42 protein-coding genes, 2 pseudogenes and 1 riboswitch are annotated in these 47,081 nt (G+C 70.7%); of the genes and pseudogenes, 20 read left to right on the forward strand and 24 right to left on the reverse strand.

The window, feature by feature from the left end; genetic code table 11:
- Positions 1-259 precede the first annotated feature (259 nt).
- Both AB0O48_RS34060 and AB0O48_RS34065 read left to right on the forward strand, forming a co-directional pair.
- On the forward strand, positions 260-874 hold the full coding sequence (locus tag AB0O48_RS34060; protein WP_365070054.1) for an HD domain-containing protein: 615 nt from the start codon (positions 260-262) through the stop codon (positions 872-874).
- 561 nt (positions 875-1,435) lie between these two features.
- A complete protein-coding gene (locus tag AB0O48_RS34065) occupies positions 1,436-2,083 on the forward strand; it encodes a hypothetical protein (protein WP_365070056.1) in 648 nt (215 codons plus the stop codon).
- 30 nt (positions 2,084-2,113) lie between these two features.
- On the opposite strand, the pseudogene AB0O48_RS34070 reads toward AB0O48_RS34065, so the two are convergent.
- Positions 2,114-2,347 (reverse strand): annotated as a pseudogene (locus tag AB0O48_RS34070) (IS5/IS1182 family transposase); the annotation flags it as partial.
- Between the two features lie 51 nt (positions 2,348-2,398).
- Here AB0O48_RS34070 and AB0O48_RS34075 point away from each other — a divergent pair.
- The gene (locus tag AB0O48_RS34075; RefSeq protein ID WP_365070125.1) at positions 2,399-3,400 is read left to right on the forward strand and encodes a hypothetical protein; all 1,002 of its coding nucleotides are present in this window, start codon (positions 2,399-2,401) and stop codon (positions 3,398-3,400) included.
- Between the two features lie 265 nt (positions 3,401-3,665).
- Here AB0O48_RS34075 and AB0O48_RS34080 read toward each other — a convergent pair whose 3' ends face one another.
- Positions 3,666-4,517 (reverse strand): type II CAAX endopeptidase family protein, encoded by an 852-nt coding sequence (locus AB0O48_RS34080; RefSeq protein WP_357571120.1) that lies wholly within the window; start codon positions 4,515-4,517, stop codon positions 3,666-3,668.
- Positions 4,518-4,586: 69 nt separating this feature from the next.
- Positions 4,587-5,501, reverse strand: a complete 915-nt coding sequence (locus AB0O48_RS34085) for an alpha/beta fold hydrolase (protein ID WP_357571122.1) — start codon at positions 5,499-5,501, stop codon at positions 4,587-4,589.
- A gap of 92 nt (positions 5,502-5,593) precedes the next feature.
- Here AB0O48_RS34085 and AB0O48_RS34090 point away from each other — a divergent pair, with 92 nt between their 5' ends.
- Positions 5,594-6,163, forward strand: a complete 570-nt coding sequence (locus AB0O48_RS34090; RefSeq protein ID WP_357571124.1) for a helix-turn-helix domain-containing protein — start codon at positions 5,594-5,596, stop codon at positions 6,161-6,163.
- A gap of 95 nt (positions 6,164-6,258) precedes the next feature.
- Here AB0O48_RS34090 and AB0O48_RS34095 read toward each other — a convergent pair whose 3' ends face one another.
- Positions 6,259-7,173, reverse strand: a complete 915-nt coding sequence (locus tag AB0O48_RS34095) for a GNAT family N-acetyltransferase (protein WP_357571125.1) — start codon at positions 7,171-7,173, stop codon at positions 6,259-6,261.
- A gap of 382 nt (positions 7,174-7,555) precedes the next feature.
- Here AB0O48_RS34095 and AB0O48_RS34100 point away from each other — a divergent pair, with 382 nt between their 5' ends.
- Entirely contained in the window at positions 7,556-8,134 is a 579-nt protein-coding gene (locus AB0O48_RS34100) for an HD domain-containing protein (protein WP_357571126.1), read from the forward strand.
- Positions 8,135-8,225: 91 nt separating this feature from the next.
- Here AB0O48_RS34100 and AB0O48_RS34105 read toward each other — a convergent pair whose 3' ends face one another.
- Together AB0O48_RS34105 and AB0O48_RS34110 are read right to left on the reverse strand one after the other, a co-directional pair.
- Positions 8,226-8,726, reverse strand: a complete 501-nt coding sequence (locus AB0O48_RS34105; protein WP_357571127.1) for a hypothetical protein — start codon at positions 8,724-8,726, stop codon at positions 8,226-8,228.
- Between the two features lie 121 nt (positions 8,727-8,847).
- On the reverse strand, positions 8,848-9,021 hold the full coding sequence (locus tag AB0O48_RS34110) for a hypothetical protein (RefSeq protein WP_357571128.1): 174 nt from the start codon (positions 9,019-9,021) through the stop codon (positions 8,848-8,850).
- A 654-nt stretch (positions 9,022-9,675) separates the two neighbouring features.
- Here AB0O48_RS34110 and AB0O48_RS34115 point away from each other — a divergent pair.
- Positions 9,676-9,891 (forward strand): winged helix-turn-helix domain-containing protein, encoded by a 216-nt coding sequence (locus tag AB0O48_RS34115; RefSeq protein ID WP_357255930.1) that lies wholly within the window; start codon positions 9,676-9,678, stop codon positions 9,889-9,891.
- 137 nt (positions 9,892-10,028) lie between these two features.
- Positions 10,029-10,412, forward strand: coding sequence for a hypothetical protein (locus AB0O48_RS34120; RefSeq protein ID WP_357255928.1), 384 nt, complete (start codon positions 10,029-10,031; stop codon positions 10,410-10,412).
- 110 nt (positions 10,413-10,522) lie between these two features.
- Here the strand turns inward: AB0O48_RS34120 and AB0O48_RS34125 are convergent, their stop codons facing one another.
- From AB0O48_RS34125 to AB0O48_RS34135, 3 genes are all read right to left on the reverse strand, one after another.
- Positions 10,523-11,062, reverse strand: a complete 540-nt coding sequence (locus tag AB0O48_RS34125) for a DinB family protein (protein ID WP_357255926.1) — start codon at positions 11,060-11,062, stop codon at positions 10,523-10,525.
- A 562-nt stretch (positions 11,063-11,624) separates the two neighbouring features.
- Entirely contained in the window at positions 11,625-12,617 is a 993-nt protein-coding gene (locus AB0O48_RS34130) for a zinc-dependent alcohol dehydrogenase family protein (RefSeq protein WP_357255924.1), read from the reverse strand.
- Between the two features lie 95 nt (positions 12,618-12,712).
- Positions 12,713-13,225 (reverse strand): acyl-CoA thioesterase, encoded by a 513-nt coding sequence (locus AB0O48_RS34135; RefSeq protein WP_357369322.1) that lies wholly within the window; start codon positions 13,223-13,225, stop codon positions 12,713-12,715.
- 130 nt (positions 13,226-13,355) lie between these two features.
- Positions 13,356-13,570, reverse strand: a riboswitch (cobalamin riboswitch).
- 130 nt (positions 13,571-13,700) lie between these two features.
- Between AB0O48_RS34135 and AB0O48_RS34140 the strand changes: the two genes are divergently transcribed.
- The 5 genes from AB0O48_RS34140 (at position 13,701) to AB0O48_RS34160 (ending at position 19,938) form a co-directional block, all read left to right on the forward strand.
- On the forward strand, positions 13,701-15,749 hold the full coding sequence (locus AB0O48_RS34140; RefSeq protein WP_365070067.1) for a copper resistance protein CopC: 2,049 nt from the start codon (positions 13,701-13,703) through the stop codon (positions 15,747-15,749).
- A gap of 64 nt (positions 15,750-15,813) precedes the next feature.
- Positions 15,814-16,413, forward strand: a complete 600-nt coding sequence (locus tag AB0O48_RS34145; protein WP_357255918.1) for a copper chaperone PCu(A)C — start codon at positions 15,814-15,816, stop codon at positions 16,411-16,413.
- Positions 16,410-17,651 carry a Dyp-type peroxidase gene (locus AB0O48_RS34150; protein WP_365070070.1) on the forward strand — a complete coding sequence of 414 codons (1,242 nt, stop codon included), beginning with the start codon at positions 16,410-16,412 and terminating at the stop codon, positions 17,649-17,651. The genes AB0O48_RS34145 and AB0O48_RS34150 overlap by 4 nt, the downstream gene beginning before the upstream one ends.
- Positions 17,648-18,244, forward strand: a complete 597-nt coding sequence (locus AB0O48_RS34155) for a copper resistance CopC family protein (protein WP_357571132.1) — start codon at positions 17,648-17,650, stop codon at positions 18,242-18,244. The genes AB0O48_RS34150 and AB0O48_RS34155 overlap by 4 nt, the downstream gene beginning before the upstream one ends.
- Positions 18,245-18,474: 230 nt before the next feature.
- Entirely contained in the window at positions 18,475-19,938 is a 1,464-nt protein-coding gene (locus AB0O48_RS34160) for a PepSY domain-containing protein (protein ID WP_365070074.1), read from the forward strand.
- 23 nt (positions 19,939-19,961) lie between these two features.
- Here the strand turns inward: AB0O48_RS34160 and AB0O48_RS34165 are convergent, their stop codons facing one another.
- Positions 19,962-21,095: a cupin domain-containing protein gene (locus AB0O48_RS34165; RefSeq protein WP_365070077.1), complete on the reverse strand. Its 1,134-nt coding sequence runs from the start codon at positions 21,093-21,095 to the stop codon at positions 19,962-19,964.
- Positions 21,096-21,108: 13 nt separating this feature from the next.
- A complete protein-coding gene (locus AB0O48_RS34170; protein ID WP_365070080.1) occupies positions 21,109-21,465 on the reverse strand; it encodes a hypothetical protein in 357 nt (118 codons plus the stop codon).
- Between the two features lie 198 nt (positions 21,466-21,663).
- On the opposite strand from AB0O48_RS34170, the gene AB0O48_RS34175 reads away from it, so the two are divergent.
- Positions 21,664-23,268 carry a helix-turn-helix transcriptional regulator gene (locus AB0O48_RS34175; protein ID WP_365070083.1) on the forward strand — a complete coding sequence of 535 codons (1,605 nt, stop codon included), beginning with the start codon at positions 21,664-21,666 and terminating at the stop codon, positions 23,266-23,268.
- On the forward strand, positions 23,265-24,092 hold the full coding sequence (locus tag AB0O48_RS34180; RefSeq protein WP_365070087.1) for a GNAT family N-acetyltransferase: 828 nt from the start codon (positions 23,265-23,267) through the stop codon (positions 24,090-24,092). The genes AB0O48_RS34175 and AB0O48_RS34180 overlap by 4 nt, the downstream gene beginning before the upstream one ends.
- 8 nt (positions 24,093-24,100) lie before the next feature.
- On the opposite strand, the gene AB0O48_RS34185 is transcribed toward AB0O48_RS34180, so the two are convergent.
- Positions 24,101-25,111, reverse strand: coding sequence for an aldo/keto reductase (locus AB0O48_RS34185; RefSeq protein WP_365070090.1), 1,011 nt, complete (start codon positions 25,109-25,111; stop codon positions 24,101-24,103).
- A gap of 114 nt (positions 25,112-25,225) precedes the next feature.
- Between AB0O48_RS34185 and AB0O48_RS34190 the strand changes: the two genes are divergently transcribed.
- Positions 25,226-25,834, forward strand: a complete 609-nt coding sequence (locus tag AB0O48_RS34190; protein ID WP_357255902.1) for a TetR-like C-terminal domain-containing protein — start codon at positions 25,226-25,228, stop codon at positions 25,832-25,834.
- 9 nt (positions 25,835-25,843) lie between these two features.
- On the opposite strand, the gene AB0O48_RS34195 is transcribed toward AB0O48_RS34190, so the two are convergent.
- A complete protein-coding gene (locus AB0O48_RS34195) occupies positions 25,844-26,473 on the reverse strand; it encodes a VOC family protein (RefSeq protein ID WP_357255900.1) in 630 nt (209 codons plus the stop codon).
- A 132-nt stretch (positions 26,474-26,605) separates the two neighbouring features.
- A complete protein-coding gene (locus tag AB0O48_RS34200) occupies positions 26,606-27,073 on the reverse strand; it encodes a MarR family transcriptional regulator (RefSeq protein WP_365070095.1) in 468 nt (155 codons plus the stop codon).
- A gap of 100 nt (positions 27,074-27,173) precedes the next feature.
- Between AB0O48_RS34200 and AB0O48_RS34205 the strand changes: the two genes are divergently transcribed.
- A complete protein-coding gene (locus AB0O48_RS34205) occupies positions 27,174-28,019 on the forward strand; it encodes an NAD(P)H-binding protein (RefSeq protein ID WP_357255896.1) in 846 nt (281 codons plus the stop codon).
- Between the two features lie 69 nt (positions 28,020-28,088).
- Here AB0O48_RS34205 and AB0O48_RS34210 read toward each other — a convergent pair whose 3' ends face one another.
- Together AB0O48_RS34210 and AB0O48_RS34215 are read right to left on the reverse strand one after the other, a co-directional pair.
- Entirely contained in the window at positions 28,089-28,973 is an 885-nt protein-coding gene (locus tag AB0O48_RS34210; RefSeq protein WP_365070098.1) for a pyridoxal-phosphate dependent enzyme, read from the reverse strand.
- Between the two features lie 62 nt (positions 28,974-29,035).
- Positions 29,036-29,869 (reverse strand): SAM-dependent methyltransferase, encoded by an 834-nt coding sequence (locus AB0O48_RS34215; RefSeq protein ID WP_365070101.1) that lies wholly within the window; start codon positions 29,867-29,869, stop codon positions 29,036-29,038.
- Positions 29,870-30,096: 227 nt separating this feature from the next.
- On the opposite strand from AB0O48_RS34215, the gene AB0O48_RS34220 reads away from it, so the two are divergent.
- Complete coding sequence (locus tag AB0O48_RS34220; protein ID WP_365070104.1) at positions 30,097-32,895, forward strand: BTAD domain-containing putative transcriptional regulator; 2,799 nt, start codon at positions 30,097-30,099, stop codon at positions 32,893-32,895.
- A 69-nt stretch (positions 32,896-32,964) separates the two neighbouring features.
- Positions 32,965-34,545: an alpha/beta fold hydrolase gene (locus AB0O48_RS34225; protein WP_365070107.1), complete on the forward strand. Its 1,581-nt coding sequence runs from the start codon at positions 32,965-32,967 to the stop codon at positions 34,543-34,545.
- Positions 34,546-34,659: 114 nt separating this feature from the next.
- On the opposite strand, the gene AB0O48_RS34230 is transcribed toward AB0O48_RS34225, so the two are convergent.
- Positions 34,660-35,826 carry a hypothetical protein gene (locus AB0O48_RS34230; protein WP_365070110.1) on the reverse strand — a complete coding sequence of 389 codons (1,167 nt, stop codon included), beginning with the start codon at positions 35,824-35,826 and terminating at the stop codon, positions 34,660-34,662.
- Entirely contained in the window at positions 35,823-36,335 is a 513-nt protein-coding gene (locus AB0O48_RS34235; RefSeq protein ID WP_365070113.1) for a SigE family RNA polymerase sigma factor, read from the reverse strand. Before AB0O48_RS34235 ends, AB0O48_RS34230 begins: the two co-directional genes overlap by 4 nt.
- 204 nt (positions 36,336-36,539) lie before the next feature.
- Here AB0O48_RS34235 and AB0O48_RS34240 point away from each other — a divergent pair, with 204 nt between their 5' ends.
- Positions 36,540-37,469, forward strand: a complete 930-nt coding sequence (locus AB0O48_RS34240; protein ID WP_365070116.1) for a hypothetical protein — start codon at positions 36,540-36,542, stop codon at positions 37,467-37,469.
- A 61-nt stretch (positions 37,470-37,530) separates the two neighbouring features.
- Here AB0O48_RS34240 and AB0O48_RS34245 read toward each other — a convergent pair whose 3' ends face one another.
- The 6 genes from AB0O48_RS34245 to AB0O48_RS34270 form a co-directional block, all read right to left on the reverse strand.
- Complete coding sequence (locus tag AB0O48_RS34245; RefSeq protein ID WP_357571148.1) at positions 37,531-39,258, reverse strand: IlvD/Edd family dehydratase; 1,728 nt, start codon at positions 39,256-39,258, stop codon at positions 37,531-37,533.
- 41 nt (positions 39,259-39,299) lie between these two features.
- On the reverse strand, positions 39,300-40,184 hold the full coding sequence (locus tag AB0O48_RS34250; RefSeq protein ID WP_357255881.1) for a carbohydrate ABC transporter permease: 885 nt from the start codon (positions 40,182-40,184) through the stop codon (positions 39,300-39,302).
- On the reverse strand, positions 40,184-41,125 hold the full coding sequence (locus tag AB0O48_RS34255) for a sugar ABC transporter permease (RefSeq protein WP_357255879.1): 942 nt from the start codon (positions 41,123-41,125) through the stop codon (positions 40,184-40,186). Before AB0O48_RS34255 ends, AB0O48_RS34250 begins: the two co-directional genes overlap by 1 nt.
- A gap of 78 nt (positions 41,126-41,203) precedes the next feature.
- Entirely contained in the window at positions 41,204-42,544 is a 1,341-nt protein-coding gene (locus tag AB0O48_RS34260) for an extracellular solute-binding protein (RefSeq protein ID WP_357255877.1), read from the reverse strand.
- Positions 42,545-42,646: 102 nt separating this feature from the next.
- Positions 42,647-44,830: an alpha/beta hydrolase-fold protein gene (locus AB0O48_RS34265; protein WP_365070122.1), complete on the reverse strand. Its 2,184-nt coding sequence runs from the start codon at positions 44,828-44,830 to the stop codon at positions 42,647-42,649.
- A gap of 152 nt (positions 44,831-44,982) precedes the next feature.
- Positions 44,983-46,005 carry a LacI family DNA-binding transcriptional regulator gene (locus AB0O48_RS34270; RefSeq protein WP_357255873.1) on the reverse strand — a complete coding sequence of 341 codons (1,023 nt, stop codon included), beginning with the start codon at positions 46,003-46,005 and terminating at the stop codon, positions 44,983-44,985.
- Positions 46,006-46,692: 687 nt separating this feature from the next.
- On the opposite strand from AB0O48_RS34270, the pseudogene AB0O48_RS34275 reads away from it, so the two are divergent.
- Positions 46,693-46,944 (forward strand): annotated as a pseudogene (locus AB0O48_RS34275) (alpha-L-arabinofuranosidase); the annotation flags it as partial.
- Between the last annotated feature and the right edge of the window lie 137 nt (positions 46,945-47,081).

Consider the following 47,081-nt stretch of genomic DNA (forward strand, 5'->3'; position numbering starts at 1 on the left):
GGGCGGGTGGCGGTGGTGGGTGCGGCGGGTGGGGGGGCGGGCGGGGCGGGGGGGGGGGGGGGGGCCGGCACCCCCCCCCCCCCCCCCCGCGGGGGGGGGGGGGGGGGGGCCGGGGCCCCCCCCCCCCCCCCCACCCCTCGCTGACTCGACGTGATGGGAGTGAAGCGAGATATCGTGGCAACCACCGCAGCCTCTACCGGCGCCTCGGCCTCATCACGGCTGCCAGCTACCGGTCGATGGCCACGGAGGAGTTAACCGCTTGAGGTACGACCATCCGGTGTCCCTTCCTACCGACGAGCAGATCCGGGCACTGCACGAGCGGTTCGCGCCGACCAAAGGCGCCTTCGAACTCGTCTACACCCACTGCCAAATCATCTGCGAGGTCGCGGAGCAACTCCTGGGCAGATACCCCGTTCCCCTGGACACCGCGCTCGTGCGTGCGGGCAGTCTCCTGCACGACATCGGCGTCTACCGCCTGTACAACGATGCAGGACAGCTCGATCACGGAACCTACGTCCGGCACGGGATACTCGGCCACACGATGCTGCGTGAGCTCGGGTTCCCCGAACTGGTGAACAGGTTCTGCTCCCATCACACCGGGGTCGGGCTCACCCGCGACGACGTGGTGCGGCAAGGCTTGCCACTTCCGGTGCGGGACTACACGGCAGACACCGTGGAGGAGCAACTGGTGATGTACGCGGACAAATTCCACAGCAAAACGACACCCCCGACGTTCCTCACCGCAAGCTCCTTCGCTGCCAGCGTGCGGCGTTTCGGCGATGACAAAGTTGACCGATTCGCGGCAATGGTCAAGACGTTCGGCGAGCCGGACCTAATATCACTCTCCCACCGCTACCGGCAGCCGCTCGTCTGAGCGTCCCTGCAACCATGCTCGCCGGCGCCGCCGGCGCCGCCGGCGCGACGGCCTTCGCCCAGCGAGTGCCGGGCGTCGTCGTCGGCATTTGCGCTGTACTCGCTGCTATCCTCGCCGGAACCCAGACCGTGGTTCGCCCGGATCAGCGAGCGCGGTTCAACCAGACGCAGACGTTCGCCCTCGCCCGGCTAGCGACATCGCCGGGATCAATCTGCAGCTCTGCGTCTGCCCGGTATCGCCGGAGCACCGGCACACTTAAGGCGTGTTTCAGAAGTCGTGGGTGGCCGGTGAAGGTCACGGCGTGGCGGTGACCTGGCTGACGATCCAGGGCAAACCGGCCGTGATCCGGAGTGGTCATGGTGGTGGTGTCCGAGGCGGAGCCACGTGGTGCATTGACGTGTTGGACCTGAAGGCGGATTCCCCGGCCACGTTGTGGGAATTCACGATTGGCCTGAACAGGCGCCGGCCTACCGTGCCTCAGTGACCAGCCCTCCGGACGCGGCGCGCATGCGCCTCCGCTTACGCGTTCACCACGTGTCCCGTAGCGCCCGGCTACGGCGGGTGATCACGATGGCGGCTCCATTTCGCAACACCCACATCACCAATGTGCTGTGGCAGCACACCGGCGCTCTTATCAGCTCCCGCGCGGATCTACTTCGCCTCGGGGCGCTGTTCCGGCTGGCGGCGGTCAGCCCACACAGCGCGGTGTTTCTGCCGTTGCGGATGAACGAACCCAGCGATACCGCCGCGTCCTGGCGTGACAGCCAGGGATTGGCCGACCTCCTCATCGTGCGCCGCGATGTGCCGCTACGACCGTCGGCCTGGCCGACGATCCGTGCGACGCTACGCCGTGGCCCCGGGGCCCCCGCGACAATGTCGGCACCGGCTCCGCGCCCGCCGGCCGGCCCGACATACAACCCGGCGCTGCAGGCACTGTTCGTCGCCGAACATGCCCACACGCTGGTGATGTCAGGCACCCCCACCGCCCTGCACGAGGCCGGTGACGAGCTGACGTGGTGCGGCAACGAGGTAGCCACCAACGAGGGCATTCACCGATATGGGGGGCCCACCGGGCTCAGCCAGTTCAACGGACCGGACCGCCGCTCCGGACGACGCGACGGTAGCTGGGAATGCATGGTCCTCGCCGAGGACCCAATCTTCCACCGGTCTCGCTGGCTGCGAATCATGTCCGAACCAGCTGCCGCCTAATACTGCAACTAAGGCATTTTTATAAGCCGGTCAGAGCCATTCGCAGATGATGGTGATGGTCAGGACGGCCTGGAACCGGACGGCCAACTTGTCGTAGCGGGTGGCCACGCCGCGGTGGCGGTTGAGCCTGTTGATGCCGTTGTCGACGGCATGTCGCATCCGGTAGAGGTCTGGGTCGAACGTGGGCGGGCGTCCGCCGCGGCTGGTGTAGGCCTTGTCCGCCAGGACGAGGTCGGGGCAGGTGCGGGACCGGCCTACTCCGAGACGGGTCCCGATTAACGTCGCGCGTGTAGGCGGGCGACCGGAGGGCGGGTCATGACGGGGTGGGACGGCGTGCAGTTGTGGGACGGCGGCGACGAGGACGAGGTGCGGGCTCGTCTGGCGGCGGGAGCCGATCCCTGCATGCCACTCGGGCATGACTCGGCCCTGCACGTCGCTGCGGAGCACTGGTCGCCAGCAGTCGTGGCGGCGATGGCCGCGGCGGCGAGCGATGTCGACTGCCTGTCCGACGGCCGGTCCCCGCTGTGGCTGGCGGTTCACGGGCGGCGGCACGACAACGCCCGGGTGCTGGCGGCCGCTGGTGCGGACCCGTGGCAGCCGATGATGGCCGGTTGGTCACCCGGTCGGCTGAGCCTCGCCGGCCCCGAACCCGACCTGTTCGGCACCGCGCCGGCCGGGGTCGAGCTGAGCCCGGCCGAGCGGGAAGCCGTCGCGTTGGCCGGTGAACTGGGCGACCGTTTGCAGGTCGACCACTACGACGGGACCGGGCTTCTCTGCGTCGCGGAGATCGACGCGACCGAGGCGATCCGCCGCCTCGACGGCACCCCGATGACCGAGGACGAGCTTCTCGCCCACTACGACATCGACGTCGACGAGGATCCCGATCCAGGCGACGAGCACGACTGGGTCTGGCTTTCGGAGATGAACGATCTGCTGCTCGTCGGCGTCACCGACGTACCCGGCGGCTGCGTGATCACCCAGCCGTGGGGATACCAGCCGCAGACACCCGTGGTCGGTCGGCTGCTGTCCGTCGGCACGATCGCCTACGGCCTGTACGCGAACCCGAAGAGCGGCAACCAGGGCAGCACTCACCGCGACGGGGAGACGATCGGCTGGGACCTGCATCCCGGCGGTGCCCCGTGGAGCGCAGACACCAGCCAGATGATCCTGCTCAGCTACCTCTACAGGTCGCAGGCCCCCGCATACTCGTGCGCGTTCGTCGGCCTCCGTCCCGTCGACGCCCGATGCATCACCGGCCCCGCCGACCACTGGGTTCTGCTGCCCGAGCGGGACTACTGGGCGAGCAATGCAGTGTGATGACATCCGGAATGATGAGGCACTGCCGTGCCAGGTCGGCAAGCCGGCCGGCGCGGGCAGGACGCGCGGTGTCCGTGCCTGCCTGAGCACCGGCCAACCGCTACAGCGCCCGCTGGCCTTGCTGGCCCCGACGTGCAGCCGGGGCCAGCAAGGCGTCGGTCAACTCGCAGGTGAGGGCATGCGCCGAGGTCAGCCCCTGATTCGGTACGCAGCGAAGTCCACGGCCCGTCTTACCGCTGGGCGTCGCGTGCGATCAGCCACCCGTTCACCGCAGATCAGCCAATTCGCGGTGGCCCAGCGCCGGTCGGTCCTGGCCACGGTCGCGTGGTGCGGCCAGCAGCGCGGCCGCAACGATGATCTGTACCGCCAGGACGAGCGCCTGGGCGGCGGGTGCCTTGAGGGTGAGCAGCGCGATGGTGGTGTTCACGCCGAAGTGGACCGCGATCGATGCCGCGACCCCGGCGAGCTCGTAGGCGTAGCCGGTGAGCAGTGCCATCGGGAAGACGCTGAGCGTGAACAACAGGCCACTCCAGCTGACCAGGCCGAACTCGGACTGAAGAGTCCCGTCGATGAAGAACAGCGGCAGGTGCCACACCGCCCAGGCGGTGCCCAGCAGCAGACCGGCGCGCAGGCGGCTCATCGACGCGCGCAGGCGTGGGTAGGCCGTGCCACGCCAACCGGGCTCCTCGGCCAACGGACCACCCACCAGCATGCTGATCAGGAACGGTACGGTTCCGCCCGCCGTCGCGATCAACTCGCGCCCTTCGGTCAGGCTCACTGCGGGGCCTCCCAGGAACTCCGCGAGCAGTGCGGCTGCCAGTACGGTCCCCGATGCCAGGGCCAGCATGGGCAGCGCCCAGAACAGCCGTGGGCGCAGCCGAAGTCGCACCGTGTGGGCGGGGATCGGTTGACGACGGCGATGGCGCCGTATCCGGACGGCGATCGCGCCGATCGCCGGGCCGAATCCGCCGAGAAGGTACGGAACGACGGTGGGGGACGTCATCGCCGGTCCATCGAGTGTGACCGCGAAAAGCCAGAAGGCGAAGGTCCAGGCGAACGTGACGATCCAGAAGGTGGTGAGGCCGTCGTGTCGGCGAGCAGAGGTTGCGGTGGTCACGCCAGTTCCCTTCGCGGGGTTAGGAGCAGGGGTTGTTGGGGTTGGCTCTGGGTGGGGGTGAGCCATCGGTCACCCGGCACGAACCGTGTCGGGCGTCTCGTGTAGTCGGTGGGCGAGCCAGCCGACCACCTGCGCGAGCAGGTCGGGGTCGACCGGCTGGCGGAGCAGTCGCCGGTAGGAGCGCACCGACGGACGGCCGAAGTCGCGACGCAGCACGTGGGTGAGGTCGGGAATCCGGTGCACCGTGACGTCGCCGGGCACCAGCCGGCGGATCTCGTCCAGGTCGGCCGGGTCGACCTGGACGTCCTTGCCGCCGGTGATGGCCAGGACGGGAGCCTTGATGTTCGCCAGGTCGGAGCGCGGGTCGTGGTCGAGCAGCTCCCGCAGCCACCGGGCGTTGGTTGGCCTCCCGAGGACGCGCACCACGTCCGTGCTGGACGTCTTGATTCGGGCGAGTTGGCGGTTGGCCAGGGATCGCAGGATCGGTAGCAGCGGTCGTACGGGAGCGGGGAGGTCGCGGGCGATCATTGCGGCCTGCCAGCGCAGGGCGTCCTCCCCTCGGCGGGCGAACCCGGCCAGCAGCACCACCGCCGCGACCTCCGGGCGTGCCCCAAGCGACATGGCGTGAACGGCACCCTCGCTGTGCCCGAGCACGCCAACGGCGTCCGCCCGGATATCGGGTCGCGCGACGAGGGCGCGTAGCGCGGCGGCGGCGTCGTGCCGACCGGCGGCGAATCCGGTCGCGCGCCAGTCGCCGCCCGTGGCGCCGACACCGCGCCGGTCGTACCGCAACGTGGCGATCCCGGCCTCTGCCAGCCTGCTGGCCACTGGTGGCCCGAGCTCCATCCGGAGGCGCGCGGTGTTGGAGTCGCGATCCAGCCGTCCGGAGCCGTGCAGGATCAGGACGGCCGGGTGCGGTCCGGGACCGACGGGCAGGGTCAGCGTGCCGACCAGGGCAAGTCCGTCGTCTGCGACAGCCGTCATGTCGACATCCGTCATGCGCCACCTCCTATTATTCTCAGCGTCGCGAACATTATCAACCGTGGGAACATTATCGTATGTGGGAAGATGGGTCCATGGCAACCGCAGACCTTCTCCTGCACCCCGTCCGGATGCGCATCCTGCAAACGCTGTTCGACACCGACCCGCTGACCACCACACAGCTCCGCGAGCGCCTACCCGACATCCCCCCAGCGACGATGTACCGGCACATCGCCGTGTTGGTCGAGGCGGGCGTGCTGGAGGTGGTCGACGAGCGGCGAGTACGCGGCACGGTGGAGCGCAGCTACCGCGTACGCCAAGAACAGGGCACGGTCAGCCCCGCCGCGCGGGCCGCGATGACCCTCGACGATCACCGACGCGCCTACACCACGTTCGCGGCGTCACTGCTTGGCGACTTCGACCGCTACCTCGCCCATGAACACGCCGACCCCCACCGCGACGGCGTGGTCTACCGACAGGCCGCCGTCTGGCTCACCGACGAAGAGTTCGCCACGATGGTCGCCGAGATCGAACACGCCGTCGTCAGTCGGACCGGCAACACCCGCGACGGCCGGACCCGCCGCGTCGTCAGCCTCGTCGTCGTACCGGACACGCCATCGACGCCACCTGAATCGGCCACAACCACCCGGCCCCCGACCGAGTAACGCGCTCGCCGACGCCGCCCTCAGCGGACAGCCCCTCGTCTGGCTCACTCCCCCGCCGCAGGAGTAAGCCTTCGAGAGGATCCCGCCGCCTCAGCTCAGCGCGCCTCGACTGGTTTGCGGTAACGGGGTCGCCAGGCCGTCACCCGGTATCCCACCTTCTCGTACAACCGAACGCTGTTGTTCGGGTTCTCCGCGACCGTGCCGAGTCGGGCCGTCGACGCTCCCGCCTCCGCCAACATACGCAGCGTGCGCCTCATCACCGCGAGACCGACGCCCCGCCGACGCCACGCGGTGCCCACGGCAACCCACGGCGTCAACGCGGTGCCGTCGGCCTGCAACTCGTTCACCACGACCGCGGCGATGTCGTCCCCCGCCCAAACGACGCACCAGATGTCGATGTCCTGGACGTCGCGGAGGTACTCCTCGTAGGTCCTGGGCCGGTGGCCGTTACGTGATCCCGCGAAGCACTCCTCGATCACCTGGTGGATCTGGGGATGGTGGGCAGCCTCGACCGGACGCTGGACGAGCCCTTCGGGCAGCCGAATGTCGCCGTCCGGTAAGCCGCTGAGGTCGTGGGCCATGTCAACGACCGTGAACGCGACCCGGTAACCGTGAGCTGTCAGCAGTGCCAGCTTGCCCGGCTGGTGCTCGCCCACGTTCGCGCCGAAGACGCTCCGACCGCCGACCGGCCTGCTGCCGTCGAACTCGATGGCCTGTGCCTCCTGCCACCGCAGCATGGCGCTGCCGATGCCCCGTCTGCGCCACGCTGGGCTCACACAGCCACTCAGCAGGTAGACCCGGGTATCGGCCGCTTCGGACCACCAGTCCATCCAGGTGAAGCCCACGATTCGCCCCGAATTGCCTTGGGCGATCAGACAGAACGGGTGTACGCCGTTGGGGTCATCGCTGGTATCGGGACCGGGCAGCGAGAGATCGCCGTCGACCCGGTGCACCTCGGCACGGACGGCCTGGACGCCGGCAATGTCACTGGCACCCACATAGGGCCGCATCGTGACGCCAGCCTCTGCCAATGAACCGAACCGCTCAACCGCCACTGTCCCGCCTTCTTGGTGCCACCGCCGCGGAGGACTGCACGCCCGGTCATCGCGCCGACCGCCGCACCCGCGCTACGGACCGCTGCTCGCAATGCTAAGACGTACGCGCGGACAGCCGATTGTCGATCGACCGGGCAACGGGCTCGTGACTTGCACAATCGGAAGGTGGGCGATGCTGGTATCGGGCAGGCGTTGGAGGCGGACCTTGGAGCGCTCGTTCCTGAGGTGGCCGCGCTTGTGCTGTCGACCTGCTCGTCCCAGACCAGTCGCGGCAGGAACTAACCTCTATCGTCTACCGCCTGCGGGCGGACGCACTCACCGGCACAGGGACGGGCAGATGACCGACGACCACGACGCCGCCGGAGCAATGAGCTTCATCTTCGAGGCCGGCGTCCTCAAGCGCGCCGCCCGCACCGGCTGGTGGTTCGCTGGCGTCAAGCACCCCGAATCCATCGCCGAGCACTCGTTCCGGACCTCGCTCATCGGAATGATGCTCGCCGCCATGGAGGGCGCGGACCCGGCCCGCGTGTCGATGCTTTGCGTTCTGCACGACACCCAGGAAACCCGGATCACCGACATCCCACACATCGCCAGGCGCTATCTCACCGCCGTACCCAACACCGCCGTCACCGCCGACCAGGTTGCGGCCTGCCCACCGGCCGTCGCCGACGTCATCACCGCTGCCGTCGCCGAGTACGAAGCCGGCGAGACGCTGGAAGCCGTCGTCGCCCGCGACGCCGACAAGATGGAATGCCTCGTCCAAGCCGTCGAGTACCGCCATCAGGGCATCGACAACGTCCAGCGCTGGATCGACAGCTCGCGAGCGGCACTGAAGACCGCCAGCGCCCACCGCCTCGCCGACGCCGCCCTCAGCGGACAACCCCTCGCCTGGCTCACTCCCCCGCCGCACGAGTAAGCCGGTCTTCACCTGCTGAACCGTCCACGAAGGTCCCTGCTCGTCCGCTGACATCCGTCCCGATCATCACCCGATTAGTCACCCAGCCGGGTCACTCCCACAGGTCGGCACCGTCGTTGCCGGATGGGTCCGTCTCCCCCAGAGATTCATGGAGCCCGCCGATCTCGCGGCCCGTCGGATTGCACTCCGCGTCCGTCTCGACCAAGTGCCAGCCGGGATCGCTCTCGCGCGCGTGCGGGCCGCCACCCTCGTCGAGGATGCACACCGTGGCAACGACCGCCTCGTACGCTCCAGCTCGCGCGACCAGCAGCACGTCGTGAGGATCCGCGCCTGCCTCAACCAACCGCCGCGCGGCCGCCACGTCGTACAGAGCACTGGCATCCATCCACGGAGATATCGCATCCCGCCACAAGGCGCGCAAAACCATGAACCGAGCCAGCTGCGGAATGTTCTCGCTGACCTCCGACCTTGCCCACCCCTCCGGGTCTTGGGCTCCAAGCTCCTTGAACCTCTCCGCCAGCGATAACGCAGAATCGCGGACATCTGGCGGTAGAGTCGCCAACCACTCATCCCACGTCGGCCAGGAGATCACCGCCTGATCATGCCCTTGCCTCGTCCGCTGGCCAACCCAGCGCTTGATGTCCCTGAATGGCGCGCTGCTCGGCTAGGTTCGGCTGACCCGGTTGCTCTACTTCGCTGCTGCACAGCTGGCGTCAGACGAGGCGTTGGATGCGAACCTTCGGGCGCTCGTTCCTGAGGTGGCCGTGCTTGTGCTGACGCACCTGCTCGTCCCAGACCTCCTGGTCGTAGTCCGGGTCCGGCGGGATCCACCTGCGTGAGCCGTCGTTGTAGTGGAACTTCTCGTCACCCGGCCGCAGGATGCTCATCGGGTCCAGCCGAGGAATCGGTAGTGCAGGTGTCCGGCGGGAACGAGGGCCAGGTCCTGGGTCGCGTCGACGAACTGAGCCGCCAGGTAGAGGGCCAGTGACACCGGGGCTCGGTCGTACTCCGCTCGCAACTCTTGACGCCGGGTCTGGCATGGCCACTCCCAAGCACAGCCACCGCACGTCCAGGCCGGCCTGATCGGGTGGTGAGTGGTCACTGCGGGCCGTCCTGGCTGGGCCAGTGGCCGCGGTTGATCGGGATGCGATGCCGGCTTCGGCATGGCAGCGCGCCTCCGCAGCGGCAAATGCGCCGCCAGCGTCGCCAGGACCAGACGGGCCGGTGACGGCGAGCGAGCGTCAGCGCCACCGCCAGCACGTACTCGTCGTACGAAACTCGCTTCACCGGCTCGCCTCGCCTGCTCGCGCCAGGATCTGCCCTGCCCTTGTCGAAGGGAGCACTGCCGTCTCCTTATACCGGAGCGATCTGGAGGCGTGGATGCCCGAGCGCGGGGGACGCGCCGGACATCCACGCCGGCGAGGACGGCCCACAGCGCCAACCGAGGGAATCGACCTCCTCGGCAACCTCCCACAGGTACCGTTGGGTAGTCAAGGGCTGACGTAGGTGGTCTACTCGTGTTGCCAACCGAGGAGAGCCACGTGCCACCGCGTTACCGCTACGAACAGATCGCCGACGACCTCGCCGAACGCATCAAGGCCGGCGAGTTCCAGCCCGGCTCCAAGCTGCCGAGTCGGCGAGAGCTGATTGAGCACTACGGGGTTACCGAGCCGGTGATCGACCGCGCAATGCAGGTACTACGGATCAAAGGAATGACCGAAACACTTCCCGGTGTTGGCGTCTTCGTCGCCGAGTGAATCTCTCCCTAGGTGCCTGTAACCTCGGGCAATGTTCCGCCTTTCTCCGGCTGAGCCCCTCCCCGTCTGACCCGGTTGCTGTCGACAGCAACCGGGCTCGCATTTTGCATAAACGGGGGGCCGGTTAACCTCCGAGGGTGCGACACCTCAGCAGGTCGTTCCTCCTCGGCGCGCTGCACCGCAAGAAGGGGGCCGAGCAGTTCCTCGGACCCGTCGTGATTGCGGGCGTCGAAGGCATCCGCTGGGTGTCCATCTGGCCCTGGAAAGAGGGCTACAACGTGTCCATCCAGAACGTGCAGGACCTGGACGACGAGAGCCGCCGGGACCTGTCGGTGTTCCCGTCGCTGGACCCAGACGGCGAGGACGACCCAGGGCCTGGCCGCTTGATCGGTCACGTTGAAGACCCGGCCGAAGCGCTGGAATTAGCACAGCGAGCGACCGGGGCGTCGCCGGATCGCTGGGTCAACCACGGGGTTGCCGGGGAGGACTACGCGGACTTCGTACGAGCCAGGAACTCCTGAGTCAGACGTTGAAGCGGAACTCAGACGAGCGGTTGCGTGACCTGCGGCGTTCCTCACGGTGAGGTTGCATCCTGACGGCGGTCCTTGTGCTGACCCACCGCCGTGGTGGGTCACAGGCCGGTTCGCCCGTCGATGCACTCGCGTAGGAGGTCGGCGTGGCCAGCGTGCCGCGCGTACTCCTCGATCACGTGGACAAGCACGTCGCGCGTGGCGTGGCTGCCACCGTCGACCAGCACCTCGCGGCCCAGGTCGGCCTCGTCGAGGGCGTCGAGCCATTCGTCCGCCCTGGCGATCTCGGCCTTCCAGGTGGCAAAGGCGTCCTTCACCACCGCTGGGTCGGGGACCGCGCCCCCGAAGTCCCAATCCGGGTCGTCCTCGTGCTGGTAAAGGCACGGTGCGTCGGTACGCCCCTGCAGCACACGCTGGAACCACTGGTTCTCCATCTGCGCCAGATGGCGGACCAGGCCGAGCAAGCTCAGGGTGCTGGGCGGTACCGAGCGTCGGCCGAGCTGCTCGGCGTCCAGTCCGTCGCACTTCATCTCTATGGTCAGGCGGTAGTTGCCGAGGTACTCCCGGTAGGTCGCCTTCTCGCCGACGGGCTGACCGAAGGTCCTGGGGTCTTTCTCGGGGGCGGTCCACAGTTTGCTCACGGCGCCACCAAATCGCGGGCGGATCGCACCAGTCAAGTGAGTTGCGGTGCACCAACTTCGACGGCGCATCGCTGGCGAAGCTTGACACCTTCGTTCCGCAGGAAGCACCGATTGAGCTGCCTCAAAGTCCACCGGAGTTCATGGACGTCCGGACAGAGTCGTCCTGGTCGTCACTCAGACGAACGCCGGATCTTGCGCATGAGCATGGCCCAGACGCCGTACCCGGAGCCGACATTCCCCGTGATTGCGCCGGCAGCAGAGCCCATGAAGAGGGCGTTGGCGCAGTCAGGGCAGACCTTGCGGCCGGTGATTGTCTCTTGAAACGGCTCTTTGACCCGTCGTCTGCAGTCCGGACACTCACGGCTTGACAGGCCCATTGGCTCTCCCCGGTCGGTTATCGAGCAGGGTATCCGGCTGCCACTACCGAATCCGTCGTCACGAGCGCCTTGACGCCTACGAGACGCCAGGGCGCGGCAGCAATGCGACGCAGAAGCTCCAGGGTCAAAGGGCGGCCCGCAGCGGCGCGACGCGCCCTGCAGATCGGAGGGACGGTCCCCGCATCTCAACCGGCGACGTCCACGACAACCTTGCCGTTCGCGGTGCCGCTGGCGACCAGGCGGTGGGCGTCCGTGACCGTGTCGAGCGTGAACGTGCGTGGATCCAGTCGCGGGCGCAACATGCCGGCGTCGGCCAGCGCCGCGACCTCGCGCAGAATGTCGCCCTGGTGTTCGCGGCCCTGCCCGGTCAGCAGCGGCAGCAGAGTGAACACCCCGGAATAGGTCGCTCCCCGGAACGACAGCGGGGCGAGCGAGTGCGACCCCCAGCCCAACGCGCTGACCACGTGGCCGTGATAGGTGCGCACCGCCGCGAACGACGCGTCGAGGGTCGCGCCGCCCACGTTGTCGGCGATGATGTCGAACCCGGCACCGTCGGTGTACCTCTGCACGTACTCCTCGACGCTTGTCGAGGTGTAGTCGATCGCTACCGCGCCCAGGCTCTCGATCAGAGACATGCTCGCCGGCCCACCCGTGGCGTACGCCGCGGCGCCGCGCGCCTGGGCGAGTTGGACGCTCACGTAACCGACGCCACCGGCGCCGCCGTGCACCAGCACCTTCTGGCCGGCCCGGACCCCGGCCCGGTCGACAAGCCCCTCCCAGGAGGTGATCGCCGCCAGGGGTAACGCGGCGGCCTCCCGCATGGAGAGGGTGTTCGGCTTGCGGGCCAGGAGTCGGGTGTCCACGGCGGCGTACTCGGCAAGCGAACCCTGGAGGTCGCCCACGCCCCCGCACAGCCCGTACACCTCGTCTCCCGGCGCGAGGTCGGTCACCTCCGCACCGACCGCCGCGACGACGCCGGCGAGGTCCAGGCCGAGCACCGCGGGGAGCTGGATGCGTGCGTGCGCGGCCTTTCCCGCCTGGATCTTCGTGTCGAGCGGGTTGACCCCGCTGGCGACGATCCGCACCAGCGCCTGCCCGCGCTCGGGGCTGGGTTGGTCGATCTCCTCGATCGTCAGCGGAACGTCGAACTCCCGCAGCACCGCAGCGCGCATCGCCATCCACACTCTCCGTGATCGGGGCCTCTCGTGGACGCTATCCGACCGGATCGGCGGTGGGGCGGGTTCTCGGACCGGCCACCGTCACAACGGGCGCGTCAGGCGTCGTCGGCGCCGTCGAGCAACGCGCGTCGCAGCGCCAGCCGGTGCTCCCGGCGGATCTCCGCCTCCCGGTACCGTCGCCGGTCCCCGTCGGTCTCCGGCAGCAGCGGCGGCACCGTACGAGGCTGACCGTCGTCGTCGATGGCGACCATGACCAGGTGGGCGGTGGCCACGTCGGTGGGCGGCACCGCCCGGTCCCACCGGTCGGCGGTCACCTTGACGGCGACCTCCATCGAGCTGCGGCCGGCCCAGGTGATCCGGGCATCGACGTGTACGACGTCACCGACCCGCACCGCGCGGAGGAACGCCGTCTCGTCGATGGCAGCGGTCACCGCCGGCCCGTCGGAGTGCCGGGCGGCGACCACACCGGCGACGGAGTCGATGAGGTTGAGGATCCGGCCGCCGTGCACCGTACCCATCAGGTTGGTGTGGTGCTGGTCCATGATCTGCGACAGGGTCAGGTGCGACGCCGACGGCGCTCGGCCGGCGATCGTGGTGGTGTCGTGCACAGCGGTAGTCCGTCCCTCGGGAAACCACACCGCCGGGTCGCGGACACGCGCTGACGAGGACCTGGCCGTGCGCCACACGCACGGCCCGTCACCCGCTCAGCCCACCCGCGAGGCCGACGGCAGCGCACACGGTTGTGTACGCGGCGCCGGCAGGTCTTCGGACTCGCGGGCCTGACCGGTCGCGCCGGTCCCCTACTGGCCGTCGCTTCCCAGGCCGTTGGCCCAGTGCTGATGACGGCGGTCGTTCCCACTCACCGCTGCGGGGCAGCCCCGGATTTCCACCGGGTTCCCTCTTGCGACGCCCAGCCGGTCACGACGGGGCGAACCAGCGCCGTCGGCAGCATAGCTGGCCAGGGAATGTGTCCACCCGGGGCGTCCCGCTGCGACGGCCCGCGACCTCGTCGTCAACTTTTGTCGTCGGAGGAAGAAGATCGCCACCTCTTGAAAAAAGTCTCGCGAGGGTGAGGATATCCAGATGCGTCGTCTCCCCCAGACTTGCGGGCGGGTGATCTCGGGCCTCCTCGCGTTCCTCCTCGCCTCGGCGGTCGCCCTGCTCGCGTCCGCCCAACCCGCCGCGGCTCACGGGACCCTCGCCGACTCCACACCGGCGGGCGGCTCCACCGTGCGCGAGCCGTTCACGGCGGTGCGGCTCTACTTCACCGAGAAGGCCGCCGCCAACGCGTTCTTCACGGTCACCGCCCCGGACGGCACCCGGGTCGACGACGGCTGGTCGCAGGGGGAGCCGAAGCCGCTGGAGAAGCCGGTACGGGAGTACTTCCTGGTCAACGGGCAGTTCGAGCCACGGGAGTACACGACGGGGTTCCCCGCGGTGGTGACCGTCGCCCACCTGCCCGCCAAGGGCCAGTATTCGGTGAGCTACCTGTCGGTCGCCTCGGACGGCGACACCGTGCGGGGCACCCTGACCTTCCGCTACGACGGGCGGGTGGCCGCGGCGCCGAAGGGGTGGAGCCCGCCGTCGACCCAACCGGACCCGGCGCTGGTGGCCGCCACCGAGCAGCACAACACGTCCGGGCAGGCCTCGGCGGTGCCGACCACCGCGGACGATCCGTCCAACCCGCCGGCTGCGGCGGCTCCGTCGACCGGGTCCACCGAGGAGAGCGGCTTCGGAACGGTGGCCTTGGCCGGCTGGGCGGTGGTGGTCGCGGCGGCCGGGGCGGTGGCCGCGTACATCTTCTGGCGTCGCCGATCGGCTTCCACCCGCAGACCCACCGGCCGGGGCCGCACCTCGCCGGCGACCTCCGGTCGACGCGGCGGTGGTGCCCGTCCCACGAACAAGGCCGGCACCGGCCCGGCCGCCGGCGCCAGGGCCACCGGCGGCAAGACCATCGGCGGTGGCAAGGCCGACGGTCGCAGGACCGTCGTCGCGCCGGCTCCGGGCGACAAGCGGCGGCCCACCACCGTGCCGGCGGCACGCAAGGGCAACGCGGTCGTCACGGCCCGCACGGGCGTCGCGGTCGATCCGACGCCGACCGATCAAACCGTCGCCGGTACGGACGGCGAGCCCACGGTCGAGCCCGGAGCACGGCCCGACACGGATCTCGCCGCCGCAGCGCCCGGATCCCGGCTGAGCAACACCCACCTTGCCCTGCTCGTCGGCGGGCTGGTGATCGCTCTGCTGGCCGGGTTCGGTCTGGCCCGCATCGGGACCGGCGACGGGAACCCGGCGGACCGCAGCGCCCGGCAGCCCGCGGGCGGTCCGCCCGCCCCGGGCCAGGAGGGCGCCGCGAACGACGGGCACCAACACCCGGCGGGCACCGGGCCGCACACGCATCGCGGTGACGGCGCGACGGGCGAGACGCTGGCGACCGGGACGACGGTCAGCGCCGGCGGCTACACCCTGCAACCACTGGAGCGGTCCCAACCGCCCGGGGTACGCGCGGACTACCGGTTCCGCATCGTCGGGACCGACCGGCAACCGGCGACCCGCTTCGCGGTCGTCCACGACAAGCCGTTGCACCTGATCGTGGTCGGCCGCGACCTGTCCGGCTATCAGCACCTGCACCCGACGATGGCGGCCGACGGCACCTGGAGCGTCCCCCTGACACTGGCCCGGCCCGGCGGCTACCGCGTCTACGCCGACTTCTCCGTCACCGCGACCAACGACACGCAGATTCCGCTCGTGCTGGGCGTCGACCACACCGTGCCCGGCGCGCACACCCCGACCGCGTTGCCGCCGGTGCAGGCCCAGGCGAAGGCCGGGCCGTACGCGGTGTCGATGACCGGAACCCCGACGGTGGGGGTGACGGCGCCGATGCACTTCAAGGTCAGCGCCGACCCGACCGTGCCCGTGCAGTTGGAGCCGTACCTGGGCGCGTACGGGCACCTGGTCGTCGTCCGCGAGGGCGACCTCGGGTACGTGCACGTCCACCCCGAGCCGGAGCTGGTCGACGGGTCGGTCAAGTTCTGGCTGACCGCCCCGAGTTCGGGCCGGTACCGGGCGTTCTTCGACTTCCAGGTCGCCGGCAAGGTGCACACCGCCGAGTTCACGATCAACGTGCCCTGAGCCGGAACTTTCTCCCCGCTGCGGCCGACCATCCAGCCAGCAGCGATCATCGGAGGAAGAACACATGCGCAGCACCAACCCGTTCGGTTCACGCCACTTGGCCACCGTCCTCGCCGCCGCCATCCTGGCGGTGGGCGCCGCGGGTTGCGGCTCGTCCGACTCTCCGTCGGCAGCGCAGCCCGCGCCGTCCGCGTCGGTCTCGGCCAACCCGGACGCCGGTGTGCTCGGCATTCGTGACCCGTGGGTCAAGGCGGCCGACAAGGGGATGACGGCGGCCTTCGGGACCCTGGTCAACGACGGTGACAGCGATGTCACGCTGACCAGCGCCACGACCGAGGTGTCGCCCATGGAGCTGCACGAGATGGCCATGAAGGACGGCAAGATGGTCATGCGGCAGAAGCAGGGCGGCATCGTGATCAAGTCCAAGGGCACGCACGCGTTGGAGCCCGGTGGCGATCACCTGATGCTGATGGACCTCACCAAGCCGGTCCAGGCCGGAGACGAGCTGACAGTCACCCTGACCTTCGCCGACGGCCGGACCCAGCAGTTCCGCGCGGTGGCCAAGCCGTTCACCGGCGCGCAGGAGAGCTACGCCCCCGGGCACGGCGAGCCCATGCCCGGCACGAGCGCTACGCCGGGGATGAGCATGAGCCCGGCGTCGTGACCGAGACGTCACCCGTCCGGCCGGTGAGCAGGCGTGGCCTGCTCACCGGCGGGGCTCTCGCCGTCGGCGGTGCCGTGGCCGGCGGGACCGCGATCGCCGTGACCCGTGCCGGGCAGACCGGACCACCGCCGGCGACCATCGCCGACACGACGCTGGCGGCGAGCGTGGGCGGCCTGGTCGAGCCGTTTCACGGCGCCCGGCAGGCCGGGGTCGCCACCGAACCGCAGGCGCACGCGGCATTCGTCGCGTTCACCCTGCGACCCGGCACCGACCGGGCCGCGCTGGGGCGGATGCTGCGGCTGCTCACCGACGACGCCGCCCGGCTCACCCAGGGCCAACCCGCGCTTGCCGACACCGAGGCCGAACTCGGGCTTCTGCCGGCGCGGCTGACGGTGACGTTCGGCTTCGGGCCCGGCCTGTACCGGGCCGCCGGTGTCGACGACCGGCGACCGGCCTCGGTCACCGACCTGCCCTCGTTCCGCGTCGATCGACTCCAGCCGGCCTGGTCCGGTGGCGACCTGCTGGTGCAGATCTGCGCGGACGACGCGGTCACCGTCGCCCACGCCCAACGAGTCCTGATCAAGGACAGCCGGCCCTTCGCCGTCGTCCGCTGGGTCCAGCAGGGCTTCCGGCGCAGCCCCGGCGTCGAACCGGGCGGCCACACGCAGCGCAACCTGTTCGGCCAGCTCGACGGCACAGCCAATCCCCGGCCGGGCACCCCGCTGGACACCGCCCTGTGGGTGCCGGACGGCCCGGCGTGGCTTCGCGACAGCACCACCCTTGTGGTACGGCGCATCAGCATGAACATGGAGACCTGGGACCTGCTCGGCCGCACCGACCGCGAACTCGCCATCGGGCGGCGGCTCGACACCGGCGCGCCCCTCACCGGCACCGCCGAGCACGACGAGCCCGACTTCGCCGCCACCGGCCCCGACGGGCTCACCGTCATCCCCGACTTCTCCCACCTCACCCGGGCCCGAGAAACCGACGACCGGCTGAAGATCCTGCGCCGGCCCTACAACTACGACGGCGTGCCGACCGCCGAGGGCCACGCCGACAGCGGGTTGATCTTCACCTCGTACCAGGCCGACATCGCCCGGCAGTACCTGCCCATCCAACGCCGACTGGCCGACCGGGACCTGCTCAACGAATGGACCACCCCGATCGGCTCTGCCGTCTTCGCCATCCCACCCGGGTGTACGCCGGACGGCTGGATCGGCGAGCAGGTGCTCGGATGACCCCGCCAACCGGAGACGTCACCAGGACCGTGCCGCCACCCCGCCCCACCGCCGTCCGGCTCGGCGCGGCGGCGCTCGCCGTCCTCGTGGCGCTGCTCATTCCGGCCAGCCCGGCCTGGGCGCACAACTCGCTCAAGTCGTCGACGCCGGCTCGGGACACGACCCTGTCGCGCGCGCCGACCGAGGTCGCCCTCGAATTCATGCAGCGGCTCGACCCCACGTTCACCACGATCGTGCTCACCGACGCCGCCAAGCGGAAGCTCACCACCGGCGCGCCGGTGGTCACCGGGGCGACGAGCACGGTCCAGATCACCGGCGCACTGCCCAACGGCAGGTACACGGTCGCCTACCGGGTCGTCTCCGCCGACGGGCACCCCGTCCAGGGGTCGTACCCGTTCACGGTTGCCGACCCCGCGTCCAGCGCCGCGCCGGTCGCCGACGCCGGTACGTCGGCCGCCACCGCGTCCGCCGCCGCCACCGCGAAGGACACCGCCGCCGGCCCGGGTGCCGCAGTGCTCGTCGCGGGTGCCGTGCTGGCCGTCCTCGTCGTGGTGGCGGCCGGGCTGCTGTGGCGGCGGGCCGCCCGTCGCTGACCGACCCCTTGCGATCTTGGAAGGAAACCGCCCCTCAAGGGGCACCTTTCTTCCAAGATCTCGATCGATCGAGAGGCCCTTCCGGTCGGAGAATCGGCCTCCACGTCGCCGGGAACCGGCGACGCCGGCCAGCCGACTACCAGACAGAGCCGACGCGACACACCACCGGGCGACCAGACCAGTGCGGGAGAGGCCTTCGGGTGCCTCCCGACTCTTCCGATCGGATCACCATGTCTCTTACCGAGTTGTCCGGCACGCCGACGCCAGAGCCCTCCGCACCCGAGAAACCCGCCCGGCCGGCTCGGCGTCCGTCGCCATTCGGCGCGCTGCTGCTGCGGTTGCACTTCTACGCCGGCATCCTCGTCGCCCCGTTCCTGGTGGTCGCCGCGTTGACGGGGCTCGCCTACACCACGACCCCGCAACTCGACTCGTTCCTCTACGGCGACCAGTTGACCGCCGCCCCGGTGGGTGACCGGCAGCTCCCGTTGGCCGAGCAGGTCGGGGCCGCGCGAAACGCGCACCCCACCGGCAGCATCACCGCCGTGCAGCCCGGCGACGGCGACCGGACCACAACTGTGGTCTTCTCCCTGCCGGAGCTCGGCGAGAAGCAGCACACCGTCTACATCAACCCGTACACCGGCGAGTCCCAGGGGCAGCTCACCACCTGGTTCGGCTCGACGCCGGCCGCGACGTGGCTGGACGACCTGCACCGCCACCTGCACCTGGGCACGGTGGGCGAGAACTACTCCGAGCTGGCCGCGAGCTGGCTGTGGGTGATGGCGCTCGGCGGGGTCATCCTCTGGTGGCGTCGACGCAGCGCAGCCCGAGCCAGCGCCCGACACCTGCTCGTGCCGGACCTGTCCACGGGCCGGGGTGTTCGCCGCACCCGGAGTTGGCACGCCACCACGGGCATCTGGCTCACCGTCGGACTGCTCTTCCTCTCGGCCACCGGCCTGACCTGGTCCCGCTACGCCGGCGCGAACTTCGCCTCCGGCCTCGACGCGCTCAATGCCCGTACGCCGGAGATCTCCACCAGCCTCAGCGCGATCCCCGCCGAGCCGGGCGGCGGCCATCACCACGGTGACGCCGGGGCGGGCGCGACGGTCGAGTCGGCGGCCTTCGACCGGGTGCTGACGGTCGCCCGCGACGCGCGACTCTCCGGGCCGATCGAGATCATCCCGGCGGCGGAGCCGGGCCTCGCCTGGACCGTCACGCAGGTCGACAACACCTGGCCGGTCGCCAAGGACCGCATCGCCGTCGACCCGGCCACCAGCACGGTCACCGCGCGCAGCGACTTCGCCGACTGGCCCCTGCTGGCCCAACTGAGCGGGCTCGGCATCCAGGCCCACATGGGCCTGCTCTTCGGCCTGGTCAACCAGATCCTGCTGGCCGCGCTCGCCCTCGGGCTGCTCTGCGTCATCGTCTGGGGCTACCGCATGTGGTGGCAACGTCGACCCACCCGCACCGACCGACGCGCCCTCGCCGGCACCCCGCCGGCCCGTGGCGGCGTACGCGGACTGCCGCTCTGGGGTCTGCTGATCGGCGTACCGGTGGTCGTGGCGGTCGGCTGGGCGCTGCCCCTGTTCGGGCTCACCCTGCTCGCGTTCCTCGTCGTCGACGTCGTCGCCGGCGCGGTGTCCCGACGCCGACGACCTGCCCAGGCGCCCACCTCGCCGGCACCCGCCGGGAGCTGATCAGCGAGGGCCGGCCACCGTGGTCAGATCACCACCTGTTTGGTGGTCGGCAAGGCGTCGACCATCGACTTCTGCACGTTTATCGTGTCCGCGATGATCTCGTGGGGCGTGTTGGCCATCCACTGCATCACCGAGATGTCCTCGAAGCGCGGATGCCGGAACATCTCCAGGAACACCAGCGGTTCGTCACCGGTGTTCTCGATGTAGTGCCCGTAGGCGAACGGCACGTAGCCCACGTCGCCGGCCTGGAAGTCGAACGTCCGGGCGGCGGCCTGGGACGCGAAGACGCCCATCCGACCGGTACCGGAGATGTAGTACTGCCACTCGTCAGTGGTGGGATGCCAGTGCAGCTCGCGCATTCCCCCGGGCTCGACCTCGACGAGAGCCGCGGCGGTGGTCACGGACGCGGCGAAGTTGGTCGAGTCGGTGACCCGCACCGTCCCGCCGCGGAAGCGTTGCGGGGTCTGCGCGGTCATCCGGTGTTTGAAGCTGCGCGGGATGTCGCCGGTGGGGCTGACCACCCGGTCCTGTTGCAGGGGCGGCGGGACGTCGCCCTGGAAGATGTACTTCTCCCGCTCGGGCAGGTTCTCCATCTGTTCCATCGTCCAGCCGAAGTTCTTGGCCAGGACGTGCCGGGGCGTGTGGGCGAAGAAGTCGCTGAGCAGGAACGTGTTGTTCTCCGAGAAGGCCCCGTCGTTGAAGACGAGCAGGAACTGGGCGCCGTCGTCCAGCGCCTGGATGTTGTGCGGTACGCCCTGCGGAAAGAACCACAGGTCGCCCTCCTTCACGTCCTCGATGAAGTTGCGTCCCTCGTGGTCGACTGCGCTGATCCGGCAGCTGCCGCTGAGCATGTAGGCCCATTCGGACTGCTGGTGCCAGTGGATCTCGCGGTACCCGCCCGGCTCCAATCCGAACTGGACGCCGGCCAACTGGGTGGCGATCGGCAGATCCCGGCTGGTGACCTCTCGGGTCCAGCCACCCTTCTCCACCCGGGTGTGCGCCTGGGAGAACGAGAACTTGAGGTTGGGCACCAGCCGGCTGTCGGTCGTCGGCGGCACCACCAGATCGGGGTTCTGCCGCTCCAGTTCGATGTTGCGGCCCGCGAGGGGCGGGGCACCCTGGTCGCCGCGGCGCGGCTGAGGATCGCTGTTCGCCATGATCGCTGTCTCCTTATGTCGGTTGTGCCGGCTCGGGCGCGGACACGGATCCGCCTCGCCGGCGTGGCCGGGACCGCAGCCCCAGCAGGGTGCGTACTGCGGGCCATCCGTACTGGACCGCGATCGCGGCGGGAATCGCCACCGCGGTCGCCACCACCACCAGGCGGGTCCACGGCGGAGCGTGGCCGCCCGCCCCGGCACTGGCGAACACGACGAGAGCCAGCAGGACGACCCGGAGCCGGTTCGCGCCGGGCAGGCTGGTCCGATCCGGGTGCTCGCCCCGGTCGTCGGCTGTCGAGGAGCAGTCGGGCCGACCAGCCGCGTTGCTCGGCAGCCAACGATCAAGGGGCGACGACGTCGTGTGGGCCATGCTTCGATGATCGGGGCCAACCAAGCGCCGTCACATCACGTGATCGCGCCATTACGTTGAGTCATTTCCGGGACGGCGTGGGCCTTACGCCGCAATCCCGCCGCTTCGTCGATCTGGTCGCCCGCCTCTCCCGCCGTGGATAGGCTCGGTCGCAGGACGGCCTTTCGACGCGCCGGGTAACCACCGGGGAGAACGCCATTGTCCGAATCATCCTTCAACGCCACGGCGATCCCGGCTGACGACATCGCCACCGACACCGAGCAACGACAACGGTGGCTGTTCGCCGCGGCTGATCAGCTCCGGCTCGCCGGACGCGGCGAGGCGGCCCTGCGCGTCCTGGCGGTCGAGATCGCCGCGAATGGCCGCGGTACGCGACACCGCGCCCTGCTGCTGAGCCGCCTGGCACAGATCGCGGCGCTGGAACCACCGTCGGTCGCACTCGCGGGCCTCCGGGAGTCGCTCAACCAGCGACTGGACGCCCCGAGCCGCGCCACGCTGCTCGCCGTCATCGCCACCGTCGCCGCCCGCACCGGACATCCGGACGCCGACGCCCTGCTGCGCGACGCGGGCACCGCGCACGCCACATCGGGTGACCGGTCATCCGCCCGCCACCTCGCCCTCGGCCGGGCCGCCCGCGCGCTGTCACACGGAGATCTACCCGGCGCGCACGCCGTCCTGACGGCACTGGACTCCGACGCCAGGACGGCCCGACGGGACGCCACCTCGGTCCGCACCGAAGCGATCCTGGTGCAGCTCGGTCTTGGCCGGCACCAGGACGCCCAGACGGCGACCGGGCAGGCCTTCGAGGACACGATCTCGACCGGTACGCCGTTGAGCGGCACCCTGACCGCCCTGGACTGCCTGCGCATGGTCGCGGTGGGCGAGTTGCCCGAGGCTGCCGCCCTCGCGGCCACCAGGCTCGGATCCGACTCGGTGGACATCAGCCAGGAGACACGTGCCCTACTGGTCACGGTCCTCGCGGAGGTGCACTACCGCCGGGGCGAGCACCACGCGGCGCGCGCCGCCCTGCGCGTCTGCCTCACCCGGAGACGGTGGCCGGACAGTACGGTGTGGACGCCCGCCCTCTGCGTCGCCATCCGCGATCCCGCCCTCAGCGAGCCGGCGAACCTCCTCGACAGCATCGTCGCCGACCTGCACCGGTCGGTGCGGTCGCTCCTGCCGGTGCCGCAGTTCGGCCCCCGTCTGGTCCGCGCGGCGGTGGCTGCTGGCGACACACAGGCCGCCCGCCGTGTCACCGAGCTTGTCGCACTGGTGGCCACCCGGACTCCGGTCCCGCTGTGGCAGGCACTGGCGGACCAGACCAGGGGGCTGCTCGATCGCGACCCAGGCGCACTGCGGTCCTCAGTCGACGGGCTGCGCACCACCACCGCGTGGCCGGCTCTGGCCGACGCGTTGCTCGACCTCGCCAACAGCCCTCTATTGCGCCCGGCACAGGCGTGGGATGCCGCGCACGAGGCGGCGGCCCTCTACGCCCGCATCGGCGCGCCGGGCGATCAGGCGACCGCCGACCGGCGGTGCGCCGAACTCGCGGCCGCCCCGCGCCGTCGGTCGTCGATCGATGAGCCGCCGCGCACGGGCATCGAGGCGCTCACGCCCGCGGAGGAGCGGGTGGCCGAGATGCTCGCGGCCGGCGCCACCAAGAAGGAGGCGGCCGGGCATCTCTTCGTCTCCTTCCACACGGTGGACACCCAGCTCCGGTCCATCTACCACAAGCTGGGTATCCACAACCGGATGCAGCTCGTGCGGGCCTGGGACCGGCACAAGTCGATGATCAGCTCATGATCGAACCAGCCGACCTGACCCCGCTCGCCGAGGGCGTGGAGTGCGAATTCATGTACTCCTACGAGTCGCGGGCGCCCGAGCCCGCGTACACCGATCTGGGGATCGCGACCACGCGCATCGGCGGCGGTGTCGCCCTCGCGATGCGCAACGACCCCTCCGGCGGGTACTGGAGCAAGGCGCTCGGCTTCGGCATCACCGAGCCGTTCACCGCGCGAACCCTGGACGGCGTCCTCGACTTCTACCGGGAGCAGGGCGTCGCTCAGGCCGTCCTCCAGCTCGTGCCGTCGGCGCTGCCCGCGGGCTTCGACGAGATCGCGGCGGCGCGCGGGCTCGAAGCGGGGAGCACCTGGGTCAAGCTCGCCGCCCGGCCCGGTGACGTCGCCGCGGCCCCGACCCGCCTGCGCGTCGGCCCGGTGCCGACGGCCGAGGCGGAGCGCTGGGCGAACGTGCTGCTCGCCGGCTTCGGCATGCCGGCCGGTGGGCTCACCGACATGCTGGCGGCGACCGTGGGCGAGCCGGCCTGGAGACCGTATGCCGCGTGGGACGACGCGGAGCTCGTGGCGGGCGGCAACCTGTTCCTGCACGACGGGGTCGCCTCGCTCAACGCCGCCGCGACGGCATCCGCTCACCGCGGCCTCGGCGCGCAGTCGGCGTTGATCGCCGCTCGCGCCCGAGCCGCGGCCGAGGCCGGATGCCGGTGGCTCTTCGCCGAGACCGGAAAGCCCGCACCCGGTACGCAGAACCCGTCGCTGAACAACCTGCGCCGGGCTGGGCTGGTGCCGCTCTACGAGCGGCGCAACTGGGTCTGGCGGTCCACTCCCTGACGTGGCCGTCACTTCTCGCTGTCGAGCAGGTCCATCATCGGGGCCGCGTACCGCTGACCGGAGGCGGCACCGGCCGGCACGGCGCGCTCGATCTCGTCCAGTGCCTCCCGGTCCAACACCAGGTCGGCCGCGGCCAGCGACTCGGTCAGCCGGTCCCGCCGCCGCGCGCCGACAAGCGGCACGATCTGCTCGCCCTGCGCCGCCACCCAGGCGATCGCCACCTGGCTCGTGGTGGCCCCCAGCCGCTGCGCGACCCGGCTCAGCGCGTCTACGAGCCGCAGGTTGGCGGCCAGGTGCTCACCCTGGAACCGAGGGCTGTTCGCCCGGAAGTCCGTGCCGGTCAGCTCACGGTCCGCCGACCAGTGCCCGCTCAGCAGACCACGGGACAGCACCCCGTAGGCGGTCAAGCCGATGCCCAACTCGCGCAGGGCCGGCAGGATCGCGGCCTCGGGGCCACGGGACAGCAGCGAGTACTCGATCTGGACGTCGCTGATCGGCGCGACGGCCGCCGCCCGGCGGATGGTGTCCGCGCCCACCTCGGAGAGCCCGATGTGCCGGATGTAGCCGGCCTGCTGCATCTCCAGCAGCGCGCCCACGGTCTCCTCGACCGGCACCTGCGGGTTCAGCCGGGAGGGCCGGTAGATGTCGATGTGGTCGGTGCCCAACCGGCGCAGCGAGTACGCCAACCGGTCCTTCACCGCCGCCGCCGACACGTCGTACGGTGCCGCCTGGAACGCGCCGTCCGGTGTGCGGCGCGCACCGAACTTCACGCTGAGCACGACCTCGTCCCGACGGCGCTCACGCAACACCCGACCGATCAGCATCTCGTTGTGGCCGGAGCCGTAGAAGTCCCCGGTGTCGACCAGGTTCACGCCGGCGTCGATGGCTGTGTGCAGCGTCGCCACGCTCTCCGCCTCGTCGGACGGGCCGTACAGGTCCGACATGCCCATCGCGCCCAGCCCGATGATCGACACCTCCGGTCCGGAGGCACCCAGCCGTCGTCGTGGTAGAGCCGTCATGGTCCTCGTCTCCTTCGGTCGGGTCGCGGCGCGTTCCGAGATCGGGCACCGCTGTGTACGCTGTGTCCATATAACCACCCCGTAGACACGCTGTCCATATAACCGGGAGGACCCGTGGCCCAGCTCACGCCGGACGCCCACACCCCGCCGCGCCGTGGTCGCGGCCGTCGCCCCGCCGATCAGGTACGCGCGGAGATCCTCACGGCAGCCGGCGCCCTCCTGCTGGCCGAGGGCATGGCCGGCTTCACCATCGAGAAGGTCGCGGCCCAGGCGGGGGCCAGCCGCATGACGATCTACAAGTGGTGGCCGTCCCGGGGGGCGCTCGCCCTGGACGGCTACTTCACCGTCGTCGCCCCCACGTTGGCCTTCCCCGACACCGCCGACATCGTCGCCGACCTGACCAACCAGCTCGTCGCCTTCGTCCACCTCGTCCGGGACACCTCTGCCGGGCGGGTCATCAGCCAACTCATCGGCCAGGCGCAGACCGACCCGGAACTGGCCGCCGCCTACCGGGAGCGCTACTCCGGCCCCCGCCGCGCGCTCGCCGTGGAGACCCTCACCAGAGCCATGGCCCGCGGGCAGCTCCGCGCCGACATCGACCCGGAATCCGTCGTCGACCAGCTCTGGGGCGCCTGCTACCACCGGCTGCTGATCCCCGACCTGCCGCTGACCGAGGACTTCGCCCGCACCCTCGTCGACAACCTCGTACGCGGGCTGCGCTGACGGCGCGGCTCACTCGGGCGGCTCGGCCCCCGACTGCTCGCTCACCAGGTACGCCGCGTACCAGTCGGGCCAGTTGTCGTCATGCTCGCCCGTCCGCTTCTCGTGCTCACCGTGCGCGGCGGCCGCACGCCGGAGCGCGCTCGCCAGGTCGCTCGTGGAGCCGAACGACGTGCGGCCTCCCTCGATGCGTCCGGGAAGCCTGGTCGTGATCTCTTGCAGCAGCCAGGTGTTGCCGTCCGGGTCGCGCAGCGTGGCGCGCGAGAAGTAGCTGCGCCGCTGCGGGTCCGGCCCGTCGACCGGACCGTCCGGGCTGACGTGGAAGACGTCGCCGACCTCGACACCGGCCGCGACGAGGGCGTCGTGGGCCGCCTCGATGTCGGACACGATCAGGTACGCCATGGCCGAGCCGGGGGCCGCCGACGTGAGCCCGGGCCCGAACTGCACCGAGCAGTCGGAGCCGTGCGGCGTGAGCTGGACGATGCCGGGCGGTGTCTGGTCGAGGCGCCATCCCAGCCGCAGGTAGAACGCCTTCGCCCGGTCGACGTCCGACACCGGGATGACAATCACCTCCAGCTTCACGTCGACGCTCTCGATGCTCGACCTGCCGCTCGCATCACCCTGGGCGCTCTTCGGGCTCATCACCGCCCCCTCTCGATCCGCCGATCGCCGAAACCGCGTGCCGGATGCCGCCTTCCCGACATCGGCCGGACGACACCCTGGCGGCCCGGCGCACCCCGAGGAGCGCGGGGTCCGGGTGTTCGCGCCGCCGGCTCAGCCCTCGGTGTCGTGGCCGGTCGCCGGCAGGCTCGCCACGGCATGGCCCAGCGCGTCTCGGAAGTCCCGGTACCGGTCGGGACCGAGCGTGTCGGCGAGTTTCTGCTCGATCAGGTGCACGAAACCGTCGGAGATCTCCATCAACCGGCGACCCCGGTCCGTCGGCACGATCAGCTTTGCCCGGCGGTCCGCCGGGTCGGGCGTACGCCGGACGTAGCCCAGCCGCTCCAACTCGTCGAGGATCGCGCCCATCGTCTGCTTGTTGCGGCCGGCCAGCCGGGCCAGTTCGCCGGGGCGGGTGCCCTCGGCATCCAGGTACGCGAGGACCGCGCCGTGGCGGGGGCGGACGTCGTCGAACCCGTGCTCCGCCGAGTGTCGGAAGATCTCCCGCTGCACCCGTGCGGAGAGCTGCACGGCCAGGATCCCGAGGTCGGGGTCCTGCTCCTTCAGTGTGCTGCGTTTCATAAAGTAGTCCAATCATTGGACGGTACAAGTTTTGGACTATATCGTCGCTGGCGGCGACCGATGGTCCGACCACGGTTTCGCCCCCACCGAGAGGACGACCATGACCATTCTGATAACCGGGGCAAACGGCACCGTGTCGAGGGAGGTGCTGCGCGAACTCGCCGGCCGCCAGCCGGTACGCGCCCTCGTCCGGGACGTCTCGCGCGCACCCCGCCTCGACGGTGTCGAGTACGTCGTCGGCGACCTGGACCGCCCCACCACACTGACCCCGGCGTTCGAGGGGGTCACGACGCTGTGGCTGCTGACGCCGATGGGTCCGCTGGCCCCGAGCCAGAGCATGAACGCGGTGTGGGCCGCCCGCCAGGCCGGCGTGCGGCACATCGTCCGACTCTCCGCGATCGGTGCCGCGCACGACGCGCCCACCCGCAACGGTCGGCTGCACGCGCTCTCCGACGCGGAGGTGCAGGACTCCGGGATCCCCTGGACGATCCTGCGACCGAGCTACTTCATGCAGAACCTGCTCGGCGCCAAGGCCGGTGAGCACCTCTACGGGCTCTTCGGCGACGCGCGGGTCGGGGTGATCGACGCCCGGGACATCGCCGCCGCGGGGGCAGCGATCCTCGCCGCCCCGCAGCGACACGAGGGCATGATCTACACGCCGACCGGGCCGGAGAGCATCACCCTGGACCAGGCCGCCGAGGACATCACTCGTACCCTCGGGCAGCCCGTCACGTACGTACCGCAGAACCCGGAACAGACGCGCGACAGCCTGCTCCAGGCGGGCCTCGACACGTGGTCGGCCGAGGTTCTCACCGAGTACCGGGTCGCCTACGGCTCCGGGTGGGGCGACTTCACCAACGACCACGTCGCCCGGATCGTCGGCCGGCAGCCGCGGACCTTCGCCGAGTTCGCCCACGACCACCGCGCGCACTTCGCCAACGCCTGACCGGCGAGCGGTGCCCTTCGGTGCGGTCTCGCCGAAGGGCACCGCGCGGGGCTTCCGCCAGTCGGCGCCCTACAGGTCGGGGTGACCAAAGAGTCCCGGCAGCCCCCCGGTGTGCAGGAAGACGACCTTGTCGCGGTGCGGGAAGCTGCCGGCCAGCAGCCCCGCCATCGCCCGGCCGGTGTACGTCGGGTCCAGGAAGACGCCCTCCTCGCGCGCGGTCGTCTCCAGCGCCGCCCGGGCCCCGTCGGTCAGCGTGCGGTACCCGGCGCCCACCTGGGAGCCGTCGATCCGCAGCGCGTCCGGCTCGACCTCGCCGTCGAGCAGCCCGGCGACTGTCGTACGCGGGTCCGGCAGGGCACCGACATCCACGCCGATCACCCGCGCGGCACCCAGCTCCCGCACCAGCCCGGCCATCGTGCCACCGGAGCCGAGCGCCACCACGACGTCGGTCCCGTCGACGTCCGGCACCTGTGCCCGCAACTCCCGGCCGCCGTTCACGTACCCCTGGACCGACGCGGGCGAGGTGCCGCCGAACGGGATCACCCAGGCGGATCGCCGCTCCGCCTCGGCCACCACCACCTCGGCGAGCGGGCCGTCCCCGCCCCAGATGACCTTTGCACCGGCGAGCCCGTCGAGGAGCAGGTTGCCACGCCGCTTCGCCGCAGGCGGGCCGGCGAGCACCAGCACACAGGCGAGACCGAGCCGCGCGGCGGCGGCCGCGGTGAGCCGGGCGTGGTTGCTCTGCGGCGCGCCCGAGGTGATGACCGTGGTGGCGCCGGCGGCGATCGCCTGGGCGCAGGTGTACTCCAACTTGCGGATCTTGTTGCCGCCTCCGCCGAGGCCGTTGAGGTCGTCACGCTTGAACCAGAGCTCGGCCAGCCCCAGCCGCGCCGCGAGCCGGGGCGCAGGCTCCAACGGTGTCGGCCACGTGCCGAGGGAAACGGGAGTGATCACCCCTGCAGCTAAGCACGCCACCGCGGAAGGCCAGCACCCCTTCGCCGCAACCCCAGCCTCGTCTAACGCTTGCGGCCCACCCCGCCGAAGGCGTCGATGTCGGCGGGCGTGTCGACCGCGTCGTCGGGTCGCCACTGCGGGCACGGCACCACGCCCGGCTCCACCAGCTCCAACCCGTCGAAGAACCCGACGATCTGGTCCGGCGAGCGAAGCGTGTACGGAACCGCCCCACTCTCGTTGTAGTCGTCCTGCGCCTGCTGCATCTCGGCGCTGATCAGACTCGTACCGTCGTTGAGGGAGAGGTAACTGCCGCTCGGTAGCGACGCCAGCAACTGTCGCGCGATCGACCTGGCCGCCTCGTAGTCGGGCACGTGGCCCAGCACACCGCTGAGGATGAGGCCGATCGGCTGCTGGAAGTCCAGCGTCCTGCCGGCCTCGGCGATGACCGCGGCCGGGTCACGCAGGTCACCGTCGATATAGGCGGTCCTCCCCTCGGCCGCGCCGACCAGCAACGCACGGGCATGGGCCAGCACCAGCGGGTCGCTGTCCACGTAGACGATCCGCGCGTCCGGCGCGATCCGCTGCGCCACCTCGTGGGTGTTGTCGGCCGTCGGCAGCCCCGTGCCGACGTCGAGGAACTGGCGGACGCCCGCCTCGCCGGCGAGGAACATGACCGAGCGGACCAGGAACTGCCGGGAGGCCCGGGCGACGTCGACGACGCCGGGGAAGACCTGCCGGTACTGGTCGCCGGCTTCGCGGTCGACCGCGAAGTTGTCCGTACCACCGCGCCAGTAGTTCCAGATCCGGGCCGAGTGCGGCACCGAGGTGTCGATCTTCTGCACCGCATCGACTCCGCCAGCCTCGGACCGGTCGGTCGCCTGCGAATCCGTGGTCACGACGAACCCCTCCTCCCATCGCGCACGCGATGTCGTGGCGGGGACGGCCCGTCGAGGATCTGGCCGCCTCGCGACCGTGCCACGGTATATAAGGCAACGAATACGCGCCACCCTGAGGACAATCCACACGCGAGCCAGCCCGGACCGCCGCGATCGAGGCGGCCGGCGATGGACCGCCGTCAGGCCGTACGGTGGGGTGATGGCCCGCGGTCACGGGGAGGTCAGCCATGCGGTACCACCTGCTCGGGCCGGTCGAGGTTCGCTCCTCCGCCGGGGATCTGCTGACGCTCGGCACGCCGATGCAGGTACGCCTGCTGGCCGTCCTGATGTCGCAGCCGGGCAGCGCGTGGACCATCGACCAGCTCGTCGACGAGCTGTGGCAGGGACGCCCGCCGAAGACGGCAGCAGGCAACGTGAAGACCTACGTCTGGGCGCTACGCCGGGCGCTGCGGTCCCCCGGCGCGCCGGAGCCCACCATCCTCGCCGGAGCCACCGGTTATCGTCTCGTCCTCGATGGGCAGACGGTGGACAGTCTGACCTTCGACGACCTGGCGCAGCGCGGCTATCACGCGTTGCGCCAGGACCGCTGCGCGGATGCCCTGCGGGCGTTCGAGGCGGCGCTGGCGCTGTGGCGGGGCGAGCCGTTCGCGGGACTGCCTGGCGCGGGGGTGTTGCTCTCGGTCCGGACCAGGCTCCAGGAACAGCGGTCGAGTCTGCTGGAGGAGGTCGCGGACCTCCATCTCCGCGCCGGGCGGCACAACGAGCTGATCGAGCCGCTCCGGACCCGGATCGACGGGGATCCACTGCGCGAGCGTCCCTGGGGGCAGCTCATGGTGGCCCTGGCCCAGGCCGGACGGCGGGCGGACGCGCTGGCGACGTACCGGCAGGTGCGTCGGGTCCTGGCCGAGGAGGTGGGGGTCGAGCCCGGCGCCGACCTGCAACGGTTGCACACCAGCATCCTGCGGGCCGACCGGGAGGTGTCGACATCCGGGGCACGGCCGCCGGAGTGGCAGCCAGCACGGATGGTTCCCCGGCAGTTGCCCGCCCCACCGACGTTGTTCACCGGCCGGACCAGCGAGCTGGCCCGACTCACGACGCTGCTGCTCGACGACACCGAATCGGCCGGCACCGTCGTCGTCACCGGCACCGGCGGCGTCGGAAAGACCTGGCTGGCGTTGCGCTGGGCACACGACAGCCTGCACCACTATCCGGACGGGCAGCTCCACGTCGACCTGGGCGGTTTCGGCACGGCGACACGGGAGGCGGCACCGTCCGCCGTCGTCGTGCGATCGCTGTTGCCCGCCCTGGGCGTCAAACCCCTGGAGATACCCGCCGAACCGGCGGCCCAGTTCGCCCTGTACCGGAGCCTGACCGCGGACCGACGGCTGCTCGTGCTGCTCGACAACGCGCGCGACGCCGAACAGGTCCGGCCGCTGCTGCCCGGGTCCCGCCGATGTGGCGTGATCGTGACGAGTCGCCACACGCTGCCGGGCCTGGTCGCCGCCGAGGGCGCCCACACCGTCGCACTGGATCTGCCCAGCGCCGCCGAAGCACGCCAGTTGCTCGTGCGCCGGCTCGGTGCGCGGGCCGCCGCCCAGCCGGCCGCGGTGGACGAGCTGGTCAGCCGTACCGCGCGGTTGCCCCTCGCGTTGTCCATCGTGGCGGCGCGGGCCGCCGCCCGACCCGCGTTCCCCCTCCAGGCCATCGCGGACGATCTGGCCGCACCCAGGGGCGGTCTCGCGGCCCTGGCCACCGACGACGCCGCCACCGACCTGCGGACGGTGCTCTCCTGGTCGTACCGTCTGCTCAGTCCGGACGCGGCCCGACTGTTCCGGCAGATCAGCCTGCACCCGACGGCCGACCTCGGCGCGGCGGCGGCGGCCAGCCTCGCCGGGGCACCGCCACACCAGATCCGGCCGGCCCTCGACGAGTTGACCCGGGCCAACCTGCTGACCGAGCAGTCCCCCAGCCGCTTCCGCTGTCACGACCTGCTCCGGGCCTACGGAGAGGAACTGACGGAGAGCCACGACTCCGCGGCCGCCCGGAGAGCCGCCCGCAAGCGCGTGTTCGACCACTATCTGCGGGCCGTCCGTGCCGCGGCGAGGCTCGTCGACGCCGGCCACCAGCCGACCGATCCGCTGCCCCCGCCCACCGACGCGGCACCGCCGACGTTCGCCGACCACCGGGCCGCACTGGCCTGGTTCACCATCGAACAGGGGGTGCTGCTGGCCGCCGTCGACGACGCGGTCGCCCACCGCTTCGACGCCCACGCCGGGCAGCTCGCCCAGGCCCTCACTCCCCTGCTCAGCCGGTTGTCGCGGTGGCACGACCTGAGCGCCGTGCAGGCCGTCGCGGTCGCGGCCGCCCGACGCCGCGGTGAGCCGGGGGCCGAGGCGGTGGCACACCGGGACCTCGCGCTGGCACACCTCCAGCTCCGCCGGTACGGTGCCGCCCGCCGGCACCTGCGCAGCGCGATGACGCGGTACGAGACGGTCGGTGACCGGCCGGGCCAGGCGAGCATCCACCTGCACCTCGCCTGGGTGTACGACATCGAGGGCAACCCGCGCGACGCGCTGCCGCACGCCGAGGCGGCGCTGGCGCTGTCCAGCGGCAGCGACGACGCACGCGGCGCGGCGGATGCGCTCAACGCGATCGGGTGGGGTCACGCCCGCCTGGACGAGCACGTCCGGGCCATCGCCTACTGTGAGCAGGCACTGGCACTCCATGCCGAGGTCCACAACCGGGTGGGCGAGGCCCAGACCTGGGACAGTCTCGGCTTCGCCCATCAGGGTCTCGGGGCACACCCGACGGCGGTGGACTGCTATCGACGCGCCCTCGCCCTGTATTCCGACGCTCAGGACCAGTGCGGACGGGCCGAGACACTCGTCCGGCTCGGGGACAGCCATCGGGCGGTGGGCGAGCACGACACGTCGAAGGACCTCTGGGGACAGGCGTTGGCGATCTTCGACCGGATCGGTCATCCGCTGGCCGGTGAGCTGTCCGAGCGGTTGGCGACCACGCGCTGAGCGTGCCCCGTACGCCGCGTCCGGACCGGCATGGATCGGGCATGGACCGGTCGTCGGCAGGCTGGGCGAATGCTGACCCTGAAGAGACCCACTCTCCGGCACCGCGGCGGGGTCGACCGTCGACGCCCGCCGCTCGCCCGTCTCCTTCCGGCCGCCGTCGCGGTCCTCGTCGCCCTGTCGCTGAACGCCCCACCGGCGTTCGCGGTCACCCCGCCGGCGTCGCCCCCCGCCAGCGGGTCGGCCACCGGTTCGGTCGTGGAGAGCACCACCGGCGGGTGGAACAGCCGCATCGACTGGCGGGCGTGCGCGGACCCGGCCGACGATCCGGGTACGCGATGCGGCACCCTGCGCCTGCCTGTCGACTGGGCCCGGCCGCGAGGGGAGACCTTCGAGCTGGCCCTGGCCCGCCGCCCCGCCACCGACCCGGCCGCCCGCATCGGCGCCCTGGTCTTCAACCCCGGTGGCCCCGGCCTGTCCGGGGTGGACGTGGCGCTGACGGCCGCCAGTCAGCTCGGGCCGGATGTGCTGCGCCGCTTCGACATCATCGGCTTCGACCCCCGGGGCACGGTGCGGAGCGCACCGGTGCGCTGCTCGTCGGCGTTGCTGGCCCAGCACCCCTCCCTGACCCCCACCACCGCCGCGGAGTTCGAGCGACTCCGCACCTACAACCGCCAGTTGCGCGAGGACTGCCGCGCGCAGAGTGGCCCCCTGTTCGACCACCTCGACAGCGTGAGCGTCGCGCGGGACACGGACGCCATCCGGGCGGCACTCGGTGAGCGGCAGCTCAGCTTCTACGAGTGGTCCTACGGCACCCTGATCGGGCAGGCGTACGCCGAACTGTTTCCCGACCGCGTCCGCGCACTGGCCATGGACAGCGTGATGGACCACAGCCAGGGGGTCCGGGGGTACTTCCGCAGCGGGGCGGCCAGCAACGAGGCCCTGTTCCACGAGTTCGTGAGCTGGTGCGAGCGGACCCCGAGCTGTGCGCTGCACGGCCGCGACGTGCCCGCGCTGTACGACCAACTGATGCGCCGTGCCGACGCCGGCACGCTCGTCGACGCGGGCACCGGCGAAACGCTCACCTGGTTCGAGCTGGGGTTCGCGACGTTCGTCAACTTCTTCGACGCGACCTGGGCCGACCTCGCCACCATGCTTCTCGCGTTGGAGCGGGGCGAGCCCGCCGCACTCGCGTCCCCGATGGTCCCGGTCGACAGCGGCGTGGACCTGACCGAGTACGCCCTACCCGCGTTCTGCCAGGACTGGTCGCTGCCGGTCGACGACTTCGCCGAGTGGAACCGGTATCTGGAGCTGTCCCGCGCCGCGGCGCCGCACCTGCGCGCCTCCCCGCTGGCCGTCCGCTTCGCCGCGATCTGCCTGGGCTGGACGGCGGTCAACCCGCAACATGAGCTGCGGGTGCGGACGAGCACCCCGATCCTGCTGCTCAACGGTCGCTACGATCCGGCCACCCCGTACGACGGGGCGCAGCGGGTGGCGCGCCAACTCGGCACGCATGGCCGCCTCCTCACCTACGAGGGGTCGGGTCACGCCAGCTACCCACGCACGGAGTGCACCCGCGGGAACGTCGACAGGTACCTCATCCATCGAGTCCTGCCGCCGGTCGGCGCGAGCTGCCCGGCCGCCCCGGCCTGACGGCATCGTGTCTCCCGGGCGGACGTCGCCGACAGCGTGACACCGGGGTCGGCGCCGAGGCTGGTTGCCTCGGCGCCGACCCGGCGTTCGCGGGGCGGGTCGTCGGCACGGGCCTCAGGTGCAGCGCCACACCAGCGGCCGGTGCTCCTCGTTCTCGTAGACGGCACCGACCACGGTCCGGCCGTCGTCACTGATCCCGTCGGCCGAGTACGTGCCCGCCTCGGTCGACCGAACCTCGGGCCGGCCCGGCAACCGACGGGACGTGCCGTCCGCTCCGACGATCAACGGCGCGCCGTCGTCGACCAGCAGGTCGCCGTTGCCGGCGATCCCGCTCGCGGACGGGTACGGCAGCACGCTCGCCGCCCCGGTCGTCAGGTTCCATCGCACCGGCAGCATCTGCACGGCCCCGCCCCGCGCGGCACCGGGGACCATGCCGATCGCCCAGTTGCCGTGTGCCGAATCGATCGAGGCGTGCGGGTAGCCGTCCGGCACCGCCAACTCGGCCCCGGTGCCCTGGGGCGTCCACCGGTAGGGCCGATCGCCCATCGTGCCGACGACCGTGCCGTCCTCGGTGATCCCGGTCGCCGCGGACCCCACTCGGCCGAGGAAACGGTACTGCTGCGGGCGGTCCACTGACCACAGCACGGCACGGGGTGTGTCGTCGGCCTTCCGGGCGGTGCCGGCGATGTCGCCCCGACCGTTGACCGCGTACACCAGGACCGCGTCGTAGCCGGGCGGGGTGGTCAGGAAACGCAGGGTCCCACCCCGGTAGACCCAGCCGGTGCCGTCGCCGTTGGTGCCGACCACGTACCCGCCGGCGTTGACCGCGGCCCCGTGCCGGGCGGTGGCCGGCAGGACCGTTGCCCGGCCGTCGGTCCACAGCACGACCCGCCCGTCCTCGTTTCCGGTCCCGATGTCACCGACGATGTGCCGCCCGGTGGGGTCGACACCGGTCGCCACCGCGACCGAACCGCGGACCGGCTGCGGCAGCGCCGACGCCGCACAGGTGAGCGACCTGGCCGGCGCGGTCGACACGGACGCGGTCGGCGACACCGCGATGGCCGGCGGGACCGGAGCGGGTTCGCCGGCGACCCCGCCGAACTGGACGGTGCCCACGGCGGCGAGCCCGGCCAGCACCGTCACCGTGGCGACACCGCCGACCCGGCGACGCCGGCGGCGACGCCGGCCGTCACGGATCGCGCGGTCCAGGTCGACGCGCGGCTCGGGGACCGGCGCCGCTCGCAGCAGTGCGGCGATCCGCTGGTCGTCCACCATGGTCATGTCGAATTCCTTCCGGCCATCTCGGCGACGTCGAGCACCTGGCGGATCGCCGCCAGCGCCCGAGCCGTCTGCGACTTCACGTTGCCTTCGGAGCAGCCCATCGCGGCGGCCGTGTCGGCGAGCGACAGGTCGCACAGGAACCGCAGGACCAGCACGGTGCGCTGGCCGCGGGGCAGGTGGGCGAGCGCGGCGACCAGGCTGTCCCGCTCGGCCACCTCGTCGTGCGGCATCACCGGGCGCTCCGGCTCGGGCGTCGACCCCAACAAGCGGACCTTCGACCAGCTCAACCGCTTCTCGTCGACGAGCTTGTGGACGAGCATCCGGTGCACGTACGCGTCGACGTTGTCGGCCCGGCTGACCTTGCGCCAGTGCACGTACAACGCCGTGATCGTCTGCTGCACCACGTCGTCGGCCAGATGGGCATCGCCGCACATCAGGAACGCGGTCCGATGCAGGCTCGGCAGTCGCGCGGACACGTACTCCACGAACTCCCGCTCGGCATCCATCATTGAGGCTCCCTCCTCTGCACGCTCGACGGGTCCGGACGACCGTCGGGTTGCGTCCGGTCCGAGGTTCGGCGGGATGCCAGGTCAGCGCCGGTGACCGTAGCAGCGCGTGCGGCGCTCGGCGTCCGGCGCAGCTCCCTCTGGCGAGGGAGCGTCTCCCCTGTCGGCGGGGTTCGCCCGGCCCCGGGCAGCGGGAGGATCGGATGCATGGCGACATCAATCGTTCGCAGGGCGGGCCACGGCCTGACGTACGCGGTGCTCGGCTGGGCCGTGGCATACGGGGGCGTGCGTCTGGCGTGGACCGTCGGCGAGACCCCGGAGTTCCGGCAGTTCGGATCGGACCTGGTGGGGTTCACCGGTTGGTGGTCGGTGGCGCTGTGTCTGGCCGCGGCTGTGCTGGCCGTTGCGCTGGACCGGGTGTCGACGTGGCGGCCGGTGCTCGCGGGGGTCGCCTGGGCGGTCACCGGGGCGCTGGTCGCGGCCGCCGCGATCCTGCTGCCGGAGCTTGTGGGCTTCCTGCTGTTCGTGGTCAGCCCGCACTTCGACCCGACGGCGTTCGTCAGCCGGCTGGGTTGTGTGACCGGAGCGGCCCTGCTCGGCCTGGCCACCGCCCGCTATCAGCGGCGCACCCGGGGCGACTGCCCGGAGTGCTGCCGGACCGGGCGACCCGGTCACCGCCGCGCGGTCCCCGCGCGCTGGGCACGCTGGGCCGCGTACGTCGCGGTGGCCGGCCTCGTGACGCGCTTCGCGGCACAGGGCGTGGTGGGGTTCGACAGCCTCATCCAGGACCCCTCCGTGATCGGGCTGGAGGTCGGCCTGCTGCTGGCGGGAGCGCTGTTGCCGTTGGCGCTCGTCCACCACTGGGGTGAGGTCTGGCCGGGGTGGGTGCCGCTGCTCGCCGGCCGCCCGATCCCTCGCCTGCTGTTGCTGGTGCCCGGCTTCGGGCTCGGGGCGGGCATCGTGGCGTACTTCGGCATGGGGCTCGTGCAGTTGGTGTCCGGATCGGTCAGCGAGTTCTCCGACACGTTCCTCTGGGTGGCGATGTCGGCGTACTGGGTCCTGGGGCTCGGGCTCCTCGCGGCGTCAAGCGACTACCACCTGCGTACCCGCCGGGCGTGCGGGGCCTGCGGGCGCTGACGGGAGCCCCAGCCGTGCGCTGGGGCTCCCGCCCGGTGCCCGGTTCGTGGTGGGCGCACGGTCAGTGCGAGTGCCGGGGTACGGCGCTGCCGCTGCCGCCGACCAGGAAGTCGAGGTCGGCTCCCTGGTCGGCCTGGAGAACGTGCTCGGTGTACAGGCGTGTCCAGCCCCGGTCGGCCGTCCGCGGTGACGGTTGCCAGGCGGCGCGGCGTTGGGTGAGTGTCGCGTCGTCGACCAGCAGGTCCAGGCGCCGCGTCGGGACGTCGACGCGGACCAGGTCGCCGGTGTGTACCAGCGCGAGCGGGCCTCCCACGGCGGCCTCCGGGGCCACGTGCAGGACACAGGTGCCGTACCCGGTGCCGCTCATCCGGGCGTCGGAGATCCGCACCATGTCGGTGATGCCGGCTTCGAGCAGTCGTCGTGGCATGGGCACGTTGCCCACCTCCGGGAAGCCGGGATAGCCCCGGGGGCCGGCGTTGCGCACCACGATCACCGTGTCCGGGGTGACGTCGAGGTCCGGATCGTCGGCGGCGACGACGTAGTCCTCGATCCGGTCGAAGACGAGCGCCGGTCCGGTGTGTCGCAGGAGGTGCGCGGAGGCGGCGGAGACCTTCAGCACGGCCCCGGACGGCGCGAGTGACCCCCGGAGCACCACGGTGCCCGAGCCGGCGGGTTGGAACGGCTCGGCCAGGGTGCCGATGACCTGCCGGTTCCAGCACTGCACGCCGCTGATGTTGTCGGCGACGCTCCGGCCGCTGACGGTGACGTGCTCCATGTTGAGCAGGGCGGCGATCTCGTTCATCACCGCCGGCACGCCGCCCGCGTAGGCGAAGTCCTCCATCAGGTACGCCCCGGACGGCATCAGGTTGACGAGCATGGGCACGTCGGCGGTGAGGGTGTCGAAGTCCTCCAGGGTCAGCGGGACGCCGAGGCGGCCGGCGATCGCCAGCAGGTGGACGACGGCGTTCGTGGACCCGCCGATCGCGGCGTTGACCCGGATGGCGTTCTCGAACGCCTCCCGGGTCAGCACCGTGGACAGCCGCTGGTCCTGCGCGACCATGGCGACGATCCGGCGGCCGGCGGCCTGCGCGAGCGCGTACCGGCGCGAGTCGACAGCCGGCACGGCGGCCGCTCCCGGCAGTTGCACGCCCAGTGCCTCGGTCACGCAGGCCATCGTGGAGGCGGTGCCCATGGTCATGCAGTGGCCCCGGCTGCGGGACATGCCGACCTCGGCCTCCGCGCAGTCGGCCGCGGTCATCCGGCCGGCGCGCTGCTCCTCGGTGAAGCGCCAGACGACGGTGCCCGACCCGATGTCCTGGCCCCGGAACTTGCCGTTCAGCATCGGTCCGCCGGTGATCATCAAGGTGGGGAGGTCGACGCTCGCCGCGCCCATCAGCAGGCCGGGGGTGGTCTTGTCACAGCCGGAGAGCAGCACCACCCCGTCGAGGGGGTTGGCGCGGACCGACTCCTCCAACTCCATGGCCAGCAGGTTGCGGTAGAGCATGGTCGTGGGTCGCATCAGGGGCTCGCCCAGGCTCATGGCGGGGAACTCCAGTGGCAGGCCGCCGCTCTCCCACACCCCCCGCTTCACCGATTCGGCCAGGTCCCGCAGGTGGGCGTTGCAGGGTGTCAGCTCCGACCAGGTGGTGGCGATGCCGATCACCGGACGACCGTCGAAGACGTCGTCCGCGAAACCCTGGTTGCGCATCCAGGAACGGTGGATGAACCCGTTGCGGCCCTCCGCGCCGAACCACTGCCCGCTGCGCAGCGGACGATCCGTCGTCGACATCAGCACACCTCTCTGTCATCCGGCGATCAAGGGGGTGGCACCTACCGGAGGCCGCCGACGGACAGCCCGCCGCGCCAGTGCCGTTGCAGGCTGAAGAACGCGATGACCAGTGGGATCACCGACACGAGCGAGCCCAGGATGATGAGGCTCCACAGCGAGGTGCCTCCCGAGTTGTTCGCCGAGGCGATGCCCTGCCAGAGGCCGAGGCCGACGGTCACCGGAAAGAGCCGGTTGTCGGAGAGCATGGCCAGCGGCAGGAAGTAGTTGTTCCAGGACGCCACGGCGGACAGCAGGAGCACGGTGACCACCGCGGGGCGCATCAGCGGGAGGGCGATCTGGAGGAAGGTACGCACCTCGCCCGCGCCGTCGACACGTGCCGCGTCCAGCAGCTCGTCGGGCACGGCGTCGCGCGCGTAGACGTGCATCAGGTAGACGCCGAACGGATTGAGCAGCGACGGGAGGATCACCGCCCAGACCGTGTTGGTCAGGCCGAGCCGGGAGAACATGATGAAGGTCGGGATGACCAGGGCGGTGGCGGGCACCATCAACGCGCCGAGCACGACGGCGAAGCTGAAGCGCCGGGCGGCGAACCGGTACTTGGCGAAGCCGTAGCCGGCCATCACCGACAGGACCGTGGCGCCGATTCCGCCGGCTATCGCGTACAACGTGGAGTTGAGGATCCACCGCAGGTAGATGCCCCCGTCGTAGGTGAACAGCTGCCGGAGGTTGCCGACGTAGTCGATCTGGTCGGAGAACCACAGGGTGTTGCCTCCGCCGAACAGCCCCGGTGCGTCCTTGGAGCTGTTGACGATCACCCACCAGAACGGTACGAGGAAGTAGATCACCATGAAGCCGAGGAGGATCTGCAGCGGCAGATAGCGTTGCGGTCGACGAGGACCCGCGCTGACGCTCGTGCGATTGGCCATCAGAGGAAGCTCCTCCGCTTGCGGGTGAAGAACAGGAATGCGTACACGCAGATGAACACGATGCCGCCGAGGGCGAACGAGATCGCCGATCCGTAGTTGAAGTTGGCGAGGGCGAACGCCTGCTGGTACGCGTACATGTTGGGGGTGAAGTCCGTCCCGATCGTGCCGGCGGCGAGATACCGCAGGATCTGCGGTTCGTTGAAGAACTGCAGGGTGCCGATGAGTGCGAAGACCAGGATGAGGATCAGCGCGGGCGCGATCAGTGGGATCTTGATCCGCAGCGCGACCTGCCACCGTCCGGCGCCGTCCATCCGGGCGGCCTCGTAGAGCGTGGGGTCGACGCCCTGCAACGCCGCGTACAGGATGATCATGTAGTAGCCGACCCACTGCCAGGTGACGACGTTCAGCAGGCCGTAGAAGATCAGGTTGCTGCTCAGGAAGTCGGGTGCCGTCGCCCCGAACAACCCGAAGATGTCGGTGAGCGGGCCGAAGCCCTTGCTGTAGAGGAACCCCCACATCACCGCCCCGATCACCGTGGGGATCGCGTACGGCAGGAAGATCATGAGGCGGGAGAAGCGCGCGAACAGGGACGTCACCGCGTCCAGGATGAGCGCCATCGCCAACGCGATGGCGATCTGCACCGGGATGGCGACGAGGGAGAACCGGAGAACGAACCACGCCCCGGACAGGAAGCTCGGGTCGGTGAACGCCTTCACGTAGTTGTCGAAGAGGACGAAGCTGGTGCCGCCGATCAGCTTCTTCTGGAAGAGACTGAGGTACAACGCGTAGCCCAGCGGCGCGATGAGGAACGCCAGGAAGACGACCGCGAACGGCCCGACGAAGAGCCACCCCATCAGGTGCTCGCGGAGGTGCACCTTGCCACGGGTCTTGCGCTTCTCGGTGCGGGTACGCGGTGTGCGCTGCTCGGTCAGGAGTGTCATCTGTGGTCTCCGGGACGTGGACGCTGCGGGATCGTGGGTGGGCCGGCCGTCGAGCGGCGGCACGGCCCACCCATCCGGTCACTGGACGGTGAAGCCCTGCTCCTTGGCGTACTTCGCCACGTCCTCCTGGATCCTGTCGGCGGCCTGCGCACCGGTGGCGGAGCCCTTGATGATCTCGCTGATCTGCTTGGTCATCGCGTCGAGGTAGAACTGGCCGAACGGGGCGTAGGCGACGCCCTTGTAGGCGTTGGCGGCGGGGACGTAGACCTCCTTGTTCGCCTGCTGGCCGTCGAAGAACGCCACCTTCAGGTCGATGAACGCGGGATCGTTGAGCGCCGTCAGGTTGAGCGGGAAGATGATCTGGTTGGTCCAGCCGTCGGTCAGCGACTCCTTGTCGGCGTAGAGCCCGTAGGCGACCTTCGCCGCCAGCTCCGGCTTCTTCGCCTGCTTGGTCACCGAGAAGGCCGACCCACCCCAGTTGACCTGCACCGGGTTGTTCGCATCCCACTGCGGCAGCGGCGCCACCGCGAACTTGCCGGTGTCCTGGCCCTTACCGACACCCGCGCCGGTGAGATAACCGGGTGCCCAGGCCGCCGAGATGTACGTCGCGTAGTTGCCGTTGATCACGCCGGAGATGTACTCCGGGGTGAACTGGTCCTGCGTCCCGACCAGGCCCTTCTTGGCGAGGCCGCCCCAGTAGTCGAGCACGTCCTTGGACGGCTGGTCGTTGAGTTTCACGCCGATGGACTTCGGCTGCGCCGGATCGAAGGTGAACGGGGACGCGCCCTTCTGGATCTGGAGCGCCATCATGACCGCCGGGACGTTCGCGCCGAGGTCCCCGAACAGCGGGCCACCCGCGTCCTTGACCTTCTGCGCGGCCTGCTCGTACTCGGCCCAGGTCTTCGGCGGGGTGATCTTGTACTTGTCGAAGATGTCCTTGCGGTAGATCATGCCCATCGGGCCACCGTCGACCGGGACCCCGTAGACCGCGTCGCCGACCGACACGTCCTTCCAGGCGCCGTCGCTGTAGTTGGCCTTGACCGCGTCGTAGCCGTACTTCTTGATGTCGATGAGCGCGCCCTGGATCTGGAAGGTCGGGATCCGGTCCGCCTCGACCATGATCACGTCGGGCGCGCCGGTGCCCGCCGAGATGGCCGTCTGGAACTTGTCGTACTCGTCGCCGCCCTGCCCGACGTTGGTCCAGCAGACCTGCACGTCGTCGTGCTGCTTGTTGAAGTTGTCGACGACGAGTTGGGTGTTGGGGTACCAGCCCCACATCGTCACGACCGGCACGTCCTTCTTGGTGATGGTGTTCGTGCAGTTGCTCGCGTCGCTTCCCCCCTCGTCGGAGGAACAGCCGACGAGCCCGGCCCCGGCCGCGAGCATGGTCACCGTGGCGAGTATTCGTATCGTCTTCATTGACGGTCTTCCCTTCGGGGATCGCGGTGCGACAGTTTCCTGCTCGGCGGGCGCCACCAGGGCAGGAAGGCCTGCCCCGGTGTCGCCGCCGTGGACGTGCTCCTAGCGCTTGAACAGGCGCGGCGCCAGGTCGATGAGGTTCTTCTGCCACACGTCCCAGCCATGCGGCCCGGGGGTCACCCCGTCGAACTCGTAGCGGATACCGAGGTTGTCCAGCGTGGTCAGCGATGCCATGAAGCTCGGGTACACGAAGTCGGTCCGGTCGCCGACGTACAGGCGCAGCATCTTCGTCCCGCTGTTGATCGCCTCGACGTCGACACCGGTGCCGCTGCCGAACCCGGCCGAGAGCGCCGCGACGTAGGCGAACTCACCCGGGTACGCCCGCAACACCCCCAGTGCCTGCCCGCCGCCCATCGACAGGCCGGCGATTGCCTGCTGGGACGACTCGCTGGAGATGCGGTAGCGGGCGCGGGCCGTCGGCACGATGTTCTCCAACAACTCCCGGTTGAAGTTCGACGAGTTGCCGTTGCCCATCACGACGACCATGGGCGTGAGGTCACCGTCGAGGAACTGGTGGTCGAGGATCTGCTTGGCGCGTCCCATCTCAACCCAGTCGGTGTGGTTCTGGCCACCGCCGTGCTGGAGGTAGAGGACGGGGTACGGCTGTGCCCGGCCCGGGTCGTACCCGGGTGGCGTCCACACCAGAGCCGTGCGGTCCTGGCCGGCCACGGTGCTGGGATAGGTCATGCTCTCGACGGTCCCGCCCCGCCCGGCGGGGACGTCCGTCAGCAGGCGGGCACCCGGCCCGGGGATGAGGAAGGTGCTCCACGTCGGTTCCGTGGTCACCGTCGTCGGATTCGAGGTGTCCTTGACCGCGACCCGGTCCACGATCAGCCGGTAGTAGTAGAACCAGGGCTTCAGCGGACCCACGGTCGCCCGCCACCGGTCACCGTCGCGGGTCAGCGGCACGCGCAACCAACTGCCGCCCGGCGCGATGTTCGCCCATACCGTGACGTGCTGTGCGTCCGTGAAGTTCGTGGTCGTCTCGAACGTGACGAACCCGTCCTCGGTGACGAACGGCGTCGGGGTGGTGCCGGCCGGCGGCGGAACGAACTCCCCCCGCAGCGGCCGGTGACCGGGGCTCGGCCCGTGGTCCGACACGTGCTGGAACAGTCGCGGCGCGAAGTCGACGAGGTTCTCCTGCCAGGTGGTCCAGTTCGCGCCGCCGTCCGGGTTGACCCCGTCGACCTCGAACCTGACCTCGGCCCGGTCCAACGCCTTCATCAATCGGTAGGTGGGGTTGTACGCGGGATCCGTCTGGTTTCCCGTGTAGAGGCGCAACACCTTCACGGTGCGGTTGACCGTCCTGGCGTCCTTCCGGTCGACCTGCGGGACCGACCGACCCGAGAACCAGCCCACGTAGCCGAACTGACCCGGCTTGGCCAACGCGGCCTGGACCGCCGCCGTCGCGCCGCCGGACACACCCGCGATCGCCTGGTGCGCCGGATCACGAAGGACCCGGTAGCTGTCGGTGACCGCCTTCCGGAGGTCCTTCAGCTCCCTGCCGTCCGCGCCGTTGGCATCGTTGATCACGACCACCATCGGCCTGATGGCGCCGGCGGCCGAGAGGTTGTCGAGGATCTGCTTGGATCGGCCGAGGTCGAGCCAGTCGCTGGCCTTCGCGGCATCGCCCGACTGCAGGTAGAGCACCGGGTAGCCCTTCGGTCCCTTGGCCGCGTACCCCGGTGGCGTCCACACCAGGGCCGACCGCTGCCCGCTCCGGGTGCGGTAGTTCAGGGTCTCGACCGTGCCGCCGGTGCCCGTCGGTGCGTCTGCCAACCACCGCGCCGAGTCACCGGGGACGAGGAAGGTGCTCAGGAGCGGATTGGACGCCACAGTCGTGCTGTTCGTCGGATCCTTGAGGCTCTTGGTGTCGTCGGCGGTGACCTGGTAGTGGTAGAGCCCCGGCGTGAGCGGGCCGAGGATGCCCGACCACACGTCGCCGCGCCGGGTCAGCCCGAACTCCGCCCAGGCCGCGGAGGGGCCGAGGTTGCCCTCGACGACGACCTGCGAGACCGAGCCCAGGTGCTCCTGGACGTACGCGGCCGGCACGGTGAACGAGGCGTAGCGATCCGGGGAGACATCCAGCCACGGTGTCTCCGCCGCCGCGGCCGGTTGCGGCGCGAACAGGACGGCCGCGGCCGCCATGACTCCGGCGGTGAACACCGCCGAGAGTCGACGCACGCCCGATCGGCGTACGGGCCAGTGGTTCGTTGCGGTTGTCACGCTCCACTCCTTTCCTGCGCCGGCAGCGGACGCGACCCGCCGGGCCGGCTCAACTCATCGGCGAAGCTCGCCGTGGGTCTGCGCGTGCACACCTCCTTCGCGGCTCTGCCCCGGGCGGACCTGACGGGGTCGCCCGCTGCGGCGGACATGGGTCACGGTCGTGCCGCGCTTCGTGGTGGCGCGCTCGACCCACGGACGACGAGGTCTGTCGGCAGCACGACCTGGCGTGGCCCCTCCCACTCGCCGGTCACCAGCGCCTTCAACATGCGCGCGGCCTCGTAGCCGAGTTGGTACATCGACTGGTCCACAGTGGTCAGACCCGGCCGGGTCAACGCCGACTCCGGGATGTTGTCGAACCCGACGACGGACAGGTCCCCGGGGACCGCGAGCCCCAGCTCCGCGGCGACCTCCAGCACCTTCAGGGCCATCCCGTCGCTCGCCGCGAAGATCGCCGTCGGCGGGTCCGCACGTTGCAACAGCGCGCGTGCCAACGGCGTCGCCGACTCGGGGTTGAAGTCTCCTTCGCCGATCAGCGTCGGGTCGACCGGGAGGCCTGCGTCGGTGAGCGCCGCCCGGTAGCCCTCCTCCCGCGACCACGCCGCGGCCAGGCTGGCGCGGCCCGCGATGAACCCGATGCGCCGGTGGCCCAGGCCCAGCAGGTGCTCGACCGCCGTGGTGGCGCCCGCGAGGTTGTCGGCCGTCACCGAATGCGCCGTCGAGCCGCGCACCGGGTCGATGGCCACGATCGGTGTCCGGCTCTGGACCTCACCCCAGGGTGTGACGACGATGCAGCCGTCGGTGAGGGTGCCCGACAGGCGGGCGACGTGCCGCTTCTCCCAGCCCTCCGAATACGACCCGTAGAGGTCGCTGTTGGCGTAGATGATCAGATCGAAGCCCGAGCGGCTCAGCGCCTTCATCGCTCCCTTGAGCACCTCGGCCGTGTACGACTGGAAGCTGTGCGTCACGAGGCCCAGGACGTTGGTGCGGCTGCGCCGGAGGCTGGTGGCCACCAGACTCGACTCGTAGCCGAGCTGGTCGATGGCCGAGCGGACCTGAGCAATGGTGCGGGCACTGACGCCGTAGTGCCCGTTGACCACGCGCGAGACGGTGGCGGTGGAAACACCGGCGACCCGCGCGACATCACTCATTGTGGCCGGCGCATTGACCTCAATCATGCCGCTCCCTCTGGACTGCAATCGTTATCGGTTACGTTTCCAGGGTGTTGCCAACGTAACCGACCGGGGTTACGAGCACAAGACCTCCGCGCCTCCCGCGACGCCTGGTAGAACGTCCTACCAGGACAGTCGGGCAGCCTCGGTGAGACAGTGGGACGGCCACGGAATTGTGAACGGAGGCCGCTCTCGGCGCGGACGGGAAGTGCGAGTTTCTGCGGTTGCGCAGACCGAAAGAACGGGGCGCAAGGCCACCGACATTGCATTCCCCACCGCAGCAGGGAATTGCGGTCCCCGATAACGGGTCCGGTGCGCCGCACCCGCGCGCCACGTTCGGCCACGCGTCACCGGCCGGGCGGCGTCCGCCCGGATCGCCCACATTGACCGCGGGCAACTATTCCCTACCGTAAACGTAATCGGTAACGTTTACATAGATCAAGAACGTAGTCCACCGCCCCCGCGGTGTCCAGACCGCACACGGACCCCACCACCCCTCGGTCCCGCGCGCCGGCAGCGCTCTCGGCGTCGGGACCTCGCACGAAGGGAGCCCGTCCTGAACCCCCACCTCGACAAGGCGCCGATGCACCTGACCGGCGCCGGATGCCCCCTCCCCCACCGCTACCGGATGCCCGCCCGGCCCCGGCCGGACCGGCTGGCCGGGATCGGGCCGGCGGTCACCGGGGAGGCGTCGTGAACACCGCCCGCCTGAGCCTGGACCCGCGTCGGCGCGTGGCGCCGGTGTCGCGCCGGCTCTTCGGCTCGTTCGTGGAACACCTGGGTCGCTGTGTCTACACCGGCATCTACGAGCCGGGGCACCCGACGGCCGACGCCGACGGCTTCCGGCGCGACGTGCTGGCGCTCGTCCGGGAGCTGGGCGTGACCACGGTCCGCTACCCGGGTGGCAACTTCGTCTCCTCCTACCGGTGGGAGGACGGGGTCGGGGGGGGGGGGCGGGGGCCCCGCCCCCCCCCCCCCCCCCCGGCCCCCCCCGCCCCCCCCCCCCCACCCCGGGGGCGGGGCAAAAGGTAGGGGGGGGGGGGCGGCCCCCCCCGCACCCCCCCACGGGGGGGCACCCCCGC

The organism is Micromonospora sp. NPDC085948 (genome assembly GCF_040686315.1).
Taxonomy (GTDB): Bacteria; Actinomycetota; Actinomycetes; order Mycobacteriales; family Micromonosporaceae; genus Micromonospora.

Coding starts and splice junctions, on each gene's coding strand:
- AB0O48_RS34090 (WP_357571124.1), top strand. CDS start 5,594: ATGGCAACCGCAGACCTTCTCCTGCACCCCGTCCGGATGCGCATCCTG.
- AB0O48_RS34235 (WP_365070113.1), bottom strand. CDS start 36,335: ATGATGGATGCCGAGCGGGAGTTCGTGGAGTACGTGTCCGCGCGACTG.
- AB0O48_RS34155 (WP_357571132.1), top strand. CDS start 17,648: ATGACCCCGCCAACCGGAGACGTCACCAGGACCGTGCCGCCACCCCGC.
- AB0O48_RS34195 (WP_357255900.1), bottom strand. CDS start 26,473: ATGAGCCCGAAGAGCGCCCAGGGTGATGCGAGCGGCAGGTCGAGCATC.
- AB0O48_RS34205 (WP_357255896.1), top strand. CDS start 27,174: ATGACCATTCTGATAACCGGGGCAAACGGCACCGTGTCGAGGGAGGTG.
- AB0O48_RS34180 (WP_365070087.1), top strand. CDS start 23,265: ATGATCGAACCAGCCGACCTGACCCCGCTCGCCGAGGGCGTGGAGTGC.
- AB0O48_RS34250 (WP_357255881.1), bottom strand. CDS start 40,184: ATGGCCAATCGCACGAGCGTCAGCGCGGGTCCTCGTCGACCGCAACGC.
- AB0O48_RS34085 (WP_357571122.1), bottom strand. CDS start 5,501: ATGACGGCTGTCGCAGACGACGGACTTGCCCTGGTCGGCACGCTGACC.
- AB0O48_RS34255 (WP_357255879.1), bottom strand. CDS start 41,125: ATGACACTCCTGACCGAGCAGCGCACACCGCGTACCCGCACCGAGAAG.
- AB0O48_RS34110 (WP_357571128.1), bottom strand. CDS start 9,021: ATGAGCATCCTGCGGCCGGGTGACGAGAAGTTCCACTACAACGACGGC.
- AB0O48_RS34170 (WP_365070080.1), bottom strand. CDS start 21,465: ATGGCCCACACGACGTCGTCGCCCCTTGATCGTTGGCTGCCGAGCAAC.
- AB0O48_RS34260 (WP_357255877.1), bottom strand. CDS start 42,544: ATGAAGACGATACGAATACTCGCCACGGTGACCATGCTCGCGGCCGGG.
- AB0O48_RS34075 (WP_365070125.1), top strand. CDS start 2,399: ATGACGGGGTGGGACGGCGTGCAGTTGTGGGACGGCGGCGACGAGGAC.
- AB0O48_RS34145 (WP_357255918.1), top strand. CDS start 15,814: ATGCGCAGCACCAACCCGTTCGGTTCACGCCACTTGGCCACCGTCCTC.
- AB0O48_RS34130 (WP_357255924.1), bottom strand. CDS start 12,617: ATGGCGATGCGCGCTGCGGTGCTGCGGGAGTTCGACGTTCCGCTGACG.
- AB0O48_RS34165 (WP_365070077.1), bottom strand. CDS start 21,095: ATGGCGAACAGCGATCCTCAGCCGCGCCGCGGCGACCAGGGTGCCCCG.
- AB0O48_RS34200 (WP_365070095.1), bottom strand. CDS start 27,073: ATGAAACGCAGCACACTGAAGGAGCAGGACCCCGACCTCGGGATCCTG.
- AB0O48_RS34230 (WP_365070110.1), bottom strand. CDS start 35,826: ATGACCATGGTGGACGACCAGCGGATCGCCGCACTGCTGCGAGCGGCG.
- AB0O48_RS34160 (WP_365070074.1), top strand. CDS start 18,475: ATGTCTCTTACCGAGTTGTCCGGCACGCCGACGCCAGAGCCCTCCGCA.
- AB0O48_RS34100 (WP_357571126.1), top strand. CDS start 7,556: ATGACCGACGACCACGACGCCGCCGGAGCAATGAGCTTCATCTTCGAG.
- AB0O48_RS34095 (WP_357571125.1), bottom strand. CDS start 7,173: ATGCGGCCCTATGTGGGTGCCAGTGACATTGCCGGCGTCCAGGCCGTC.
- AB0O48_RS34140 (WP_365070067.1), top strand. CDS start 13,701: ATGCGTCGTCTCCCCCAGACTTGCGGGCGGGTGATCTCGGGCCTCCTC.
- AB0O48_RS34185 (WP_365070090.1), bottom strand. CDS start 25,111: ATGACGGCTCTACCACGACGACGGCTGGGTGCCTCCGGACCGGAGGTG.
- AB0O48_RS34245 (WP_357571148.1), bottom strand. CDS start 39,258: ATGTCGACGACGGATCGTCCGCTGCGCAGCGGGCAGTGGTTCGGCGCG.
- AB0O48_RS34240 (WP_365070116.1), top strand. CDS start 36,540: ATGGCGACATCAATCGTTCGCAGGGCGGGCCACGGCCTGACGTACGCG.
- AB0O48_RS34225 (WP_365070107.1), top strand. CDS start 32,965: ATGCTGACCCTGAAGAGACCCACTCTCCGGCACCGCGGCGGGGTCGAC.
- AB0O48_RS34270 (WP_357255873.1), bottom strand. CDS start 46,005: ATGATTGAGGTCAATGCGCCGGCCACAATGAGTGATGTCGCGCGGGTC.
- AB0O48_RS34220 (WP_365070104.1), top strand. CDS start 30,097: ATGCGGTACCACCTGCTCGGGCCGGTCGAGGTTCGCTCCTCCGCCGGG.